This window comes from Paraglaciecola hydrolytica (assembly GCF_001565895.1).
GTDB classification, from domain to species: domain Bacteria; phylum Pseudomonadota; class Gammaproteobacteria; order Enterobacterales; family Alteromonadaceae; genus Paraglaciecola; species Paraglaciecola hydrolytica.
The window spans coordinates 115,343-173,013 of record NZ_LSNE01000001.1 but is presented as its reverse complement, the minus strand read 5'-3'; the positions used below and the strand labels follow the sequence as shown (position 1 = coordinate 173,013).

Below are 57,671 nucleotides of genomic sequence, written 5' to 3'. Positions count from 1 at the left end.
CTGCATAACCAGATGGGGTCGCAGCGGATTTTTCGATAGTCACTATGTAATTCACTTCTTCGTTAAACCCAATAGCCTGAGTACGCTCCAATAATACTTCATTACCACTACTATCATCGTACACCGCAACAATTTCATAATAGTCTTTGGGTAACACTATACTGCGACTTTCTTCAAAATCTAGGCTAGCCAATTTGTACTTGGCAGTTTCAATCGTTTCATCGTTGCGTACAAAATAGATTTCTAGATCGCTAAAATCCTGTACGAGATTCGCCACTTTAATTTCATGGTCGTAAGTTTGTGGCAAAGCACTTTCAATAAATGCGATAGACTTTAATTTATTGCTGTTATCTGCATACAGCACTACTGCTTTGCTTTCGCCCTGATTCAGTGTTAACAAACGATTAGCTAGAGGGCTAACATTTGCCGATGCAAGTGACGCTGACAGTCGATAATCCCCATAGGCTAATTGTTTAAACTCTGACAAACTATTGGCCGCTAAACTAACAAGCTCGCTCTCTTCATTGTTTCCATCTAGCGATATAGTTAAGGTGCTGTCGTCATCCAAACTGTTATATATGCGGTATTGAGAAGAGGCGTTTACATCTGCATAGCTAGTAACTGCCGTAGAATTAACGATTAAATCCAGCTCTATATTGTTACGTAATGCCCCTGCAGTACTGCGTACAGCAATGACATATTCTGTGCTATAGATAAAAGAAATTGTTGGGCTTTCATAGATAGGAACCGCTTCACCTGGCAAAGTTAAATAGATCACATAATCATCTAAATCAAAGTCATCACTAGCATCAGTGGTGCTCGTTGCATCCGGTGCCCAATATACAGCCTCATCTAAACTCTGATAATTCGCTTTCGACACTAAGGTTGCATCACTAAATGGCGTACCCTCTTCGGCCATATAGACATCATATTGTGGTACTGATGTCACCACTGAAGTAGTAAACAATCTGAAATGATCATCAAGAGTTTCACGTTCAAAACTCAACTCAGTAATATCTGCATCAGCATAATCACCGCTTAACAAAAATAAGGTTTTATAACCTTCTTTTAAGTTAGCCGTCATTTCTTTAATGATGACGGTTTTGTTATCCGCATCGACTCGTCTAAATTCTAAGTCGACTTCATCGGATTCCAGGGTACCTAAACTCGTCGCATCACCATAACTACTACCACCTAACAAACTATCATCAACATACAGACTGGTTGTCGAACTGTTAACTGAGCCATTATAAAATTGTATATAAGTCGCGGGGTATTCCGTTTCTTCATCACTGCTAGAACTGCCACAACCTGATATAGCCAGTGTTAAAAGTGCAAAATTGCACATGTAGAACAGCGTTTTTTTCATCGAAAATTATCCAAAGTTAGTTAATAAGCGCAACTAAGATGGATGTATTACAACGTGGTTCCTGCCTTTACGTAAGCTTTACACAAGGCTGATTTCTTTACACTAAACTTACCATTGCATACTGAACTCTGGTTTAAAACAACGGTAGACACTTGGGCACAAACTATAGAAAAATGATCTTTCCTTGCAATGAGCCGTTAATGACATGTTTATAACGCTCTTCCAATATGTGGCGTTTTACTTTAAGTGTCGGGGTCAGCAAGCCATTATCCATTGTCCACTCATCTTGCATTACCACCAAACTATCGAGTACGGCATGACTCTCCAATGTGGAGTTAACTTCATTTAAGGTAGCTAACAAACTTTGTTCGATTTGCCCTCGATTTAACTTTTGCGCACTGGCGGACAATACCATTAAGGCGATGGGTTGCTTTAATTCCGAACCTGTTACACATACTTGCTCAATCAAGGAATTAGCCATCAGACTCGATTCAATCGGCACAGGTGCGATGTACTTACCTTTGGCCGTTTTAAAAATTTCTTTTAAGCGCCCGGTAATACGAACATAACCGTCCGCATCCATAGTGCCTTTATCTCCCGTTTTGAGATAACCATCTTCAGTAAACACTTCGGCGGTTTTTTCAGGCTCCAAGTAATATTCCTTCATATTACACAGTCCCTTGGCTTGGATCTCTCCATCCTCAGCGATACGAATATCCACACCTTCGTAAGCATGCCCAATACAACCGATTTTATCTGCGCGAAAAGGCACACAACATGTGCCATAAGCGCTATTTTCGGTCATGCCCCAGCCTTCACAGATATCAATCCCGATGGTTCTAAACCAAGTCAAAGTCGCGGTAGAAATAGGCGCTGAACCACTGGCACATAAACGCACCTGACCTAAGCCCAGCTTGCTTCGAATTTTCTTTTTGACCAAGTTTGAAATTAGCGGTATTCGTAATAGAAGGTTAAGTTTTTTTTGCGGCATATTCGCTAATACGCCCATCTGAAAACGCGTCCATAAACGTGGAACAGAAATAAACAAAGTGGGTTGCGTCGCACAAATATCCCGAGAAAAAGTCTCTAGTGACTCTAAAAAATCAATGCGCATTGAGGAATAAAAGCTAGCAAGTTCAACTAAGGTACGCTCGGTAATATGTGCTAATGGCAAGTAACTTAACATGCGGTCATTCTGACCTACCGATAAAGCCTCTAATGAACTACTGGCTGCCCAGCAAATTGACTCGTAATTATGCACCACCCCTTTGGGATCACCAGTACTACCAGAGGTATAAATGATAGTCATAACCGAATCCATCGCGGGCAGTGGCGACTTGTTATAAGGCTGATTAACTAAAATTTCATCCCATTGTTTATCCGCTGGGATATCCGGGTAAGGAAAGGCCAGTTTGATTATATTGGGGGCTATCGCAGCAACTTGAGCTTTAGTATCGTCTAGTTTTCCCACAAAAATGACAGGGCACTTTGCGTGCTCCAAGACATAACGAATGGTCTTTTCACCTGCGGTGGAATAAATAGGAACAGAAACATGACCAGCTAACATAATCGCTAAATCAGTAATAAACCACTCGGCACAATTTTTAGACAAAATGGCGATATGGCTGCCAATCGGCAAATTTAAGCTTACTAACTCACTAGCCACCCGCCTGACTTGGTTAGCGGTTTGTGCCCAACTAAATTCTTTATATTGTCCTTTAACAGGTTGTCTTAAAAAAATTCGTTCAGGTGTAGTGGTTTCCCAGTGATACAACATTTCTAAGGGAGATTTAGTGTTCATAGCTGTCCTTTTTATTACGAAAAGCGATACCCTGCATCCTTGAAACTGACCGATTGGTGGCTGCACTCATTCGCCGCCGCGCAATTCCAATGATTTTGTGTATAAACTGTCCGCTCGTTTTATTGGCAACATTTTATTAAAAACTTGAAAACAAGACTAACCCACTTAAACAGACAAAAACCAGTTTTTTCTAAGCAACAGAACGTAGCATCAATATCACTCACACAGGGCAAGATGAGCCTATTATCCACTTCAATTTAACGATTTAGTTTGTTTTAACATATCCCTTATCTACTTGAAGCGAGGTATAGCTAAACAATGACGCGCCAGCACATTTTGATTTGAAACTTGCAAGCCATCATTGCACACTACTGTTTTAAGTAATCATAAACGAAGGATATACGTGATGCGTTGCACTAGCTGTAAACAAGGCGACTTACAAGGTAGTTTCATCGAACAACAGTTCAGAGCCCATACTTGCGATCATTGCGGTGGAAACTGGATATTAATTGAAGATTACGTCACGTGGAAAGAACGTCATCCTCAGTATACTTTTACCTCAGTCACCGTAGATGACGTTGTCGAAGAAAACCAACGCGCCATGTTTTGCCCTATGACGGGTGGTATTATGCGTAAACTGCGCATCACTAAAGACAGTACACATCGTCTTGATTACAGTGCTTCTGTCGGTGGGGTATGGTTGGATAAAGGCGAGTGGGAATTACTGAAAAGTGCAGGTTTGGCTGGATCATTGAATGCTATTTTAACTGAACAATGGCAAAGCAAAATCAGAGAGCAAAAAGCTGAAGATACTTTTGCCCAGCTCTATCTGGCTAAATTTGGTGAAGATGACTACGAAAAAATCAAAAACTTACGAGAATGGTTAATCCATCATCCACGCAAATCTGATCTACGGTCTTATTTATTGGCCGATGATCCTTATTCTGCCAAAAAATAATCCCTATAAAAAAGCCTCTATTTAAGAGGCTTTTGCAAACAAGTCTAGCTACGTTGTCGCACAATTTCGTACAAACATACCCCTGTGGCGACCGATACGTTTAAACTCGACACCGAACCTGCCATGGGCAGTTTGATTAACTCATCACAGTGTTCACGAGTCAGGCGGCGCATGCCTTTATCTTCTGCGCCCATCACCAAAGCAATCGGGCCTGATATTTTACAATCGTAGATATTTTTCTCGGCTTCACCGGCTGTCCCCATAATCCACACGCCCATGTCTTGCAAATCACGCATAGTGCGAGCCAAATTAGTCACTTGGATTAAAGGGATCACTTCCGCTGCACCACAGGCGACCTTACGAACCACAGGAGTCAAGGATGCAGAGTTATCTTTAGGCACAATAACCGCATGGACACCAGCACCATCAGCGGTACGTAAACAAGCACCTAAATTATGCGGATCCGTCACACCATCGAGGATCAGTAAAAACGGCTGTTTATGCGCTTCCACAAGTTGGGCTAAATCATGTTCATTGTAGACTTTACCCGGTTTGACCTTGGCCACAACACCTTGATGCTGTGCACTCTCAACCATGTCATCCAAGGTCTTGCGTTGACAAAATTGCACCGATGCACCAAAACGTCGAGCTTGGCTAACGATATTATGTACACTTTTTTCGTCTTTGCCTTTAAGTACAAACAGTTCGATTAAGCGCTCAGGCTCCCGTTCAATAACGGATTCTAATGCATGAATGCCGTAGATATATTCATGTTGAGCCATTTAACCTTTCCTCTTTCTGGGTGGTTTACCCGTTTTACTGGTGCTTTTACTTGTTGTTTTGCTACTTGGCTTTTTGCCTTTGCCGGAAGAAGTGCTTCTGCCCTTGGGCGCAGCACCGTTTTTAGCTGCCCCAGAAGGGGATTTATCTTTGGCTGGACGACGAGTATCTCTAGCTCCAGAAGACGTTGCCGCAGGCGTTGTGTCTTTACCGTTGCGCACAGGTTTTCCACTACGAGCTGGTTTGCCCTTACGTTGGCCTTGTGGTTTACCACTAGTTGGGAGGATAAAATCAATTTTACGCTCATCCAAATTCACCGACGCCACTTTAACTTCTAACTGATCACCCAAACGATAAATCGTGCCTGAGCGCTCGCCTACTAAGTGCTGCTTTACATCATCATAACGATAATAATCAGAATCCAGCGCGGTGATATGCACCAAGCCATCAATACCAAATTCGGTCAATCGTACAAAAAAGCCAAAATTAGTCACTGAGGCAATCACACCTTCAAAACTATCACCTACGTGATCTAGCATAAACTCGCACTTAAGCCAGTCAGATACATCGCGGGTCGCATCATCGGCACGTCGCTCGGCCATTGAACACTGCTCGCCCAAGGCCTCAACTTCGGCTATCGAATAAGCTTTACCACCACTGAGGTTTTTACGTTGTTGCTGTTTGTCGATTATCGCTTTTAAAGCACGATGTACGACTAAATCAGGGTAACGCCGAATAGGCGAAGTAAAGTGGGCATAAGCCTCCAGAGACAAGCCAAAGTGACCAATATTTTCGTGATCATATACGGCTTGTTTCATCGAGCGTAACAACATCGTTTGGATCAACTCTTGATCTGGGCGCCCTTGAATTTTGGTAATGACATCGGTCAAATCCTGAGGCTTAACTTCACCACTAATACGATGAGTGATACCTACTTCGGCTAAATAGGATAAAAACGAGCTCAAGCGGTCAGGATCAGGCTCAGCATGCACGCGATACAAAGCTTCTGCTTTATTTTTCGAAAGTGTTTTGGCCGCGGAAACGTTGGCCAAAATCATACATTCTTCGATGAGTTTATGAGCGTCATTGCGCACTACAGGCACGATATGATCAATTTTACGCTGAGCATTAAAAATGAATTTACTTTCTTGGGTTTCAAATTCAATTGCACCACGCTGAGCACGGGTGCGCTTGAGAGCGTGATACATGGCATAAAGATTTTTTAAATGTGGAACTTGTTCTGCATAACGTTTTTGCAGCGTTTCATCACCTTCCAGTATGTTCCATACTTTGGTATAGGTAAGACGGGCTTTTGAGTTCATCACGGCTTCGTAAAACTGGTGCTCTTGCAATTTGCCAGTTTCACTCACCGTCATTTCACAGACCATACACAAGCGATCAACTTGCGGATTAAGCGAACATAAACCGTTCGATAATACCTCGGGTAACATGGGCACAACTTGCTCAGGAAAATACACCGAGGTGCCCCGATTTTGCGCTTCGCTATCCAGTGCAGTACCAGGACGCACGTAAGAACTCACATCTGCGATGGCCACCCATAACTGCCAGCCACCTTTTTCGAGTGGTTCACAAAATACCGCGTCATCAAAATCCCGCGCATCTTCACCGTCAATAGTCACCAGAGGCAACTGACGTAAATCAATGCGCCCGCTTTTTGCTTCTTCGGGTACTTCAGCGCTTAAGCCGCTAATTTGCTTGGTCACGCCTTTAGGCCACTGGTGAGGAATATCAAAAGTGCGCAATGCCATATCGATTTCCATACCAGGCGCCATATGTTCACCCAATACTTCGACTATTTTACCTATGGCATTAACCCGTTTACGCGGGCGTTGCACAATTTCCACGACCACAATATGGCCTTGGCGTGCGCCATTGGTTTGCTCTTTGGGGATCATGATTTCGTGATTGATCCGGCTATCATCAGGGATAACCACACCCACATTATTTTCAAAAAAATAACGACCAACGATAGGTTCAGAGCGAGGTTCGACTATTTTAACGATGCGCGCTTCGCGGCGGCCACGATTGTCTGTACCACTTTCTTTAACTTGCACCAAATCGCCATGTAATACCGTAGCCATTTGCATCTGATGAATAAATAAGTCTTTTTCACCGTCATCACGTTTTAAAAAGCCAAATCCTTCTCGATGGCCAATCACTCGGCCTTGGATCAGTTCGTCGGTTTTGATTAGGGCATATTTTTTATCACGATTAAATTCGATCTGCCCTTCTCTCTCCATCGCGCGCAGGCGTCGTTGAATACCGATGCGACTGTCTTCATCGCTGGCATTAAGTTGTTGGCAGAACTCTAAAAAAGACAAAGGCTTTTTGCCTTTAACTAACATTGACAGCAGATATTCACGGCTGGCAACGGGGTTCTCATATTTTTCTTTTTCGCGTTGGAAAAAAGGATCGTCGCTCATCTAAATTGAGCTTCCTGTCAGTATGTAATTTAAAAGCAGTATACCCAAATGCAGCAGAACTTAGGTGATTTTTTTATTGAAAAATACCGCAACATGAAGAAGTTAAGGCTAATGTACTAAGAATTTAGCGGACGTTTCGCTTTACGCACCGCTTTAGGGTGCATGAGTTTTTCCAACTCAAGTAAACACTTGGAAATTTTTTGGTGAGTGACCTTATCCGCTGTCACCGCATTATATAACCAGTGATAAGCATCTTCGTAATCATAGGGGCTACCAAAACCTTCAGCAAACAATTCGGCTAGTTGTATTTGCGCTTTTAAATAGCCTTGACCAGCAGCTTCACGTAAAAAAATGACGGCTCGTTCTTTATCTTGTTGTACTAATTTACCCTGTGCATAATAGCGGCCTAGTTGCTCTAAACCTGCCGGTAAACCCTGCTCCGCGGCTAACTTCATAAACTCAATGCCACGTTCAGCATCACGCTCAACACAAACGCCCCACGCCAGCATATCGCCCCATAAAAATTGGTAGGCCGGTACTTTTAGGGTTTCGGCACGAGCCTCAATGTCTTGCACCAACTGGCATTTGTCTGTTACGACCCGCGTAAGGTGGGTATTGTTATTAATCAATTCAATTAACTCATCTTGCGAATAGATTTGCACCGCCACAATATCATCGTCAGCCCAAACACTGTGGTTCGAAGCCAACAATAAACTGATACCAATACTGAGTTGAGTGATTAAACGAAACATAGTGAATTAAATCTGTCGTGTCTGCCTAATAAAAGCTATCGGCCATTAGATAATTTTTTGAACATCAATTCTAGTTTATTTACGTAATTTAGCGGTTACCTTAAAGGCAAACCGCTATGTTAGTGGGCGTTATACTGACTCCATTAGTCTTGAGGATGTGAAAACGCCGAGGCGATAACTTTGGCATGTTCAACTAAATCATGCCCAAGGTCGGTCAAATATCCACCATCAGGCAAGGTTACAATACCTTTATCAAACAAACGTTTGGCCGCGGCAATTAATTCTGGTTCGGCATCATGATGAACCTTGATACCCTGCATTAAACTGGTGTTGGGAAATTTAAGAAGTAAATTTAACTCGGCAAGCATGTCGCTGGTAAATGTCATAGTGTTTCCTTAATACAAGGGATTGCGAATAAATTCAAAGAATTAAGCTGCATAAAGCCTATATTTCTCATGGTATGAGACTCGTATCTGTGCTGTCATAGGTTTATAATCACAGCCTCAGCCTATAACCCAAAGTGATGAATATCAAAGACTATTTCACAAAATTTACAATTTATTCACACTCATCTGTTAAATCTAATTTCAAGTAGAAGAATGTTATGCAAAAAATCCTGTGTAAGGTAGAAAGTATCGAGCCCCTTACCAACACCATTGTTCGAGTTCAATTACAACCCGCTACAGAATTGGCTTTTATTGCGGGTCAGTATTTACAAGTTATAATGGGTGAAACAGACAAACGCGCGTTTTCAATCGCCAACGCACCGCGTCAAGATGGCAGTATAGAGCTGCACATTGGTGCCGATCCCGCCAATCAATACGCTTGTCAGGTCGTTGATAAAATGCGTGAGCAAGGTGAGGTATTGGTTGAAGGTGGATTAGGTAACGCTTTTTTGCGTGACCATCAAAGCAACCCCACTATTTTACTAGCGGGTGGTACAGGTTTTTCTTACACCTTATCTATTTTGCAACAACTGCTGAGCAAGCCCCTACAAGAACCGCTATTTTTATATTGGGGCACTCGCACACTGACTGACATGTACGCTTATGACACACTCAAACACTTGGCTAGGCAACATAGTAAATTTACTTTTGTGCCGGTTATCGAACATCCAGAAAGTAATTGGCAAGGAAAAACCGGTTGGGTACACAAGGCTGTATTAGCAGATTTTACAAGCCTGCAAAGCTATCAAGTCTATTTAGCTGGCCGATTCGAAATGGCCGGTGTTGCCCGTGAAGATTTCCACCAGCAAGGTTTACAACTCGCCAATATATATGGCGATGCCTTTGAGTTTATTTAAATTTTTTAGATGATGAGCGATGTTCTGTGTTTCTGTCTTTATTAAAAAGAAACACCTACACCGCTCCTTCAAATCCCATCTGCCGCCATGCTTCATACACAAAAACCGAAACTGCATTGGATAAATTCATACTGCGACTTTCTGGCAACATGGGTATACGTAAACGTTGCTCAGGTGGCAATGACTCAATCACATCCATCGGCAATCCACGGGTTTCCGAGCCAAATAATAAACAATCCCCTAACTTAAAATCAGCCTCAGCAAAAAATGCTTTGCCTTTAGTGGTGCAAGCAAAAATCCGTTTAGGGGCACGCGCCTCAATATAAGCTTGCAAATTGGGGTAACGTTGCACTTTGGCAAACTCATGGTAATCCAGACCTGCACGACGCACCTTTTTATCATCCCAATCAAAACCAAGTGGCTCGATAAGATGCAAAGCAAAACCCGTATTGGCGCACAAACGGATTATATTGCCAGTATTGGGCGGTATTTCAGGTTGGTATAAAACGATATCTAGCATATTGCGGGTAATTCTTTATATAACATAGGCTTAGTTTAACAAAAAAAATGGATCCAGAGACAGTTTAATCATACTCTATAAAACATATACCCTATCCAGACTTAAGACCACTTTGTCCAGTAAAAGACCTGTCTTCAGCGCTTAAGGAATAACGTGTTTATTGAAAAAATAAGGCATGTCATTATTGTTAAAACGGCATTTTTAAATTTTGCCTTAACCTTGTCTGCCACGATTATTCGCCCCCTCATTGTTGAACAAAGCATAGTGTTTACCTACATGGGTATCTTCAACTCATTTGTTCTTGGCTGTGTGTTTCTCTTCGTCAAAAAAGCCCAACCCAAAGACTGGCAAGCCATGTTACTGGTGGCGAGTGTGATGTTGGTTCTGCTACCCATAGTGTTAGTCTCAGGGGGCAATAATAGTCATTTCTCCTATTTATTTCCTATTATTCCTATCTTTGTCTCCCTCGTTAGTAATGCCAAATATACTTGGATTACAACCTTGATTATTGTTGTGTGTTTGCTCGCCATCTATTTTAGTTCAGGTTTATTACCCGATTACACTTACGAAAATGTGCCCCAAAATAAAACAATAGCCAGAACCATTTGGCTGACATTCTCAGTTTTGTTTGCCTGTAAATTTGGTATTGAATTTAACCGAATCATCAGTACTTTAGGTAACAAGTTGAGTGAACAGGCCGAAATAGATGTATTAACAGGAATTCACAATCGACGTTCCATTATGCTGTTTTTGCAACACGCTATGGATGAAGCCAAGCTAAAAAACACCCACTTATCTGTCCTCATGATTGATTTGGATCACTTCAAACAAATTAATGATAACTATGGCCACTTAGTAGGCGATCAATGTTTAAGAGCCGCAGCCCAGTGTTTAAAACAGGGAATTCGCCAGCATACTGATCAAGCGGGTAGATATGGTGGTGAAGAATTTATAGTAGTAATAAAAGACGCCAACGAGCAAAAAGCCTTTGAAATCGCCCAGCAAATATTACTTGAAATCGCCCAAACATCCATTGAGATAGATACTATCAACAGTATTAATGTCACTGCCACTATTGGCTTGTGTACCCGCAGTGGCGATAACCTGACTTCCATCGAACATTTTATCGAGCTGGCAGATAAAGTACTTTATTTAGGAAAAGAATCTGGTAGAAATTGTGTCATTAAGGCCGCAATGTAAAAGCAAACGTCCGTATTGCGTAAGTTCGGCGGATGTTCATTAAGCAAGCTCAATTAAACGGGTTTAACAAAATCTAAAATAGCCTGTAGACAGGCCTGCCTGAAGTCATCCTGTTCCGCTAATAATTCATGTTTTGCACCAGCAATTATTTTAAAACTAACCTTAGCCATTTTATCTACCACGCGCCGCTGGCGTTTATTATCAACCACAGTATCTGCACCTGCTTGAATAACCAAAGCGGGTATGGGAAAGGCATGGGCTTGCCGCTCTACATTATCCATGGCTTGCGCTGCGGCCTTTAACCAGTTGCCTGTCACCCCACCTAATTGCAATTGGGGACAGTCAGCATACTCTTGACGAAAAATCTGATATCTAATTTCACTGTGAGTCAGATCGTTGTCGGCAAAATCATGCTTAACATAGTCCAGTTGCCCAGCAAAATAAGCAATCTGCTTGTTAACGGCAAAATGACACTTAATTAAAAAGCTAGCTAACCAAGAGGGTAAGGCTGGCTTAATACCAAACATGGGGGCCGAAAAGGCAACCTTAGCAAACAACTTGGGATAGGACAGTACCATAAGTGCCCCTATCGCACCGCCCATAGAATGACAAAGCAAACTAGGCTGTGCCATACAATTTGGCATAACGATGTGATCCATGAATAATTTAAAATCACTCACATAATCAGCAAAATCATCCACATAACCCATATGTGGATTTGCTGTCATGCGGCCCGACAAGCCCTGCCCTCGATGATCATGGATAAACACGGAATAGCCGTTTTGATAGAGCTCATAAACTAGCTCTTTGTATTTGATATAACTCTCAATGCGACCTGAAGAGATAACAATTGAGCCAATCGCTTGTGGATGCAAGACATAGGCGTAGGCAATATCAATATTTTCGATACCGATAAAGCAGCCCTGCTTTACACTTTGCTGCCAAAATGGCTGTATATCTTGCGAATAAGCCCTTGCTAAATCACTTTCCTTAGACATGATAAAATCATTAATCTTAGCTTCACTATTTCCATTCATTTAGGTCAACCTGTCGTAACAATTACATCGTTTAGGATAGATATTAGCTACCATGCTTTAGCCTTAAGCGTAAAAGTTTGAGCAAGCTATTTTTTGAGCGTTTTTTTATTATGATTTTCTTCAATTACACGCAAGATATCGCGCCAAGTGACTATGCCAATGGGTTTACGTTTGTCGTCAACAATAGGAATACACGAAATACTGTGCAAATTGAAAATACTGATAGCGGCATAAACATCTGCCTGAGGCGGCAAGGTGATGGGTTTACGAGTCATGATCTGATGCACTCTTTTATTTAAAGTCACCGTATCATGGGGGGTTTCATTGGGGGTACCAATATGAGGACTGATAGCTTTAAGTAAATCACGATCGGAAATAACCCCGTATAACACATCTTTTTCAACCACCAATAGATGATGAAATTTGGCCCGTTCAAAAATATGTTTGACTACCTTAAGGGTATCATCCATTTCAACCGTGACTATGGGCTTACTCATCAGTTTTTCAATAATCATCAGTGCCTCTTTAGCTGGGTAATTATTAAGTACTAAATTAAACCAATCAGGCCGACAAAGGTAAAGAAATATGTACCTCTAATCCTCCAAGCTCAGTGTTTTTTGCTTCAATCCTCCCCTTATGTTGACTCACCGCCTGATAAGCTATAGCCAACCCAAGACCAACACCTCCCGAGTCTCTATCGCGAGCCAGTGACTCTCGGTAAAAAGGTTCGAATATTCGCACTAACTGGGCAGGCTCTATCCCTTTGCCATCATCTGTAATGACAAGATGTACTGAACTTTCATCGGTGTAAACACGCACATCAATAATTTTACGAGCATATTTAACTGCATTACGTAGCACGTTTTCAATAGCGCTACTGAGCATCTGTGCATCCCCCATCACTTCAGCTTGCTCACTGTGACTAATTAACACTTCTTTTTGTTGCTCTTGAGCTTCAAATTGCGCATCGCTGATAATGGCTGATAACAAAGCTTGTATATCCAAGCTTTCTTTATGCTGCATGGCTTGTGGGTTATCCAGCCGCGACAACATTAGCACTTGGGCAATCATTTTTTCGATTTGCGCGGCTTCTTTTTCGATGCGATCTAAGGAGGTACGCAAAAAGTCATCATCCAAACTTTCGGCTTGTTGTTGCACTATACCGATAGATAATTGCAAACGAGCCAGCGGCGAACGTAATTCGTGGGAAATATCAGCTAATAGACGCTTTTGACTACTGAGCAATATTTCAACTTGTTGAGACATATGATTAAAATCACGCCCGAGACGGCCAATTTCATCATGGCGTTGACTCGCACTACCTACCCGTGCACTCAGATTACCGGCAGCCATTTGTTGCGAGGCATGCTGCAACTGTCGAATAGGTTTAACCAAGGAGCGTGCAAACAAAAAGCACAATATGCCGCTGATTATTAAGGCGATACCTAGCATGATACCTGGATGTTGGCGCCTCACAGAGCCCAAAAATCCAGAAGGCATAGGTTTACCAATAAACAATAGATGAGGTTTACCATTGTAATTAATCAAACCCGGTCCTGAAAAAACACCCAGTCCACTGTCGATAGAAATAGCCGGTGTCTCAGCACTGATATTAACAAACACGTCTTCATCTAGACGCATATGGCGAGGCAAACCAGACAGTACTTTTTTACTCTCTGGCTCCACCAAAATAAGCCCCATTTGATAACGCATGCCTAACTGCATCAATAAACGCTCAGGTTCATTTGTATCCTGTCTTTTGGCTAAAAAGCTTTGCAATCTATCCGTAACACGATTGAGTTCACTTAACTGCGACTTACGAATGGGCCTATAACGCACTTCATCATTGAGTTTTTGGATGATCCAAGCTGACGAACTGACCATGATGACAGTGGCCACCCAAAACCATAAAAACACCTTGATATACAGATTATTAGCCGGGTTAAAACGCTTCAGTGCTTTCATCCTTGCACCACATACAGGTAGCCAGCGCCTCGGTGAGTTTTGATTTTTTCCTCACTACTAAAAACAGCTAATTTACGGCGAATATTACTCACGTGCATATCGATACTGCGATCAAAAGCCGCCATTTTACGGCCTAAGACTTTTTCGCTTAGTTCATTTTTACTCACCAAATTACCATGATTGAGCATTAACAAATGCAAGATGGAAAACTCTGTACCGGTTAACTCTAAGGCGTTGTCCTGACACTTTACCTGCATAGTTGCAGGCGCCAATACCACATCGCCTAAACTCAGTATCTGCTGGATTGTGCTGTTAGGCACATTTTCCATACGCCTAACAATGGCTTTAATTCTGGCTGATAATTCACGGTGATTAAAAGGCTTGGGTAAATAATCGTCAGCCCCCAACTCAAGACCAAAAATTTTATCAAAATCATCACCTTTGGCCGTCAACATCAATACAGGCGTAAGGTGACTGTTGCGTAATTTTTTGAGTACTTCAAACCCATCGAGTTTAGGTAACATCACATCTAAGAGGATCAAATCATATTTTTTGTGACCCTTAGCCATCGCAAGGCCCGACTCACCATCATGAGCAACATCCAGCTGATAACCTTGTGGACTTAGGTACTGCGACAGTAATCCCGTAAATTCAACGTCATCGTCAATTAACAGTAATTGTTTATTTGTCATTTTATTTTCAAACCTGTTTGTTGCTTGTTTTATATCTGCGTTTGTAGCTTGTGCCACAGTATACCCTTGCTCTTAGGGGCTGACCGTGCATCTTTACAAAAGCTTTACATCTGCTTTGCGTTTCTTTGCATTGCAAGCGCTAAACTCATCCCAACTTAATCAAAAACGTTATTTCAAGGGCAGCATGTTTGCCAAATGATTAAGAAATTTCACCCAAAGAGGATATACATTATGTTGACATTACCATCATCAAAACTCAAAACTCTGTTTAGCCCGTTAGCTTTAGCATTGTCGTTAGTCATTGCCACTCCAGTCTTGGCAAATCCTGAACACGGCCGTGGCCAAGATAAAAATCAGCTGCGCCATGTGCTAGCCCAACTCGACTTAAGCCAAGAACAACGCCAAGATGTTAAACAAATACTCAAACAAAGCCGCGCTGATACTGGTTTAATTGCAGAAGATATTAAAAATGCAAAAACCGAATTATTTAGTTTAATCCATGCTGATAGTTGGAATGAAACAGCAGTAGAAACGGCAATACAGCAAAATCAGCAAACTAAAGCCACACTAGCTTTAGAAAAAGCCTCAGGCATGCACCAAATTTGGTTATTGCTCACAGATAAGCAGCAAGCCAAATTAGCTAAAATTGCCGATAGAAAACAGGAAAAAGCAGGGGCTAAAGGCAACAAAAAGTCCAAAGGTGATAAATCTGAACGAAGCCGTGAAGGTCAGTTTGCAAGACTCGATCTAAGTGATGAACAAAAAACCACCATAAAGGCCATTAAAGAGCAAAACTATAGCCAACAGCAGCAAGCTAAAGAAACCCAAAAAGCCTTTCGTAACGCAGAACGTACGTTAATTGCCAGCACGGAATTCAACGACACCGCTTATCTGGCTTTACAAGCAGAATATCAAGCAGCGCATCTACAACAGGCTATGTTAATGGCTAAAACCCGCCATGACATTTGGAATGTATTAAGCGCTGAGCAACAAGCGAAGGCGTTGGCTCAGATGGAAGAGCGCAATATACGCACCTAAAGGTGAAGTGAGTTTTAAAAACATCGCTGCGCGGGGGCATGCGCTGCGCGCACTGAGCTTTAAAAGCATCGCTGCGCGACAGTACATGCGCTGCACTTATAAAGCATGCGCTGCGCGCACTGGCAGTCCCTGCTTTTTTTCAAGCGACATCCATGTCGCACGACCATACTTTTTTTCAACAGCTAAGAAAAGTAGGCAAAAGAAGCCGCTCTCCAACATTGCTCTAATCCCTGCGCGCCTTGATTTTAAAAGGTCGTGAGCAGATGTTCCCGACATCATTCTCACTCAAAGTGCATCCCTGCACTTTGACCTTTTAAAACCAACGGTACTCGGGGAGCAATGAGTCGAGAATAAAGCCCCTTTCTTTGAATTAACTCCTCAAAAACCGACTTGACAAGTCCGTTTGTTTTGCCTTATTACATTGAGAGTGCCTCTCTGAGCCCTAAATGAATAACCATCGTTTTATTTAAATCCAAATCAGCTTTTTCGTCACGATGAGCCCAAGTATAGTATTCCTTCCTTTTGTATACATTAAACCATTTATTTCCAAGTGCATTGAATTTAAATAGACCGATTAGCATTTTTTCAAGATCCAATTCTTTGTAATGAAATTGGTTATTTTCCATATATTCTTTGAGTTCTTGATAGACTACAAAATGTTTGTTGTAGTTTTTTAGTAATCTAAAAATACTATCTATTTCTTCATCTCTATAATGACCATACATCTCATTTCTAACTTCATCAAGCAGGTATTCCGAGTACTCTTGCTTAACATCCAAAAAACTTTTCCAGCCGAAATAATCAGAATTTGGATACTTTTCAATTATCAAATTAAGAATTGTAATTACATCTCTTGGGCGAAAGAATGATCTTTCAAGAATGTACCGCTCTGGATTTATCCCATTAATATCTTGAGGAAAAAGATTTCTAAACACCTCTTCATCTGTAAGAGCAGACATTAATATACTGGATTTTTTTGCTTTAGAAACAATCATTCCTATTAGTGGCGAACTTACGGAAACCCTAGTTCCCCAATCAATTTTTAAAGTATTTACTCTTTTTATTTTATTAAGATCAGGATCATTGAAAATGGAAAATATATCAGTCCTTAATAGGATAATAATCTTTGCCTTAACTAAATCCTCTAACGCTTTCAAGTTAATATGATCCGCAGCTTTTAGTAAGCTAATAATGGAATGCCGATAATATTCATCATCCCTAAATCTATCATCAAGTTCGTCATACACAACGGTATATCTGCTGTCAGAATGAGATAGCACCTGAAACACAACAGACTCTAAATCATCTATATAGTCAAGGTAGGATCCCTCTTCTAATTTCTCTCCGCCGGATACATCAACAAAAGATCTTAAAATACTACCTCTAACTTGTTTCTTTTTGGTAACTTCAACTATCTTTTTCGCATCAATTTTTGTTGAATTATAATTGGCATCAAAAAACGAATTTAGTTTACTTTTAGCATCACAATCTGGAATACCGTTATCTTCTAGACATTGCTTACCAATATCTAATAAAAGTAACCAGCGCCATATTTCATAGTATTCGTTTGGCTTGATATCTCCTGATTTGAGCTGGACCAATTCCTGAAATTTGAAATCTTTGTATGAACTTACATCACAGAAATGTAAGGGATCAGAAGCTGCCATCTTTTTAATGTACTGGCCTAAATAGGTTTTTCCAGAACCTTTTCTTCCTAAAACTAGGAAATATTTATCTATCTGTAACTTTTCAAAATTGTAATCTATATCAATAAAGTAACGTTCAAAATCCGAACGATAAACAGCTTCCTTTTTTCCATCATTTTCGCCTAGATAGATATCCTGCAATTTTATATTCTTCATCCAAACTCTCTCTTTTTTAGCAAAGTACAACGAAAATGTAACTACTTTGCGTTTATACGACATGTTGTCCGTGACGAATAAACGTCATGTTGGGCAACGTCGCGACCATGCTGATGATTGGTAATGCTCATGCTAATGGAATTTGTATTTTTCACCAAAGGATAATTTTCACGCCTAAACAGGAATACTGATTTAGCTACGCTGTTTTGCGATTTTTGACTTAAGTATTTTATCGGCGGCCACAAATTTCGACCGGATAAATCCCGACCTACACAAGAAATAGCTGCGAGTTTGTAGCGACGAGTCGCGAGCTCAAAAAAAGCAAAACCTGAGCTGATTTTTTATAAGTAGGGGTTAGCCCATCATCTTAGCAGCGAAGCTGTGCTTCCTCTCGACTCCAACTTACCCGATTTCGATTGTGCCTTGTCAAATGACCTCACAGGACGTGAGGTCAAGGCGTGTAGCGCACAAGGATGTGCGCTCACGCCGGTTTGATCAACAAGGTACGGTTGAAATTGGATCAGTAAGTTGGCCGGAGAGCGGCGTTTTTTGCCTACTTTTTTGTGCTGTTGCAAAAAAGTATGGTCGGGTGACATGGACGTCACCTGAAAAACGCAATGGATTGCGGTGCGCGCAGCGCAGATCTGTGCACGCTGTGCACACTTAGTCGCGTAGCGATAAGTGTGCGCAGCACATGCCTTTAATGGCTCTTACGCCCCTTATTCACCGACTTCCGCCGACTATCTGGATCAGTACCACCAGCCTTGTTGTGCGGTTGGTTGTCACTAAAACGGGTTAGCCCCTGCTGCGCTTTGGCGGCATTAGGATTTTTACCTTTGGCTACGGCTTTGTTCACCGAGCGTTTGGCGTAGTCTTTTTGCTCACGGCCTTTTAATTCATTGCGGCTTTCGGCTGGGATCAAACACTTAGGTCCGCTACCAATCAAATAGGCCTTGCCCATGTCTTTTAAGGTTTGACGTAACAAGGGCCAGTTAGCGGGATCGTGATAACGTAAAAAGGCACGATGCAAACGGCGATGTATCTCACCTTTAGGCACGTTTACCACTTCACTTTTATGGTTAACCTTATGGATCGGGTTTTTACCTGTGTGATACATGGTTGTGGCATTGGCCATGGGCGAAGGGTAAAAATTCTGCACTTGGTCCAATTTAAAATTACGTTCTTTTAACCACAAAGCCAGATTGAGCATGTCGATATCTTCGGTACCCGGATGGGCCGAGATAAAGTAGGGGATCAAATACTGCTCTTTGCCGGCTTCTTTACTGTATTTTTCGAACATCTCTTTAAATTTGTCGTAACTGCCCATGCCCGGTTTCATCATTTTATCCAGCGGGGCTTTTTCGGTATGCTCTGGGGCAATTTTTAAATAACCACCTACATGATGCGTGACTAACTCACGTACATAGTTAGGATCTTCTACTGCCAAGTCATAACGTACACCTGAGGCGATAAGGACTTTTTTGACCCCTTCAACCGCGCGAGCTTTACGATATAAATCCACAGTTGGCGTTTGGTCGGTATCTAAGTGGCCACAGATATCGGGCCATACACAAGATAAACGGCGACAGGTTTGTTCGGCTTTCGGACTTTTACAACGTAACTTGTACATGTTGGCCGTTGGGCCGCCTAAGTCAGAGATAACCCCAGTAAAACCCGGTACTTTGTCACGAATTTGTTCGATTTCACGAATTATCGACTCTTCCGAACGGCTTTGGATCACCCGCCCTTCATGTTCGGTAATAGAGCAAAAAGTACAACCACCAAAACAACCACGCATGATATTCACCGAGGTTTTGATCATGTCATAGGCGGGGATCTTGGCTTTACCGTAACTTGGGTGAGGCACTCGCGCATAGGGCAAGTCAAACACCGCATCCATTTCTTCGGTTTCTAAAGGAAAGGCCGGAGGATTGATCCACACTATACGATCACCATGGCGCTGAGCTAAAGCACGGGCACAACCTGGGTTGGTTTCTTGATGCAATATACGTGAGGTATGGGCGTAATGAGTTTTTTCGGCTCTTACCACATCGTAAGGAGGCAATAATACGTAAGTATTTTCCCAAGGCTTACGTCTTTCGGTGCCCGCTTTATAAGGCTGCACAACTATAGGTTTAGCTTTTGCTAGATCTTCTTTCGCTTGTTGTTCAGCTTCGGCCGACACCGCACACTTGTCTTCGATGTTTTCATAGGGACTATAAATAGGATCAATTTTGCCAATCACGTCCACATGAGTGGAGTCCACTCCCTGCCAACCGGGCAATGGGTCACGACGGATAACCGCCGTGCCACGAATATCTTGCATTTGATCTATGGTTTCACCGGCGGCAAAACGATGGGCCATTTCAAGCAATGGGCGTTCAGCGTTGCCGTACATCAACATGTCGGCTTTTGAGTCAAACAACACACTACGGCGTACTTTATCTGACCAATAATCGTAGTGGGCAATACGGCGTAAACTGGCTTCGATACCACCAATCACTACCGGTTTTTTATAGGCTTCTTTACAACGTTGGGTATAAACCGTTACCGCACGATCAGGGCGTTTGCCACCTTCGTTATGGGGAGTATAAGCATCGTCATGACGTAATTTACGATCAGCCGTATAACGGTTGATCATCGAGTCCATATTGCCCGCGGTTACGCCAAAAAACAGATTGGGTTCACCCAACTGCATAAAATCGTCTTTAGAATGCCAATTAGGTTGACTGATAATACCCACACGAAAACCTTGAGCTTCTAGCGTGCGACCGATGACCGCCATGCCAAAACTGGGGTGATCCACATAGGCATCACCGGTGACGATAATAATGTCACAGCTATCCCAGCCAAGTATGTCCATTTCTTTGCGTGACATAGGTAAAAAAGGCGCTGGACCATAACATTCCGCCCAATATTTGGGGAACGAAAACAAGCCACGTTCGGCTTGCATACGTGCGGTAGGTTTAACGCGACTGGCTGGTTGGAGTGTGGGCATAAAAGTAACAAACTATCTATTGGTTAAAAAATCGGCGGCATTATAGCAGAAGGCAGCAGCAGTAAGCATAGTTTTGTTACTGCAACTTATAAATAATTATCAGCAATTAAAACATCCAAATACTCACAAACAGACATACACTAGTTGGCAATTTTTAACATGTTTACACTAAGGAATCGCCATGCTCTCTTACATAACGTTAGGCACCAACAATCTTGCAAAAGCTGTCGCCTTTTATACTGAGCTACTACAAGAATTATCTGCCACACCCTTAATCAAAATGGACAGACTCGTGCTGTTTGGCAAAAGCAAAAGCGAACCTATGTTAGGACTTTGTATTCCCTTTAATAAAAAAGATGCCACACCGGGCAATGGCGTCATGGTGTCTTTAGGGCAACGTGATAAAAGCAAAGTAGATGAAATGTATGCTAAAGCTATTGCATTAGGTGCTACCTGCGAAGGCGCACCAGGCCAGCGTATTCCTGATATGTTTTATGGTGCCTATGTACGTGATTTAGATGGTAATAAACTCTGTTTTTGTCATTTTGGTTAAGTATCAAATCCGTAGACATTAACCAGTATCTTGACGACCAATTCCTTGCCCAAATATTGTTGTTCATTAATAGCCCAAACCTGCACTAAGCAAGTGCAGGCGCTCCTAGCTTAGTTACACATCTAGGCTCCTAGGCCTTGAAAAACCTGTAATTTTAGTCTGGCACATTATCTGCTTCATTGACTTTGCTATAGAGTCAAAGGCGACTTTAACAACACATTAAGCGAATTGGATAACGGCGTCCTTCACCCATCTGACTATTCAGATGCGGTGCAGGGCGCCGTTTTTTTTGGCTCTGATTTTTACTGGCGCACTTGCAAGACAAAAATCAGGGTCGCCGCTTTAGGTTAGCAACTAAGGGCATTCTTCTGGGTGCAATGAGCATTAAACACTTAAATAACTAAACGAAGAGGTATAACCATGTCCTACTTAGTCCCTTCAGAGTTTGTCACCAAGATGGTGGACGCTGGCGAAGCAAAAATATTTATGGCGACCAAAGACACCTTAATAAGAGCCTTTATGGCGGGTGCGATCTTGGCATTAGCGGCAGTATTCGCTATCACTATTGCGGTTCAAACTGGGGTGTTTTTACTCGGGGCGATTTTGTTTCCCGTTGGTTTTTGCATGCTGTATTTAATGGGATTTGATTTATTAACTGGGGTATTTGTACTCTGCCCTTTAGCTTTAATAGATAAACGTCCAGGAGTCACGGTCAATGGCGTACTGCGTAACTGGGGCCTAGTATTTTTAGGTAACTTTGCCGGTGCACTAACGGTTGCATTTTTAATGGCCTTTATCTTTACCTATGGTTTTAATACCGACCCTGGTGCCATTGGTGCCAAAGTAGCCAGCATTGGCGAGTCACGTACTTTGGGTTATGCCGAATATGGTACAGCAGGTTGGTTTACGATTTTTATTCGCGGCATGTTGTGTAACTGGATGGTGTCTTTAGGTGTGGTCGGCGCGATGATTTCGACTAGTGTCAGCGGCAAAGTTATCGCCATGTGGATGCCGATCTTTTTATTCTTTTTTATGGGCTTTGAACATTCAGTAGTGAATATGTTTTTATTCCCCTTTGGTTTAATCCTCGGTGGTGAGTTTTCTATCATGGATTATTTTATCTGGAATGAGATCCCCACTGCCTTAGGCAACTTAGTAGGTGGTTTAGCCTTTACCGGTTTAACACTGTACAGCACCCATGTAAGAACGGGCGCCAAACGTGCAGTAAACGCTTAATTTTCAATTCCTTAGCCTCTTTTTAAAAGAGGCTAATTTTTAAAGGATAAAAATATGACTACACCTATGTCGAGAAACGACGTCACCGAATTAGTGGTATTACAAAAATTACGTCTTAAGCTAACATGGGGGGAATTAGCCCAAGCCATTGGCCTGAGTAAAGAATGGACAACGGCTGCCCTGCTCGGTCAAATGACCTTAAACAGTGAGCAAGCTACTATCCTAGGTAAAATGCTCGACTTACCTGAAGAAGCCATCTTTCAGTTACAAGTTGTACCCTATAAAGGCTCGTTGCCGACCACTGTGCCGACTGATCCACTTATCTATCGTTTTTACGAGTTAATCTCGGTTTATGGTTCGACTTTTAAAGCGCTGATCCATGAAGAATTTGGTGACGGCATTATGAGTGCCATCGATTTTGACATGGACTTAAAACGTCAAGCCGATGCCAAGGGTGACCGAGTAAAAATAACTATGTCAGGTAAGTTTTTACCTTACAAAAGTTATTAGCTCCAGCTATGGCAGCGCAACTCACTGTCTCTGTAGGCCAATATTCTGATAAAGGTCGCAAAGCCCTCAATCAGGATTATCTTGGTCTAACTGTGCCACAAGAACCCTTACTCAGTTCAAAAGGTATCGCCTTTGCCATTGCCGACGGGATCAGTAGCAGTGAGGTGAGTGACATTGCCAGCAAGGCCGCGGTGCAAGGTTTTCTCGATGATTATTACCGCACCTCTGAAACCTGGTCGGTTAAAAAATCCGCTCTGCAAGTCATTAATGCCCTTAACTCGTGGCTGTTTTCACAAACCCAAAAAAGTGACTTTCGTTTTGAGCGTGATAAAGGTTATGTGTGTACCCTCAGTGCAGTCGTCATCAAATCAACTCATGCCCATTGGTTTCATTTGGGTGATAGCAGAATATATGTACTACGTGAGGGGGCTTTACGCCAACTCACGCAAGATCACCGCCATGTGGAATCAGCAGACAAAAGTTATTTAAGTCGTGCTATGGGCATCTTTAATCAGCTTGAAATCGACTACGACAGCATCGAACTAAAGCTTAATGATGTGCTAATTTTAATGACCGATGGTATTTACGAGTTTGTTAATACAAACAAGCTCGTTGAACTTATCGACATCCACCAACAAGATCTCAATCTTGCCGCCAAAATTATCGCAGATTTAGCCTTGGACAATGGCAGCGACGATAATCTGAGTTTACAAATTCTCAAAGTGGATAGCTTGCCAATTTTGGATGTAAAAGAAAAACTCCAACAACTGACCGAATTACCCTTTGCCCCCATGCTTGAAGTAAGGCAGCAGTTTGATGGTTATCATATTCTTAAAGATATTCATGCCAGCAGCCGCAGCCATGTTTATCTCGCGAAGGATGAAATTCAAGGCAGTGATAGTCGCCCACTCATTATCAAAACCCCTTCTATCGACTTGCGAGATGATGCAGCTTATTTGGAACGCTTTTTACAAGAAGAATGGGTAGCAAAACGCATCAACAATGTACACGTACTTAAACCCTATGAGCTCACACGCCAACGGCACTTTTTGTACACCGCCTTTGAATACATTGATGGCCAAACACTAAGCCAGTGGATGATTGATAATCCTAATCCCGACGTAGAAACCGTGCGTAAAATTGTGGAACAAATTGCCATTGGCTTAGGTGCTTTTCACCGCCTCGAAATGCTGCATCAAGATTTACGCCCCGCCAACATTATGATTGATAAATCAGGGGTGGTGAAGATTATCGACTTTGGTTCGACTCGGGTTGCAGGGCTTGAAGAAATTGCCAGCCCATTCGAAACTCAACATCTATTAGGAACTGCCCAATATAGTGCGCCGGAGTATTTTTTAGGTGAGGCAGGTACGCCGCGCTCTGACTTGTTTTCACTGGCGGTGATCACTTATCAAATGCTCAGTGGGCGTTTGCCCTATGGTGCAGAGGTGGCCAAAGCGCGCAGCAAAAATACACAAAACAAACTAATTTATCACAGCGTATTACATGACGATAAAGACATTCCGGCTTGGTTTGACGATACCCTGAAAAAAGCCCTACAGCCCAATCCCTATAAACGCCATAACGAGCTGTCAGAATTTGTTTATGAATTACGCCATCCGAACAAAGCCTTTTTGGCAAAAACCCGAGTGCCTTTACTGGAACGTAATCCAGTGGCTTTTTGGCAAAGTATTAGCGCGATATTAATCGTGGCGGTGATAGTATTGTTGGCGAGATAGTTAGCGAGATAGAACGGGGGATAGAACGGGGGATAAAACTCACAAGGCTAGTGTTGCGCAAAGATATTGATTTGCCCTATGCAATCTGCAGTATCTGGCTCTTCACAGCCGGTGTTATTTAAATATGTCACCTCAGCGATACCACTGTCATCTAGGCGCACTAAACTGGCAATAAAATAGTCAGAAATAACAGCCACCGGCTTGAGTTCCTTATTAGTACTTACAAACTCTACGGTAGTATAAATAACAAAGCTAGGGTGGCCTTCTTCTGCATGGCCAACAACAGTATATTTGCCGCCAGTTGAAAAACCATGTAACCAGATCACAGCCACATCACCAAATTCGACTCTGAGTAAACTTAAGTACTGGTCTGCAGTGCGACGATAAAACACCACATCATCTACTGCATTAAATCCGGCTGGTGTTGCAGCAACACAGATTTGCTCAGTGCTGTGGGGAATGGCTTTACATTTAAGGGCAAGATTGATTGTCGCTATGATCGTTGAAGGTAAAGTATCGAGCTCTGTTCCACTATGCTCGGTCTTTGCTTAAGTAAATCCGCTAGCCATTATGCCGTTGCACAGCACCAGCAGAAAGTATGTCCATTTAAACACTTCGGTTCCTCTTATTTTAGAGACTAACGTCAGGTCGAACTGTTTCGAATAAATCATCCATAATTTTTATCGATAAAACGCACAGCTCAGGAAACGACAACCAGCTGAATTTTGATTAACTATTTATACTCGAAATGCTTAAAACGGACATTTCATTCTGCAGCTTGCAACACAAAACTATTATCTAGCTCAATGATATGTCGGACTTTATTCAGTTCGTCGATCCCCGCTTTGTATGATGCAATGCTCTCATAAGCCTTCTGAAAACTGCCATCCTCTTCAATCATTTTTAATCCGGATTCTAGTCGTTCTGCTAATAAGGTCTCGGTAGGTGTCACAAAAAAACTATACATTACTGGTTGTTGGTATTGCAGTACGATACCTTCAGCAATTGCAAGATCTCCCCTATCAAACATTTTTATATCAATGTCAATTTCGTGCACGCCCCGAGAAATATAGTCAAATCGCTCTGCTCTGAGCATTTCGATCAAATAATCATACTGAACTGAAGTGGTTACCATTATGCCGTTAGCCTGAAAAATCTTGGTGTCCGTCCAATTTAAGCCATTGCCTGCTTTAAACTGTTTCAAACCGTCTAGACTGGTAATATCTTTAAATTTGTCTTTGTTGTGGTTCAACACCAATAACAGGCGATGATTATTAAAATCACGGAGTAAATTAACAGGGATTACCCGCATTGTCTTTTTACGTTCAGGCGTAACCGATGCCCAAATGAGATTGGCAAACTGGCCGCTACTTACCATCTGCCGAGTTCGATCAGCAGTGACGATCTTATCGATAAAACTTATTTGGTAATCACCGTAGGTAGACTTGGTTTTTTCAAGGGCTAGTTTTAGTACACTTTGATAATAAAAGGCAGGATCTCGAGGGTCATCTGTGGCTACATAAGCAATACGAGCATGCATGACGTTTTCTGCTGTTTGGCAAAAAACGCCAACACTGAATAAAAATAGAAAAAAAGCAATAATTCTTATAAAAAACATAGAGATGGGCAAGGCAAATACTCGATACCAAATTCCACAAGTAACTCATTTTAGATGACATTACGTTTTTTTGATACTGACAATATTTTTCCCCAAACCAGCATATTCAGCGACATCCCCATTAAGCTAGTTAAGGAACTAAAGGTTCCCTAACTAATACAAAAATTCACTGAGCAATCACTGGTGACTCAAGATTTATCGCAACATCAAAGGTTTCACGAGAGGGATAACCATCAGCAATTAAACCTTGTTTAGCCTGAAAGGCTCTCACACCTTTGCGAGTTGCTGGACCCAGAATCCCATCGGCTTCTCCTACGTCGTAACCCAAAACGTTAAGCTTTTCTTGGAATATCTGCATCTCTGCCAAGGTATATTTTGGCAGTTCGGGCAGGGGTTTTGATAGGGGTGCTTTGCCTACAATGCGGTCAGCCAAATGACCAACAGCAATGCCGTAATATTCAGAGTTGTTCCACCTTAAGATGGTGTCGAAATTGCTGTAAACTAAAAAAGCTGAACCGGTATGCCCTGCTGGTACTAAGAGTGAAGCCAATAAGTCACTGTTTTCCAGCGCTTTTGCATCTACTGTGCTGAGACCTTGTTTGGCCCAAAACGACAAGGTTTTAGCTTGAGATTTGCCGGCTAACTGGTAGTCAAAGTTAGTCGGTAAAACCACTTCTCTGCCCCAGCGATAACCGGCTTGCCAACCTAAATGTTGTAAAAAATTTGCTGCTGATTCTAGTGCATCTTGCTCGCTGTTCCACAAATCAACCTTACCATCACCGTCACCGTCTTTGGCATAAGTTAAATAAGCCGTAGGCATAAACTGAGTATGGCCCATAGCGCCAGCCCAAGAACCCACCATGTCGCTGACGGTCAAATTCTCCCGCTCGATTAAACGCAGGGCTTGGATCAACTCCGCACTGAAAAATGTGCTACGCCGCGGATCACAGGCTAAGGTAGCCAACGAATCGACAATGGGCATTTTGCCTTTGATACCACCAAAGTTAGTTTCGAGTCCCCAAAACGCTACAAGATAATGACCTGGCACACCATATTGTTTGCTTAGTTTGCTCAGAAAATCTTTATGTTTGGCCAGCATCTCGCGGCCTTTATTAATTCGCCATGGTGTAACTCGCGCGCCAAAGTATCCAGAAAAGGTTTGTACAAATTCAGGTTGATTACGATCGTATTCCAGAATTTTGGCTAAGTATTTGGCATTACCTAATACTGTATTAACTGTATTGGGGGATACACCCGCACTAAGAGCTTGTTGTTGTAAGTCTGCCACACATTGCTCAAACGTGACCACTGGCGCTTGATTTTCCTCAGTTTGCAGCTGGGCAAAACTGGTCAGTGATACTGTTGCCAACAATAAAGTGGCAAGGCGAGAATAAACACCAAAAAAGAAAGAGGCAGGCATAAATAGCAGAACGTCCCGAAACACTAATATTGAGCTCATGCTAACTGAAGCGCAGCCGTTTTACAGCGGAAAAATGCAATAAAATGTGATTGCTTAAAAAGGGATTTGTTATTAAGTAACCATGCTTTGGGTTTTAGTGGGTTTTTCTACTTTGGCGTTTTTGCCAGTAACGCAGAAAACGATAACTGCACAAAGCCCAAAAACAACCCGCGCTCCAACCGGCTAATACATCAGTAGGCCAATGCACACCTAAGTACACCCGACTCAGACCTATCAACACCACCACCATTGCCGTGCAACTTAACATAAATATTTTTATACGCCGGCGAGTTTGGGTCTGTAGCAACACTCCAGTAAGAATGAAATAAACCACGGCTGACATCATCGAATGGCCGCTCGGAAAACTACTGGTATAAACATAACTGCCATGGGCAACTAACTCAGGGCGGGGACGGGAAAATCCATACTTCAAGGCAAAGCTACATAACATGCCGGTGCCAATGGTGATGAGTACAAACCACGCCAATGTGCTGTTTTTTTGCATAAACAAATAAGCGCACGTTAGCAGTGTTAGCAGACTTAATATGCCTGTGCCACCTAAGGCCGTAACATCACGCATTAGTTCTTCAAACCAAGCTGGCCCAATAGGATCTCCCAGGTCGAGAGGGTTGCGCATTGCTAACATAATACTGCGATCCCAAGACAGGGGTGAGCCACTATTTACTAACAAAGCCAATTCGATAAACAACCAAGCTAAGACACAAAACAAACTTAACCATAATATTGTACTGAATTTAACGAGGCTAGTTAACGCGGGATTATTGGGCTTTATCTGCATGTTTGTGTTGTTTGCTCCTGCTCAAGCGTTTTTATCCACACATCATTAGCCATTATTTGATTAGTATCAGTAATATGGTCGAGCCAAGTAAGACCAATTAAATGGTCAAATTCATGGAGAAATATTCTGGCGACAAAGCCCTCAAAACGTTGCTGTAGCTTATCGCCCTGCTGATTTTGATACTTTACGTCCACCCAGTCAGGCCGCAATATGTTGCCCCGTAAGCCCGGTACTGATAAACACCCTTCCCACTCCCAAACCTTGTTGTCACTTTGTGCCACAATAGTGGGATTAATTAACAGTAAAGGATCCATAAGTGGCGCATCGGGATAACGTACATTAGGCCGTGAGGCGATAAACATCATCGCGCGGGGATCAAATACTTGGGGAGCAGCGATACCAATGCCATTGGCTTCCAGCATGGTCGCGAGTAACTCCTCACTGAATTTTATTAAAGAGGGCTGATTAAATTCTGCCTGACTCACTGCTTGCGCTGGAGTACGTAATATCAACTCACCAATTTGTGCAATTTTCATATTTTCTCTTTATTGCTGTTTTATTCCCATGCTCTCGACTCGTCGTTCGTAGCTAAGTAACCTAATTCATCAATTGTAACTCTGCCAATTCACGATATAACAAGTTGGATTGCATAAGTTCTTGATGTTTACCTATGGCAATAATCTGCCCTTTATCCATCACCACAATTCGGTCGGCGTTTACTACTGTCGAGAGTCGATGGGCAATGATAATGGTGGTTTTATCGTGCATTAACTCATCAAGGGCAAGTTTAACTTTAACCTCATTCGCCGCATCTAGTGCACTGGTTGCTTCATCTAATAGCAATATCGGTCGGTCAGCCAAAATGGCTCGAGCAATGGCAATACGTTGTTTTTGGCCGCCAGATAAGCGCACTCCGCGCTCACCTAATTGGGTATCGTAGCCTTGTTCAAGCTCCGTAATAAACTCATCAGCCCTAGCGGCGATGGCGGCACTTTCAATGTCTTGTTGAGTGGCATCTGGGCGACCATAGGCAATATTATCTCTTACACTGGCGGCAAAAATCACTGACTCTTGGGATACCAAGGCAAATTGTTGTCTTAATTGATTTAACGCCAATTGGGAAATCGCCAGAGAATCAATAGTGATCACTCCCTGCTGAGTATCATAAAAACGTAATAACAACTGAAACAAGGTTGATTTTCCAGCACCACTAGGGCCAACGAGAGCAATACGTTCTCCCGCTTTAATGTGCAAATTTAACTGTTTAAGTACAGTAGAGTCAGGAGTACCAGAATAAGAAAAGGAGACATCGGTCAAACTAATGTCCCCTTTAACTTTGTGGCTAAATTGCACAGGTTGATCTACCACAGCGATAGTGCTTGGGGTTTGCAATAGCTCCATTAAACGCTCGCTGGCACCAGCAGCTTTTTGAATCTCACCAATCACTTCGCTGATCGTTGCGACACTACCCCCCGCCATCACCGCATAAAACATAAAGGCGGTGAGCTCTCCAGCAGTTAAATCGCTGCTCAGCACCAATTTAGCCCCCAACCATGCAACCAAAGTAATAGCACACAGGCTAATGCCCATAATGCAAGCAATCATCAAGGCACGAAATTTAATCCGTTGATGAGCCGCTAACATCACATCTTCAATGCGTGCAAAAAAACGCTGTTTGTCGATATCCTCATGAGTAAAGGCCTGCACGGTTTGAATTTCGTGCAAACTCTCATCCACATAAGCTCCAACATCAGCCACTCTATCCTGACTATTACGTGCAAATATCCGTACTTTTGCACCAAAAATACGAATAGGCAACAGCACTATGGGCACCGCAATCAGCACATACAAGGTCAGAATATGACTAGTAAACATCATTAAAGTGAGAGCACCAACAAAGGTAATAGTCGCCCGCAGTGCCATGGATAAACCCATACCAACTACCGACTGTAATACGGTGGTATCAGAAGTAAACCGGGAGATCACTTCGCCGGTGCGAGTGGTCGCAAAAAATGCTGGCGATAAAGTGAGTAAGTGGGAATACACATTTTGCCGAATGTCAGCACTGACTCTTTCACCTAGCCAAATCATGTAATAAAAGCGAAAATAAGTAGCACAACTGCCCACTACTCCTATGGCAATAACGGCTAATACCAATTGATTAAGGCGCTGTGCATTATTGGCCACAAAACCTTCATCCACCACATATTTAACCCCCTGCCCCAATACCAACCATGATACTGCGCCTACGATTAGCGCCAACATGGCATAACTTACCTGCCGCTTATAAGGTCCTAACTGACCGAATAACCAGACCATTAACGATTTAGTTGAATGTGTTTGCAAAATTGAAAACTCTAGGAAATTTAGCTCAGTTTAACGTGCTGTCACTTTAACGTATTCAACAACTAATGTGCTTAGCATTAGTTTTTTAATTAGCAACAACCTGTGTCTGATTTTTATACATTAGGCTTATTAACTGAATCCGCCTTATAAATTAGGCAAAACAGATAAATAAATTTTTATTCCAAATAATTTACCCAAGACATAACTTAACTGCATATTTAATAATAAGTTTTTTTATTAGCAATAATTTTATATCGAATATATTTTTATCAAAAAAAGCATAATAAAACACCCCTTATATAGCAAAATATAAACTACATGCTGGTTCATATATTGCGACTATTAAAAGTATGATTGTCTGAAATATTTACAAAAAATTCACATCAAATAAAAAAATCAATATATTTCAACAGCTTAAAATTTGGCACATTTAGTGCTTCTCAATCAAGGTAGAACATGACGGTAAGGAAGTAAGGTTGTACGTCAGATTCAATGTAATTTGAAGTTTAAATGGAAGTTAAGGAAAATTTATGAAATCAAAGCAAATAAAAATTGCCTTGCTAGCCGGCTGTATAGCTTCAGCAATGGCAAGTAATCTAGCTCAGGCAAGTCACTTCAGAGGTGCAGCAATCGTTCCTCAAGTCGATTCTACCGGAATGTTAACCATCGATGCCAAGACTTTTTGGCGATTTAACTCCACATTGTCAAATCGAGTTGACCTTTTAAATATTAGTGGACCTGGACTCAACACTGTTATAAATAATGACTCAAGAACAACCGACACTTCTGATGTTAGACGATTAGAATCAAATCAAGTTTTTAGTACCCAGTTGCCCGGCGCTGGTCTTTATACTTTATCATGGGGAAGTGGCTCGTGGGTTTCCGGAGTTCCAAATGCCGATGGCAGCTATGGCACAACGTCGACAATTTTCTGGGATGGACAATCAGCCAACGCTCCAATTATTTTTGATTTAGAAAATATCCAACAAGAAGTGGTAAGAGGGGTTGCTTATAGCGATAATTTGGATGCTGTAGGTAATGGTTTAACTTACGATGACACGCATTTGTCAATAGGTATGTTTAGTCAAGCTAATGGTTATAGCATAGATGCAAGTGGTCAAATTAATATGAGTTCAGCGACTACAAGCGGGATTTTGGACAACGCTAGTAACATAGGAGCAGACAGAGCTTTTAGCGGCGAAATCAATGCAGCTGACGGGAGTTCAATAGAGTTTGTCTGGTTGTTTGATGCTGTTAGCACTGCTTCAAATAACGCTCCATCCATAACTGATTTAGTTATTAATGCTTTAGTCGGCGATGTCATTGATGAAACCCTTGTGGTAACGGATCCTGATGGCGACCCCATTACAGTAAGCTTTAACAGCATCTTTGGTCCTGGGGGGATAATTCCTGGGAATTCGACTTTTGATCCCTCAACTTGGAATTTTATGTGGGATACCACAGGCTTTGGAGTTGGTTCGTATGTTGCGACCTTCAATGCCAGTGATGGTTCACTAACAGACCAAGGCACGATACGTATAAACCTAACTACTGGGGGTAATCCGCCACCACCACCGCCACCTAATCCAGCCCCAGCTCCTGCCAGTGCATTATTATTGGGAATTGGATTATTAGGCTTGGTGGGATTACGTCGTAAAAAGCGTCAATAAACTGTTTACTAATACGGAAAATTAATCACGGTAAGCTTTGGCTTACCGTTTTTGTTAATCGACATAGTTGTAAATTTCATGGATGCCAAAGTAAGTTGTCGGTGTGGCAATGCCAAAATACCGACTCAATGTTGTTTACTGAAGATAACTAGCAAGCCTTGGAGTGGCAACAGCAAAAAAGTCACTATTGAAAATGCTTGTATTTTGTTAAAACAAGCGCTAAATCAACGCAATTTTATCTTAGTTCAAACTATTTCAAACAGCATTTTATCGAAAGTCGCTAATCATCCAGTAGTACACTACGTTGTTGCTATGCAGTATTTTCTGCAAGGGCAACATCAGAGTGCCAAAACATCAATACAATTTGCTTTTGCAAATGGCCTACAAGACGCAAATGCTTATCTGCAATACGCCAACCTGGTTGGTCAAGAAGGCAATTATCACGCAGCCCTAAAAAGTCTTGAACTGGCATTACAGATCAAACCTGACTTTGCACCAGCACTCACTATGGGCTTTCAAATATCAATGCTAATCCAGCAATTTGAGCAAGCTATACACTTTGCTAAATCTCTGCTAAAAATCAATGCTCAAAATTGTCATTACTACGTATTTTTGGCTGAGGCCTACAGTAAAAATCTACAAGACGATCTTGCTCTTATCGTTATCGAACAAGGCTTAGAAATCGAAACCAACAATTCGCCATTATTATTGTTAAAAGTTGGAATATTAGAGCTAAATAACAAGCTAGATCAGGCACAAGCCCTACTACAAAGCGTACTACTCAAATCACCAGAAGAGATTGATGCACTGTTATTGCAAGCAAAATTGTTAATCCGACAAAAACAAGTTAGCAAGGCAAAAGAAATTCTGCTGGAACTCGTTGAAAACCCTAACTGTAGTGCTGAACAGATACAAAGTGCCCACGCAAGTCTAGTCAATGCAAATCGGGCATTAGGGTGTTATAAAGCGGCATGGCAAAACGCAGAACAAATGAACTCTCTTACCGCTAAAATCAGACCTAATAGCGGCGAGTGGTCTGAGGTTGAAACCTATTTCACACAAATCGAACAAGCAGCTAATAGCCTTAACTCACCATTCAATTTGGCTCTCGAAAATTCTAATCAATTTTTATTTATTGTCGGTTTCCCTCGAAGTGGCAGTACCTTATTAGAAAAATTGCTATATGAGCGCTTTCAATCCTTCTCAGTGGGTGAATCCAATGCAATTCCCGAATTAGAAAAGGAAGTTTTTTTACGCTTTGACAAACCTTGGTGGCAGCTTAATGACAGTGAGTGGAACAACCCACAACTGCTCAAACATGTTGAAAAAGCATTGGATGTTTACAAAAATCAAGGTTGGCAGAGCGATTCACCACTAATAGATAAAAATCTGCTAAACAGTACGCGTCTTATCCTACTGGATAAACTATTTCCTGATGCCCCCATCATTAAACTTGTCCGTCACCCTTTAGATGTGCTGGTATCTAACTTTGTAACACATTTTGGCAGTAATGATGCGTGGCATAGCAATCTCGAGATTACTGCCAAATACATGCTCAAAGTAGATGAACACTGGCATAGTGTAAGCAGAAAACTACACAATCCGGTTTATACAATCCACTATGAAAGTATTATCAACAATCAAGGCATTCCTAATGAACTCAATAGTTTTTTAGAGCATTACTGGCCAGCAAAAACTCGCCCCGTAAATACACAGGATATAACACAATTTGTCACTAGAACCGCCTCCTATGCGCAAGTTCAACAAAACATTAATACAGAAAGTTTGAATAGCTATAAACACTATCTAGACTCTATACCTAAAGACATCATCAATATCATTAGGCCAATAGCTGAGCGTTGGAATTACATTATTTAGTTATCGGTGCAGCGTACGAGCTTTAATTCAACAAAAGGGACTAACATGAGAAAACTCAAAATCATCAAGGGCATAACCGTAAATTCAACATGCTTAAAACGACTTGTCACATGCTGTTTATTTCTCTCTTTTCAAACTAGTGCCAGTGTCAGCACTTTAACGATTGATGAAAAAGATTTGTTGATTTATTCGACTCAAAATTCTGAATTAGCAAAGCGATCTCAATCTGATTTATTTAATTTCAATTCACTAATTGAAAGCAGCTTATTTAACGCCAATCAATTAAACATGGAAATTGGTGATGCCAAAGCGCTTAACTTTATTTCAGAGTTATTTAAATCAAAAGACTCACGTGCTCCTATTGCATTGGCCAATTATATAAAACGCTACCCAAAGGATGCACTTGGATTTCAACTCGCCGCTATTGAACTTTTTTCGCAGCAAAAATACCAAGAAGCGACACTTGCGTTACGTAACATTCTGCAATCGAATCCCAACTATACCCCTGCACGTACCTTGCTGGGCATTGCTTGGTTAATGTTAAATGAAAATGCCCTAGGCATAGAGCAGTTAAAACTCTCGCTGGCGACTAAACATACTGATCCCCTCGCGATTAAATATCTTGCTTGGGATGCCTTGCGTAATGGCGATCCTGTTCAGGCCACAAAATATTTACAGCGTAATTTACAGACTAATGGCATTCCAACCACCTCTGCGAATTTAATGCATTTAGAACTAGCCGAACTGTACCGCCAGACTAACGACTTTATGGGTATCCTTCAGCTGTTTAAATTGCTGGCAGAAAATCCTACTACAGATATGAGTAATACTCTAAATCTAGAAGCCATATCGCGTTTATTTGAGGCTGCGACTGAGATGGCTGATATAAACATCGCCAGAATCGCTAATAATAAATTAACCCATACATCCGCTTACACATCGTTTCCCAGCCAAATATCCCGTGCCAGATTACTGGGACTTGAGTCAGAATTTAGCAAAGCGATCAGCTTGTTAGACTCATTGAAGTCAGAAAATCAACATATGGAACGTCGTAGGGTATTAGAAAAAGCCAAAATTTTTGCATTACAAGGCAATGCCAACGCCAGCTCCAAAGAATTAGATACTTACATCACCAGTTTTGGTGAACAAGTCACGCCTAATGCAATAAGAGAATATGTGCAGCGTTCAGCCGCTCTAGGTAAAGGTAACCAAGCCTTAAATTACCTCAAAAAAGTGTATAACCAACATCCTAAAAATGCATATCTGGGCTCAGTGTTGGTGGAATCTCAAATTCAAGCAAATGATCTAGTAGGCGCGCAAACTACCCTAGATAGCATTTTGCGTACAAGCGCTGATTTTGCACCTGCGTATTATCAACGTGGAGTCATACTTTATAATTTAGGGGAAAACGAAAATGCTACCCAAGCGTTTAGACGCTCTCTTGAATTGGATCCTCATCAAATCGAAGTGTGGCTAGCATTAATGGGCTCATTACATGATCACAGAACCCATAGTCATACTAGCCAAAATGCCGGAAAAGATCATCAAAGCCTACTGCCAGTATTTGATGAAGCTATTGAAAAAAACCCTGATTCTTCTGAGCTATTTTATGAAAAAGGCATCACCGCCTATTCAGGAGGAGAGCTAGAGACTGCCAAAGCAGCCTTTGACCGTAGTCTGAAACTATCACCATTCAATCTCCCTTCTCTTGTCATGTCCGTGATTGTGCGAGCTGATTTAAACGACGAATTAACCAATGCACAAAAGTTAAGTGATGTGTTAGGCGTATTAGCACCAGAAAACCCTGCTGTGCAGGATGCTATTGGTTGGTTAAAAATCAAAGCAGGTAAACCGCAAGAAGGTTTAGAACATTTACAATCTGCACTCAAGGGCATGCATGACGATGCCGCCGTGCAATTTCATATTGGCATTGGCTATCAAAAACTCAACACTATCGACACCTCAGTAGCCTATTTATTGCAAGCCCTACGCGACGAATTGCCCACACATTTAGCAGACGCAGCCAGACAAGCACTCAATACCATGCAACCTGTTGGTCAAAAAATAGTAGAGGTAAAGCAAATAAATGGCTTTGGTGTAGGTGATAAGCTGGGCACTATTACTCTTAAAGACACCAAAGAGGGTTTACAAGTCACAGCACAAATAAATGGTTTGCCACCAGGTAATAATGGTATGCATTTTCATGTAAAACCGACGTGCGAAGCAGGCATCGAAGACGGCAAAAAAGTTGCTGGTGTCGCCGCTGGTGGCCACTATGGTCATGATCACATGATGATGGAAATGGATATGAATGATCCCATTCATATGGAGCACATGAAAAACATGAAACCTAAAGGAGACTTACCACCTCTTTTAACTGATGCTAACGGAAGTTCAACCGCTACTGTTTATGGCAGCAAACTAACCCTTGCAGAACTTCGCGGACGTTCGTTGATGATCCATAACGGTCCGGACCAAGATGGCAAGTCTGGAGCCAAAATAGCGTGTGCAATCATTGATTAGATGCAAAATACTTTCGAATAAAGATCGAGGTTTAATTGACAGACAGTGTGGTTTGGACAAAAGCGATTAATTCATTATCATAGGGTAACTAAAGTTTCGGTGTATCTAGTATCTAATGTTGTCGTCTCTGAATTTTGTTCACCCACACTGCCTATTTGTCATAGTGTTATTTGCCAAATTAAGTTTTGCCCAAACACCTGAGCTACAAGTTGTTACCGAATCATCCCCTCCTTATCAGATTATGCTGGATGGCGAAGTTGCTGGGCCTGCTACTGACAAGGTCAAAGACATTTTAGCTACGGCAGGTATCAGTGCCCATTTCAACATGTATCCTTGGGCTAGAGCCTACAAAAAAGCCTTAAACGAGCCAAATACTTTGATTTACGCCATAGCTAAAACTGACAAGCGTGAAAAACTATTTTATTGGTTAACACCTGTAACTTATTATAAATTTGGTTTAGTAAAACTAAGTACCAGAGACGACATCCAGATTGATGACATTCAGAATATTAAACAATATCGTTTTGCGGTGCAGCGTGAGGATATATCCCATGAGTGGTTACTGAATAAAGGATTAAAGGAAGGTGAGAATTTCATAACTTGTTCAGATATTGATTGTTCTTGGCAGTTACTGCTTAACAACAATGTTGATCTAATTATTGAAACGCCAGAACTGATCCCTAGCATGCTCAAACAATATGGCAAAACAGCCAATAATGCGGTATTTATCAAAGCCATTCCTGAATTAGAAATTACCGGTTATTTAGCCGCCAACAAAAATATCGCGCCTAATTTACTGACTAAATTACAAGCGGCAATTGCTAAGCATACCGAACATCCCTAAGCGTAAAGCGCCAAAGAAGCTAGCCAGCTTTGTGCAGGAGTCATTTCAGTAAAATATTGGTGTTCGATACTTTTTGTTGGTTCTTGGATTTTTTCAATTAATTGACGATGTAAGGACGACTCACAAACAATGGCGCTGTAACGCTGATGCTTTTCATATGACCAAGCATTGAGCTCCTTCCCTACCTGTAATATTTCACCTGTACCTAACTCCCATTCAAGCAAGTTAATTAAACAAGCCCAAGGTTTGTCACACAACTTTTCTGCGAGCTCCATATAGGCAGATTTAAACTTCATGGATGTTTGCTCGTTCCACGCAGCATAAGCACATATTTCGAGTGTTCGCCCTTTAATTTCAATGGTAAAACTACCGTGTTGTTGCATAACAAATCGCTTGGGATCGCGCATCATTCCTCCATTATTTAAACCGATGCCACAGCAAACTACACAGGCTTAAGTGATCTGATTTTGGCTCGATTTGCCAAGTAGTTAATACAATATTTACTCATTTTGCAATAACGCTATACTCATACCTAGCCTAGTCATGAGGAATCATTTGTTACCTTGTCCTTAAACAAGGCGATAAACCACAGACATCTAAAGTGAGGAAATATGTCCACCGAATATCACGCAGTAAAATTAGTTAAACGTATCGATTTAATTTTAAAATCACTGTTGGGTTTTGGTTTTCTGCTTATTGCTTATCTGATTTTCAGACACCCAGGACTCATTGGAGTATTTGTTATATTGGGGGTCATTCTGGTTGGCGGTTTTTACCTACCCAGACATATTGGGTGGGAAATTCGCGAAAAAAGGGCCCTTGGTGCTAAGACCCAAGAATTAGAAAAATGGGGATTTGCCAGCCGAGACAGAGAAGGCCCTTGGATAAATTATATCGATTATCCTGTGGTACTCAAAACGGCACGTGTTGCAGGCCAACAATTTTATAGTAATTGGTTGGTGATTGATCAGGGGCATATCATTGTTAACCCTGGGCCTAGCATTATCGATAAAAAAACCAACTCCGTTAGTTATAATTTGCAGACGCCTACAACATACGCGTGGGATGGGTGCACACCTAAACGTTTGTTTTATTGGTTTGCCTTAGTTGGCACCCCTGATTGGTGGCATAGAGAGCACCCAATCAGTATATTCAATACAGACGGGGCAGTAACACAGAAAATTGTGTTTTGGCAACTGGCACAACATGCCAGTTTAATCCACGACGCCTTGTATCAATACCTTGATATTATTCCCTTAAGCAAAGAAGAGGTGGATGACTTATTTTATCAAATGTTATTACAATCTGAATTGCCTGACTTTATCGCCAAGTTTTATTTGTTTGCCGTGACTAAATTTGGCGCTAATGATTTGCCCACCACTCGACCAACTTATCCAAATATCAGTTGTGAAAGCTTCAAACATTTAGCAGATAACTAAGATCTCGCTAAAGTTATGCAGTTTTCAAAACTAGCAATTTATACTTCTTCGCCGTGATATTTTGCGGCTAAGTCGTCTAACTCCGAACTAGTGTAATCGAAGCCTTTGCCATCAAAATGATAAGAAACTTTAACTGTATCTGCGCCTCTAGCGAGTTTCGCTCTAATCTGAATATTACCCGTAGAAGAAGACCAATGATTTAATTCATTAAGAAAACGGTTGGCAATTTGCCCGTTAGCAAAACGGTAATTTAATTCACTCTGCAAGTTTACTCCTTGTTGAATTGGACTAGGCGTTTAATATGCCTTGGCTCAAAAACCGCAATGCTATACCAAAATTAAACTTAACATTAGGGAAAAACGCAGGCGCTCATTTCAAATACTAACAATCCGTCTAACAGACTAAGGCCAGACAGAGCTTTTAAAGATAACTCCCTTACGAAACAAGAAAGATTCAGAACATAAAATAGGCAAATATTGCAGATATTCAAAATTACTTGGCAATACATCACAGTACGCTAAAGCATTGACAACATTGCACAACGAAATCAAATGTTATAAACGCAGCTAAAAATTGAGTTTATTGGATCTCACAAAAAACTTGCAAAACGTTGCAGGGTTTGTTCACCTAAAGCCGTTTTAAGCGGCTCAAGGTACTCTTCAAACTCGCGCCATTGCTGCATGCCTTTGTTATAAATAGGTTGGCGTACTTGCTCACTGCTGGCGGTACGTACCGCACGTTTATTGGCATAAAAACTTAAACATTGCGCTTCAAACTCTAAACCACAATGAGCCAATAAACGGCGAATTTGTTGTTCGGTATCTTGCACCACATTTTCATACTGCATACACAATACTTTGTTAGGTAAAACCTCATCCCAATGATCCATCATGGCCACATATTCATTGTAGTAAAAACCCAAATGTTGCAGGTCGTAACTAAAATCGTAGCCCTTGGCATAATGCTGTTTAAAGTTACTTAAACAAGTCGACAGTGGATGACGGCGTGCATCAATAATTATCGCTTGGGGCAAAATCATGTGAATAAAACCCACGTTATGAAAATTAGGTGGCATCTTGTCGATAAAATAAGGGCTGCCCGTGCGAAACGCGGCGGTTTCTTGCAAATAACTTTGACCTAAAGCCAGCAATTCATCTTCACTGAGCTGAGCCATCACAGCGGGGTAATAAGTCTGTTTTTGTTTAGCCAACAACTCAGCACGGCGCACCGTATGGGGCATAGAATACAATTCCATGGTGCCTTCAATACTCGAATGACTGGCCAGCATTTGTTCCAACAAAGTAGAACCAGAACGGGTTAGCCCAACGATAAATATGGGTATTGGCTGTTCAGTTTTTACTTTAGCTGCTTGTTTACGCAACACCTCAGGCGTAAAGGCTTGTTTAACCACACTACAACTATGAGCATAATCCTCGGGCACAAACTGCACATCAGGGCGCAGTTGATTGGCTTTGGTATACAGTGCAAAGGCTTGAGCAAAATCGTGTTTATCTTCATAAGCCTTAGCCAAAGCAAAACCCGCTTGTGCCGCCTGAGCAGGTGCAACGGCGGGATCATCCAACAAGCTTTGCATGTGCTGCATATCTTGCGCACTAAAACCATAAGACTTTAAATCAGCCAATGCCCAATAAGCTGTGCCGTTGACCTTATCTAAAGCCAAGCTACGACGATAGGCTTGTTCACATTCATCTCGTTTACCCAAGGTTTTGAGTACATGCCCGCGTAACAAATGCACGTTGGCATTATCTGGCACTAAACTAAGGGCCTGATCATAAGCCAATAAACTTTGCGCAAACTGGCCGGCATTAGCCAATTCCACGGCCAATAACATGGCATAACGCCATTGCGTGGGATCAAAACTCTGTAACTTTTGCGCCGCACTAATGGCATCTTGATGTTTGCCCAAGTGACTGAGGTTTTTAATCAAAGCCTCCCATAAACTCACATGGTATGGCGCATAGTTAATACCTCGCTGCAGTATATTAACCGCCTGCTCATAAGCTTGTAGCTGCTCGGCCAGCATGGCCAAAGTATGTAAAGCTTGTGGGTGATGGGTATGAGTGTTTAATACCCCACGGCAGAGCTTTTCAGCACTATGAAAATCTTTGTTATGTAAGGCTTGTTGTACTTGCACAAATACCGGCCGATAAGGGTCGCAACGTTCAGCCTGAGCAAAACAATGTTTGGCCTTTTGCAGCTCCTGACTTTGCATCAACAAATTGCCCAAGAAAAACCACGCCTCAGAAAAATCCGGATTTAACTCAAGCGCCCGCTGATAAGCCCGCTCGGCTAAGTCAGATTGTTTGTTAGCAATATAAGCCCCCGCCAACTCGGCATAACTTTGAAACGAAGTAACATCAACTTGCACCAAACGCTCGAACACCTCAACCGCTTGCGATGTTTTACCCTGCATCTGCAAACTGTGGCCCAACAAGGCCAATGCTTCAGTATTAGTGCCATCATCTTTAAGCAGAGCCAGCAATAATTGCTCTGCCTCAGCAGGCTTGCCAGAAGAGAGTAATTGCACAGCGGTTTGGTGTGATTGAGGGGTATTTTGCATCTGTTAATTTAGCGCCTAAGCATAAGGCCAATAGCCGTTTGATTTCGGCCTTTAGCTTACCGTTTTAAGGCAAGCGACGCACTGAGTCATGATAAAAAGATTCTGTATGAAGCGTTCTATGTCGTTAGCCTAAAAAGCTATTCCTCCTATTTGCGCCACGTTTGGCTTTCTAGTAATAGCCAGCTATTACGTACGAAAACCCCGCTTTGCTAAACACGAGAAATTTCGTCATTGAGCCAGCATTAGCGTTTTCATGAATATTAAATAAGCCACAACACATTGATTTTTATAAAAATATTAAGTTTAAACGACATTTTTCATCCAGAGCTGAGGTTAAGTAACAACTTGACCATCATGTGCAGCGATAATTAAATATTATATAAATAGCATTAACGCCCTATATTTTAAACATTAAATACCTAACGCCTAAAATTACATGCATAAATCGCAACATTTACTGAATACTGTGGGTGAACTGATTAAAAACACCAGAAGTATCACCATGGATCAAAAAGAACTCGCCATACGCGTTGGCGTTGGTCGCAATACCATATCCTCCATGGAAAATGGCAAAAGCGTTAATGCAGAATCCTTGTTTTTGGTTTTAGAGCATTTGAATTTAATTGACCATATTCAGCAGGTAATTGACCAGCAACTCAACAACACAAACAAACTTAGTCGTAAATCTCGTAGCCCAATAAGCGAATTAGACAATGACTTCTAAAGCCTATGTTTTTATAGATGGTCTGGAAAACTCCCCTATAGTTTGTGGCGTGATTCAAATAGATGAAGCGTGCAAACAAGGTCAGTTCCGCTACGGTAAAAGTTACCTGAGTCACCCCAAGGCATTTGCACTCGACCCGATACACTTACCACTGAACGAGCAACAACATAATACGCAATTTAATCAGGGATTATTTGGCGTGCTGGCTGATGCGGGAGCGGATTCATGGGGTAAAAAAGTCATTTTATCCCTGCATAAAACTAAACCCAAAAATGCCTTAGAATTTTTATTGGCTGGCTCAGGCATGGGCGTTGGCGCTTTGGTATTCAGCCTGTCAAGTAAGCAATCCAAACCCAAATTTAATAAAAATACCCTGGGTGACTTGTCAATACTGCTTCAAGCCAAAGACGCGATACTGGCCGATCAAGACATCCCGCCCGAAGCTAAAAGGGCATTCGAGTATGGTTCAAGTATGGGTGGTGCTCGCCCCAAAACCATTATTCAGGATGCAGATAAGGCTTACCTGGCTAAGTTCAATCACCCTAACGACCTTATCAACATCGTTAAAGTAGAACATGCCACCATGCGCATGCTGAACGAATTGCCCTGCCGTGTCGCCAATACCCAGGTTTTACCAACACCTGCGGGTGACACTTTGCTGGTAGAACGTTTTGACCTGCAAAAAGGCAAACCCTGCTGCCACTACTTAAGTGCCAATTCGCTATTCAGTCAAAATATCGTTAATAGCGCAGTACTGCGTACCACCTACAATTACGGCCATCTGGCCGAATTTATTATGACCTATGGTGCAGAACCTAGCGACGCCCACGATTTGTATTACTGCATGATATTTAACGTATTGATGGGTAATACCGATGACCACGCACGCAACCATGCCTTGTTATACCCTTTTGCCCACGCACACTGGCGTTTATCTCCCGCATTTGACGTATTACCTATCAATAACTCTGCACAACACGGTATAGGTATTGGCAATTCAGGGCGACAAGGTGATATAGACAACCTGCTAAGTCAATCACTGCGCTTTGGCTTAAAACCTTTTAAAGCCCGGAAAATGATTGAAGAAGTGCGGCAACTCACCCAGCAATGGCAAGCCTACTTTAGTCAACATGGCGTAAGTACAGGTGATATAGAGAGACTAAAGGCGATAGTGCCGAATGCACATGACTTCAAGCTGTAACGATGCATGTCCTATTAAGGATTTCATGATTAATCTCTGTTCGGCAGTCATTTAATGGACTTAGGGCGATACAGTATTACCTGAGTTGTGCCTTTACCTTTTTGTTTACTCATTTCAAAAATACTAGATAAGCCCGCGATCACCTCCGTGACCTTTTTCGCACCATAAGTACGCGGGTCAAAGTCGGGCTTTGCCCGTTTTAAAAAACTCCCTGCAGCCCCTGCATTTACCCAACCATCCTCATCTTGAAATTGTTCCCATGCTTTAACAAGGATCGGCACAATTTCTTTCATACTATTTGTTTCTTCAACTTGCGTGCCTTTTTCATCCTTTTTGATCTTATCTGTCGCATCAAGGTTTTCTGTGTAAATAAAATCATCGCAAGCATTACGGAATGAAATAGGTGTTTTTTTCTCACCAACCCCAAATACAAACTTTTCAGATTCACGCAGACGGGATGCAAGCTTAGTAAAATCACTGTCACTTGATACCAATGCAAATGCGTCAAACCTGTCTGAAAAGAGCAAGTCCATGGCATCAATGATCATGGACGCATCAGTGGAGTTTTTACCCGTGGTATAAGCAAACTGTTGAATGGGCTGTATCGCCAGTTCGTTAAGAGTTTGTTTCCAGTTTTTAAGTTGATCTATCGACCAATCACCATAAGCCCGTTTTATTAATACATGACCGTGAGCAGAAATCTCATCAAGTATGGCTTTGAGTTTAGATAGCTGAGCATTATCGGCATCAATTAATACAGCAATTTTTTTGTGAACATCTAAGTCTTTCATTTTTGTCCTTGAATCTTTAGTAAATTTGCTGAGTCCTTAGTAAACCGACATTTTGGAAAAGCAGAGCAACCTAAAAAGCTATTCCCAATGTTTACACCTCGTTTGGCTTGGCGCTCAACCAAATGAGCACCACATTTAGGACAAAGATTATTGATAGCTGTTACAAGTTCTGCGGTATTTGAAACTTGCTGCATCACAAGCTCCACTTGGACGTTTTTCACCATAGTCAGCAACTCAGTACCACCAATTAACTGGATTGGTTTACCATCAGCAAACGCCACTGCATCTGCAGTAAAACCGCCACAACAAATTACGATTACCTTTTGTGCCTGCTGTGCAGTCAACACCCCAAACATCTCGCGTATAACACTGACACCAACATTTTTTGAACGCCACTGCTTGCATTGCACCAAGGTAACTACATTATCTTTAAATAACTTAACATCAACGCCACCATCGGGACCAAAACCATTCTCTATTACCCGATAACCTTGTCTGCGATAGGCTTCCGCCACCAATTCTTCAAAGGCTTTCCAGCTCAATGCTTTGATTGAGTCAATATCACTTTGCACATCGACTAACTGCCTTTTTCGCCTGCCATTAAAATAGGCAAAAGGTGCAGGCAACAGCAGCAAAGCACTCAAAAATGGCCCCATATTAGTAAAGGCTGCTTTAAACATATTGATAAAGGGATTGTTTGTTTCAATGAGGGGAAAAATAAAGGCAAAAGTAAGGTAAGTACAAGCAGCAAGTAAAACAGAAACCCACCATGGGGCATCAAGTAAAAGGTCAAAAAGTTTTGGCTGTCCTTTGCGCATAATAAATTTTATTTCGATCTTTTTAACTACCGTAAATAGTAACAACTAAATGCAAAAAATCAGGTATTTATAGAAATAATAGGTATGATTTTTAAATTACAATTCTATTGTCCTAACCATTATTATTTTTTTAAGATTTAAGTGACATCAAACTGTTTTGGTGTTCATCAACTATAGGGAATGTTGGTTGTGAAAAAATCCACAGATTACTTTGAAGCACACTATAAGGTATGGGCCAATGGACTTGGTAAATCAGACAGAACCATCAGAAGTTATATTGGAGCATTAAAAAATACCATTCCTCGATGGTTGCAAGAAATGGGCTATCCTACATCAAGCTTTTTGAGTATTACCAGTATTGAAGAATATTCGGCAATTGCTACCACAGCCCTGCACCTATCAGAATTTCAATTGCGCGATAAAGTGGGTAAAGGCATGTACAGCGCGGCACTCAAATCTTATCAAACATTTTTGGACGATGTATTCCAAGTCGAAATCAGCCAAGACATCGATACCTTAATACAAGATAAACAACTTGAAGAAACAGAAAAAGCAAGATTAATAAAAACTCGCATGGGACAAGGTCAGTTTAGAGCTGACCTGATAAAACATTGGCAAGGTTGTGCGTTAACTCAATACAAACAACTGGAGTTTTTAGTGGCTTCACACATCAAACCATGGCGAGAATCAGACAACAACGAAAGGCTCAATCCCTACAACGGTTTATTGTTGTTGGCCAACTTAGATAAAGCGTTTGATTTGGGTTACATCACCTTTAAAGACAAGGGCCAAATAGTTGTTTCTGAGGCTTTGGAAGATCACCAACTATTAGGTATTGGCCTTGATATGTCGATTAAAATGCTTTCGCAACATCAAGACTTTATGGCCTATCACCGTAACCACGTTTTTATAAACTAGTGATATTGGTAATGAGTTACGATTGGTTCATCCTTGTCTCTGCAATACCAGATTATTTTAGAGCCACTTGAAAAGTAAAACTTTAACTATTATCTGATAACGAAAACTAAGTTTCCGTTATTTCAAAATAGCTAATTAAACGCTCTAGTAGTTTGCGTATGGCCAGTGACTGGTGTTTTCGGGATCGATAGATGGCGTAAATACCAAGGGTGGCGGGTTCGTAATTGGGTAATACGTGAACCAGTTTTTTATCATTGATCAATGCTTGAACTGCATGTTTGGGCTGCAAGGAGATACCACGACCTTTAAGTACGGATTGCAGCAATAACATGGATTCATTTGCGCTGTAGTTACCACTGACTGCCGCAACCACAGCTTGCTCGTCTTTAGTAAAATGCCACAAGCTCTTACCAAAATTCGAGTAAATTAAGCAGTTATGTTTAACCAATTCATCGGGATATACTGGATAACCATGCTGCTTTAAATAACCTTCGGTCGCGCACAGCACTGAACGACAGCGCCCGAGAGGACGGGCAATAATATTGGGGTCTAATTCATTGGTAATACGTAGCGCTAGATCAATTCTATTTTCAACTAAGTTAGTAAGCTGATTGCTAATATGCACATCAATATGCACTTTGGGGTAGTCATCTAAAAACCCGTCGATAAAGCTTGGTAATAAATCGGCCGCCACAAATTGCGAGCACGCGATACGAATTGTACCTTGTGGCTGCGCCACTTGGTCTTGCTCTAATGGTGTAGATAATTCTTTAGCAACATCCAATATAGAACGACAATTAACATAGGCTTTTTCACCCGCAGCGGTGAGGGTGAGTTTACGTGTTGAGCGGTGTAATAACTGCGCGGCAGCCCAGCTTTCCATTTCACTTAAGTACCTTGTGACCATGGAGCGTGACATATCCAGTGATTGTGCGGCCCCAACCATACTGCCTTGTTCAACAATGCTGACAAACACTTGTGCTGCGGTGATCCTGTCCATTTCATCTTCTATATGTTCGATATATGCAACTAACTATTGCCTGTCACGGGGTTTATTGCAACATATTTGCAATTTAGACTTAACTCATGAACTCACAGTTAACACAGGAAATGACATTGAAAACCTTACATTACATTATGGACCCCCAGTGCGGCTGGTGTTACGCCGCGGCACCGCTGATTGATGCACTCACTGAGTTAACTGCTGTAGACATTAAGCTACATGGCGGCGGATTATTTTCGGGTGCCAATAAACGGCAATTATCAGCGGATTTTCATCAGCAAATAATCACCATGGACAAAAAGATCACTGGCTTAACAGGGCAAGTGTTTAGTCCAACTTATTACTCTCAGGTATTAGAGGACAAACAACGTGTTGTGGATTCTGATACTCCGATTGCGGCGCTATTAGCGGCTCAATCTCTAGGTGTTGATCCTGTGTTGATGTTGCACCAGATGCAAATAACACAATTTGTCGAAGGCCGTTCCCAGTCAGATATTTCGAACCTTACAGCCATTGTCAGCGAGCTGGCTGTCGACTCCGCCGCCTTCTTAAATGCCTTCACGCTATTTAATGGTGAAAAAACGGCCCAGCACATCAACAATTCGCGAAATATGCTGCATTTAGTCGGTGGTAACGGATTTCCAACTCTGGCGTTTGAACATGCTGATGGTGCCTTTACCAAACTGGATCACGGTAGTTATTACGGCCAGCCTAAGCAGTGGGTAGCTTATGTAGCGCGTGTATTAAAGACAATAGATTGAGACTTTTAGCCATTAACAAGCCTATTTAACATCACAAAATGGAGAATTATATGACCAGCAAATTAGATAACAAAACACAAGCTCAACTGTTTACCGAAGCACGCACATTTAACGCTTTTTTAGATAAGCCCGTGTCTGATGACTTAATTAAAGAACTATATGAGTTAATGAAGTGGGCACCAACATCCATGAACTGCCAACCAGGTTATTACGTGGTGGTAAAAAGTGCCGACGCAAAAGCAAAGTTAAACAAAGCCTTAGCACCGGGTAATCAGCAAAAAAGTATGGCGGCGCCTGCCAGCGTGATCATTGCCTCAGACAGCCAGTTTTATAATAACTTGCCGGTGCAATTTCCTGCTAATCCGACTGCCAAAGACATGTTTGCCAGCAATGAAACGTTGCGTGATACCACCGCGTTTAGAAACTCAAGTTTGCAAGGCGCTTACTTCATCTTGGCAGCTCGCAGCCTTGGTTTAGATTGCGGCCCAATGAGCGGTTTCAACAACAAGGTCGTGGATGAAACCTTCTTCCCTGACGGTCGCTACAAGTCTAACTTCATCATTAATATCGGCTACGGCGATGCGTCGAAAAACTATCCTAGAGGCCCACGTCTAGCATTTGCAGACGTCGTCAACATTCTTTAAATATTAATACTAAACAGCCATTGGCAAGATGCCCAATGGCGTGTTTTGCGCAAGCAAAAACACTAAGCCCCTTATTTAACCACTATTTATTCACTCGCTACATTAGCGACAGTTTAGGAACTACCATGACATTTTTATCCAAATTAGTTCAGGCAGGTACAATGTTCTCCATGCTCGCCTTATCCGCCAGCGCTACCAGTGCAACACTAGAAACCTCTGTGTTTAATCCACAAGAAAAAAGCCTATTTCCAGTAAGCTCGGTATTAATCACTGGGCCAACAGAAGCCATCTTAGTTGACGCACAATTTCAGCGTAATGACGCCCAATCGGTGGTTGAGTTGATTAGAAAATCAGGCAAAAAACTCACTACTATTTACATTAGTCATGGCGATCCTGATTATTATTTTGGGCTAGATGTGATCACTGCAGCGTATCCTCATGCCAAGGTAGTCTCATCCGCTAAAACCCAAGAATATATTATTGCCTCAATGGTACCTAAAAAAAGCTACTGGGGACCAATTCTAAAAGAGAATGCACCGCAAGAGTTGGTTGTGCCTGAAGTACTTAAAGGCGACACCCTTATGGTTGATGGTGAGAAGGTTAAAATTGTCGGGCTTGATGGCCATGATCCAAAACATACCTTTGTGTGGATCCCTTCTAGCAAAACGATGCTGGGTGGCGTGGTGGTATTTGGCAATATGCATGTATTTTTAGCTGACACACAAACGCCTGAATCACGTCATCTTTGGTATAAAACCCTCGATGTTATCGAACAGCTACATCCTACAACTGTGATCCCGGGGCATATAGTGGGCAACAAACCCTTAACGATTCAAGCGGTTAATTTTACCCGTCAGTACATCCAAAACTTTGAAACAGCTGCCAAAGCCTCAAGCAATTCAAGTGAATTGATTGCCAAAATGCAAGCAAGCTACCCAAATATTGGCGGCGACAACATTTTAGTATTAAGTGCCAAAGTCATTATGGGCGAGATGAAGTGGGGGCAGTAGCCACACTTAGGTTTTAGTTGAGACGTTTCAAACGGCAATAGGGCGAAACGTCTCTGCGATATCTCAATTCAGGAGTTAAGCCATGAGACAAGTAATAAGTACTTTAATAGTGCTGATAATGCTTCAAGCATGTACAAGCCAAGCAACAACAACGACTTCAGACAGTCAAAAACCTTCATATAGGGAGACTCAAACCATGACTAATCTTGATATTGTAAAAAGTACTTATGAGGGCAAAACCTCAGAAGAAAACGGTAAAAATCTCCAGCGTTACATGACAAGTGAAACACTGTGGACCGAAGCGGCAGGCTTTCCTTATGCCGGAACCTACCAGGGCTTTGAGCAAATTGAAAAACATGTTTTTGCTCGTTTAGGCAGTGAATGGATTGGCTACAATTTTGCTGTTGAAGACTATGTTGCTGCTGGCGACAAGGTTATTGCCTACGGCACCTACAGCGGCACTTATAAAACCAGTGGCAAACATTTCAAGGCCAGAGTCGCACACCTTTGGCAACTTAAAGATGGCAAGATAGTCAGTTTTGAACAATTTGTTGATAGTAAAACCGTGAACGATGCCATGTAAGATACAACCCTAGAACAATGCTAAACACGCACTGAATCGGCTGTGTAGGCCTATAACAAAAAACCGACAGCAGTCGGTTTTTTCAATTAACACTTACATTTTTACCTCACTTAAACCTACAAAACCGAGGAATAAGCTCTTATTTAGTAGCTGCCTGTTCGTTTTGCAGCAAAGTAAAAAGCTCGCTGCCGGCGGCGAGAAATGCGCCTACGCCATAGACTTCGGTGTAATTAGGGAAGGAGTCGCCTGGGGCGGCGCCAACGGGTTGTACATTGCCCAACATGCCTTCATGGTTTACCGCCAATTGTAGGGCGCGCCAGGCTTTCATCACTACTGGGCGATATTCGTCGCTGTCTAATAAACCGTTGTTAATACCCCAAGCTAGACCAAAGGTGAAAAACGAGGTGCCGCTGGTTTCTACTTGTGGGTAACCTTCTACTCCGCCCAATAAACCCATTGACCAGGTGCCATCTGCACGTTGGATGGCTTTAAGTTGCTTGGCCATAGTAGTGAACAAATCCACGTAGAATTGGCGGCCTTGCCAATCTTGCGGTAGGTCGGGGATCATCAGGGCTAAGCCGCCAAATACCCAACCGTTGCCTCGTGCCCAAAAGATGTCTTGGCCATTGTTTTCGGTTTTGCCAAAAAAGCTCGAATCGCGCCAAAAGAGTTTGTCTTTTTTACTCCACAATAAATCGTAGGTGGCGTGATATTCCTGATCCATAAAATCCAGGTACATGCTGTCACCGGTAATTTTGGCTAAACGTGTCCATACTGGTGGCGCCATAAATAAAGCATCACACCACCCCCAACGATCATGGGCGTGAGTATTATCGGCTAACCAGTCTAAAGTACCGGTTTTAGGATGCTCAAGGATCCAGTCAAATTGTTGCTGAGTGGGTTTAAGCATCTCAGGCTGTTTAAAATCTTCATAAAATGACAAATAAAACTGGCCAACGGTGTGATCATCAGCGTGATAGGGTCGTCTGTGTAATGTCCATTTATTTCGCTCGCCAATGTCCTGCAACCACTGGGTATATTTAGTGGGATCATCGGCTATTTTGCGCCACTGATCCATGCCAGCGTAGAGTGCGCCTTGATGCCAATCTAAATCATGATAACGATCACGTTTAGCCCAACTGGGCGGAATGGTAGGCAATGCACGATACTTGCCTTGCTCTTCATGATGGGCAATTTGCCAATCGGCAACCTGCTGGGTTAAAGCCTTGACTGAGGCCATAGTTGCTGGTGTAGCAGGCTCACCTAGATAATCCCTAAGATAGGCTTTCCAATCAAAATAAGTAGTGATATCACCGGCCTTTTGCCATGCAAAACCTGCGTAATAGCTGAGTTTGCCTTGGTCGTCAGTACTGGTAACCAGCACCGCGTTATTACGATCTTTTTTATCCGAGGTTTGCGCTACAAAACGGCCAGCATAGCTCTTGGGTAAAATAACCGCTGTGCCAACGTGGCTGTCGTCAATTTTTTCCCAACTAGACACAATCTGACTGTCATCACTCACATCCACTAAGGCTTTACCGTCATGAGTGGTGATGCCCACCGCCACTTGCAACTGAATGGGTTTGCCGTCTTGGGTAAACTGGCTTTGCGCATGATACAACTGGCTGCCTTGAGCCAAGGTGATGCGTTTTACTTCTTGGATGTTTTGCTCTTGCCAGTAGTAAACAAGTTCAAACACTACTTTTTTGCGGCTTTTTTCAATGACTTTAAAATCTGTGTAAACATTGGGCTGTTGTAAAGGGTCGGCATCTTGTGGTTGCCACAAGGCAATACCACCGCAGCCTAGCGAACTGCCAACATGGTAGGGATCATAACCTTCACCATGATCCACATGATAAGACTTACCTTGCAGGTGCTCGCTGTACCACTTGTTAATCACCGGTGTAGAGACACGTTTTAACCAGCAATCAGTACCGTTATTTTCTGCCGAATCTTTAAGTGCGGGGCCGTAAACACGAAAGGCTACTTTGTCATTTTCAAAGGCAAAATCATCAGACCTTTCAGGTACTTGTCGCGCTTCGTAGACATCACTTTTAATCTGATTTGACGACGAACAGCCCGCTAACAGTGCAAAAAGTGCCACTGCCATACTCAATTTATAATTATCCATGTTTTCCTCGATGGTATTTTCATGAGCAAAAAAGAGTTAAACGCCATGCAAACCAAACCGCAGTTATCAGCAAAGATAAAATATTCAATGCTGAAAGTGCGCTGCTCATATCCCTGAGTCAAAATAAGACGTTTAAACAACGAATATAATCTACCAAAATCTTGAGGTCGATAATAAGCACAAAGAAGGTTCAGAACTGAACTTAAATCGGCAAACTGATGGAATTACGCAGACTGATTGTGTAATTTCATAAAGCTAAGTGCTTGACTCATAAATAGTATTATTTTAGCCTTGCTTTAGACATTCAACGTTCAGTTGTTTGCGTAAGCGTTAACGTTAACCAACGCACAAACTTCAGCTATTGAATTACAATACTGATTATTGTGCTGGTGCCTGCATGTTTAAAAACGCGATTTCCTTTGCTAAATTTCCTCGATTTAATTACTTATTTTTGGCCATTATCTTGGTTGGAGCTAACTTACGTGCGCCTTTAACCAGTGTTGGGCCTGTATTAGCCGATATACAAAATGCTCTTGGCTTAGATGGCACAGGTGCTGGGCTGTTAAACGCCTTACCCTTGTTAATTTTTGGCTTGTTATCTTTGTTTGCACCAAGACTTGGTCGCAATTATGGGCTTGAACCTGTGATTGGTTTTGCCCTGTTTATCATTACTGCTGGAACAATACTGCGCTCTTGCGATTTTACTGGCGCCATTTGGCTAGGTACCCTGCTGCTAAGCGCCGGGATTGCCCTTGGCAATGTATTATTACCCGGTTTAATAAAACGCGATTTTAAACATAACACTGCTACCGTTATCTCGATTTATGCGGCGGCGATGGCGGGTTTTGCCAGCCTAGCAGCCGGACTTGCGGTGCCTATTAGTCAAATGGCCGACTTGGACTGGCGCTGGTCAATCGGATGTTGGGCGCTACTATCAGCGATCGCGTTGATAGTTTGGCTACCCCTACTTAAGGGATTTACCACTAACCTCAATATTCAAAAAGCTAATCCTTTTACAAGCCCTTGGCGCGATGCCACTGGCTGGCACGTTGCTTTGTTTTTTGTGTTTCATTCTTTAATTTTTTATTCAATTGTAGGTTGGTTTGCTTCGTATGCCTTAACAATAGGGCTTACAGCACTAGATGCCGGTTTTTATTTATTGATTTATCAACTGGTCGCGATTGTCACTAACCTAGCCTGCGCGCCAATTATTGCAAAAATGAAAGACCAAACATTATTAGGATTGACCTGCGGGTTATTGTTACTCATCGGCACCTTAGGTTTGTATTTCGCTCCAAGCTTATCTTTGATTTGGATTATCAGTTTGGGCTTAGGCGGTGGCGCGTCACTCACTACCAGCTTAGCCTTTTTCGGCTTGCGAACGCGTGACCATCATCAGGCTGCTGCATTATCAGGCATGGCCCAATTTATTGGCTATATGGGCGCGGCGTTAGGCCCATTTTTAATTGGCGTTTTAAATGATGTAAGTCGCAGTTGGACAGCACCATTTTTAGTCTTGATTGGCGCAAGTATTATGGTGATGATCTTTGCTACCTTGGCTGGGCGTAGCGGAGTTATTGGTAATTAAGGCCAACCTAAGTTGGATAAGTGAATTACAAAAATGGGGCATTGCGCCCCATATTGATAGCTCTATCTAAGAATTAGCCTGCTTCATCCTTAGCCTCACTTGACGGGCGTGCCACGCAGCAGGAACAATCACCAGAATAGCTATCATGGCGAGTATCCATTGATAGTTAAAATTTAATAGGGCTAGGTTAACTATCTCGGCAGCGTGTTGATTGTTGATATTATCGGCATAGGCAATAGGTTTTTTGACGACATAATTTCGACAAAAAAATCTTCTATTACTTTACATCGCAATAAAATTACGACGATGTCCCCCAGAGATAGTCACATTTGCAGTGTCAGCCATTGGTAATGTATTTATTAAATCAAGCAGTGCAAGCATATAATTAACATCATCACCAAATTTTTCATTGGCGTCTTTTACCCCTTTAGATTCGTGAAAGGTGCCGCGGTATTGACTAGCTAAAACAATATAACCTTTGTTTGCCAGCGGAAATATATTGTTGAACATATGGCTAAAGGTGATAGAGCCTAAATGTTGATTATTGCCGTTGTTGTAAATGAGCACAGGTATTTTTTGCTGTTTGCTATTTTTGGGAACAACAATATACCCACTTATAGTCACGCCCTTGCTGGTATAGTGAATAACGTCGCAATCTAATTGATTTTTAACGTCATTATAGGCCGCACGGCTATACTTTAACTTTAGGAAAAAGGTTTTTATATAGCCGTTTTTTTCCCTAAGAGAATCTACCCAATTGTCATAATCTGTAAATTGGCCTAAACACGTTTTTTGAACTTCAATTTCATTCAATTTTGGTTCAACAGTCGCCGCTAAAACAAGGTCGCCACGGCCAAAATAAAGCAACAAAATGTAGATGAAGATGAATTTAATACTGATTTTTATCGTTGCGGTAATGGCAAGATTAGACATTGTTTATTTCCTCACTGTCTTCTGTATTTTTTATATAAAGGGTCACTACCTCTGTAATACACATAACGTCTAACGTTAACCTGATTACAAAGTTCTGAGTCTCAATTTGAGCTAAATAATTTGTGGTGAAATTTGATATAGCGTTTCAAAAACGCGCATTTATCCATGCAGAAATAAGCTTCAAAACCTCTGGCGAAAAAGTTTGTTCAATTTGCCTATATTCACTCATACTGCCGGTTTTTGCTTGCTGGAAAAGATGATTTAGCTTTGGCAGCAGTTTGATAGTCGCATCAGTATGATCTTTTAAAATGTCACTCAAACCAGTGTAATTTTCCTTGGCTGTTACTTGCACATCAAGCTCGCCATAGAGCGCCAAAATGGGTAAGTTTTGGGCGGTAAAATGTTCGGCCGGATCATAGCTCATAAAATATCGATACCAGGGTGAGGTGTAGCTATTTACCATGGCTGACTTCTGGCTTTCAGGCAGATCTAGAATGTTTAAGTTTTCTGGCGACAAAATCTCAGAGACAGATTTTTTAGCCGCATCTTCAGTGTGCGATGTTATGACGCTTTGCATAATCGAACGAGAAATTCTCAACATGCGTTGCAATTTTTCTTCCGAAACATCTTGTAATCTGGCCATGGCATCTTGTTGCGCTAACATAAGATCTAGGGTTTTGATCCCCGGGCCCGCCAATAAAATCATAAAAGCCAAATCTTCATTGGTATTACTCGCTAACGGCGCAATTAATCCCCCTTCGCTGTGGCCAATCATGCCTATAGATTGAACATCGATCTCTACACGACTCGACAAGTAGTTAAAAGCAGCATTGGCATCGTTAGCAAAATCAAGAGAGCTTGCTGCATAAAAATCTCCCTGCGACTCTGCTACACCTCGATCGTCATAGCGTAAAACAGCAATTCCATGGCGAGTTAGATAATCGGCGATGACTGCAAATGGCTTATGTCCCATAAACGTTTCATCCCTATCTTGTGGTCCTGAGCCGGAAATTAAAACGGCTGCGGGAAATGGTCCGTTTCCTGCTGGTAAGGTTAATGTCCCTACAATTTTTATATCCTTTGTTTGTCCACTCATGAACGAAACTGATTCTGACAAATAAGGTTGTTTGCCTTTAGGATGTTGAGGCCTATTAGGTTCGTTTTGAACACTAACATCGCTTTGTTTGATAAACGTAATATAGCGAATTGGCTGACCTTGTTGTACCCATGTTCCAGCAAACTGGTCGTTATCAAGAGCGAGAATCCCATCAAATTTCACCATTGCTTTGGGGATCTCAAAAGATACACTGCGCTCGTGAAAAGCAAGCGCCGAAATCAACAGACCTCGCACCCCCTCATCAGGAGAATCCAGCATAGCCACTGTCCCTAATTCGTCAGTTGAAATTCGGACAATAAGAGGATGCCCCATAATCTCTCCTCGCCAATGACCATTCAGCTCATTATAAGTAGAGTTCGCTTTAGGTTTTCCTTGCGAAAAATTCAACTTAAATGTTTGTCCTTGGGTAAATTCCCCACTCCACTTTTTTGTATTTTCATCCCAGTGTCCTATGTATTTTGCTGCAATATCTGGAATGTCAAAACGCAGCACATTCTTTTGAATATCTATATTTTTTACAGCGATCTTTTTACCTGGAGCTTGGTCAACGCTTTCAAGGGTTGCTTGTAGTCCACCCTGCTCATTATGCTTTATCGATAACCAAAGTCTTAAGTCACCGCTGGGTACACTTAATACACCAACCCAATCACCAAGGTTATTGGCTTTTACTAGAGGTATCTCAGACAAAGCACTCGAGCAATACAAACTAATTAACACAGAGAAGGCGAAGCTGAGTAACAAGCTCCTGTATTTTTTATAACTCATATTATGTCCCAATAAATTTTTGGCTTATTTTCAACCTTCAGAGCTCGACTTCTTTACTGGCAGAAAAACATCCTCAATACGCAGATTAAATTGATCCGCGATATCGAAGGCCAGTTGCAACGAAGGGTCATGTTTTCCTCTTTCAACCGCGTTTACTGCTTGCCGAGAAACCCCAATTCTGTCTGCAAGCGATTGTTGTGACCAATCTCGTTCAGCGCGCAGCACCTTAATTCGATTATTCATGATCTTTCCAAATTAATATTTGCAAAATTAGTCCATGACCACCAAAGACAATCGGAAGCACCATAGCTAAGTTCACTTGTGGCAGATCAAATTTCATCGCCAGCATGCCGTAAACAAAGGATGAAAAACATATGAGGCCAATCATCCATAAAAACGCTTCACCAGTGAGTGCTTTCATGTATTCATCAAGCGCCCGATAACGAACTCGAAAAATGAAAAACGCCCAAATCAAAGGTAATACCGGCATTAATGTGATAACAACTTTGAGCCAGGTTGAAATATCTAATAATTCAATGGTAAAAGTTTGCACCGCGATGAGTATCAGAAATACCATCATAGCGGTCATAAAGCGTTGCAAAAACATAATCTCCTGTTGAGACTTTTTCATAATGTTCTCCTTAAAAATTTCAGCTACTAGATTGATAAGCCCAAAATAATGACAAGAGACCGCGTCATTATGTAAGGTATGCATTACATAATGTCAGCACAACAAGACCATGTCAAGTAAACCTGACAACAAAGTCACA

General features: G+C 41.9%; 51 protein-coding genes (1 of these 51 cut by a window edge). 21 read left to right on the top strand and 30 right to left on the bottom strand.

Annotated features, from left to right (window positions below):
• Positions 1 to 1,369, bottom strand: the 5' portion of a protein-coding gene (locus tag AX660_RS00755; protein WP_068371022.1) for a DUF4397 domain-containing protein. 17 nt of this gene lie to the left of the window's left edge; 1,369 of the gene's 1,386 nt are visible here — the first part of the coding sequence; the start codon lies at positions 1,367 to 1,369; its stop codon lies off the left edge, out of view.
• A gap of 163 nt (positions 1,370 to 1,532) precedes the next feature.
• On the bottom strand, positions 1,533 to 3,170 hold the full coding sequence (locus AX660_RS00750; protein ID WP_068371019.1) for an AMP-binding protein: 1,638 nt from the start codon (positions 3,168 to 3,170) through the stop codon (positions 1,533 to 1,535).
• 406 nt (positions 3,171 to 3,576) lie between these two features.
• Between AX660_RS00750 and AX660_RS00745 the strand changes: the two genes are divergently transcribed.
• Positions 3,577 to 4,128 carry a zf-TFIIB domain-containing protein gene (locus AX660_RS00745; RefSeq protein ID WP_068371016.1) on the top strand — a complete coding sequence of 184 codons (552 nt, stop codon included), beginning with the start codon at positions 3,577 to 3,579 and terminating at the stop codon, positions 4,126 to 4,128.
• Positions 4,129 to 4,172: 44 nt separating this feature from the next.
• Here AX660_RS00745 and rlmB read toward each other — a convergent pair whose 3' ends face one another.
• The 4 genes from rlmB to AX660_RS00725 form a co-directional block, all read right to left on the bottom strand.
• Positions 4,173 to 4,910 (bottom strand): 23S rRNA (guanosine(2251)-2'-O)-methyltransferase RlmB, encoded by a 738-nt coding sequence (gene rlmB, locus AX660_RS00740; protein ID WP_068371013.1) that lies wholly within the window; start codon positions 4,908 to 4,910, stop codon positions 4,173 to 4,175.
• Positions 4,911 to 7,352 (bottom strand): ribonuclease R, encoded by a 2,442-nt coding sequence (gene rnr, locus AX660_RS00735; RefSeq protein WP_068371010.1) that lies wholly within the window; start codon positions 7,350 to 7,352, stop codon positions 4,911 to 4,913.
• A 116-nt stretch (positions 7,353 to 7,468) separates the two neighbouring features.
• Complete coding sequence (locus AX660_RS00730) at positions 7,469 to 8,104, bottom strand: tetratricopeptide repeat protein (RefSeq protein ID WP_068371007.1); 636 nt, start codon at positions 8,102 to 8,104, stop codon at positions 7,469 to 7,471.
• 143 nt (positions 8,105 to 8,247) lie between these two features.
• Complete coding sequence (locus AX660_RS00725) at positions 8,248 to 8,490, bottom strand: TIGR02647 family protein (protein ID WP_068371004.1); 243 nt, start codon at positions 8,488 to 8,490, stop codon at positions 8,248 to 8,250.
• 218 nt (positions 8,491 to 8,708) lie between these two features.
• Between AX660_RS00725 and fre the strand changes: the two genes are divergently transcribed.
• Positions 8,709 to 9,407 (top strand): NAD(P)H-flavin reductase, encoded by a 699-nt coding sequence (fre, locus tag AX660_RS00720; protein WP_068371001.1) that lies wholly within the window; start codon positions 8,709 to 8,711, stop codon positions 9,405 to 9,407.
• Positions 9,408 to 9,462: 55 nt separating this feature from the next.
• On the opposite strand, the gene trmL is transcribed toward fre, so the two are convergent.
• Positions 9,463 to 9,927, bottom strand: a complete 465-nt coding sequence (gene trmL, locus AX660_RS00715; RefSeq protein ID WP_068370998.1) for a tRNA (uridine(34)/cytosine(34)/5-carboxymethylaminomethyluridine(34)-2'-O)-methyltransferase TrmL — start codon at positions 9,925 to 9,927, stop codon at positions 9,463 to 9,465.
• 153 nt (positions 9,928 to 10,080) lie between these two features.
• On the opposite strand from trmL, the gene AX660_RS00710 reads away from it, so the two are divergent.
• Complete coding sequence (locus AX660_RS00710; protein ID WP_068370995.1) at positions 10,081 to 11,127, top strand: GGDEF domain-containing protein; 1,047 nt, start codon at positions 10,081 to 10,083, stop codon at positions 11,125 to 11,127.
• Positions 11,128 to 11,180: 53 nt separating this feature from the next.
• On the opposite strand, the gene AX660_RS00705 is transcribed toward AX660_RS00710, so the two are convergent.
• The 4 genes from AX660_RS00705 to AX660_RS00690 form a co-directional block, all read right to left on the bottom strand.
• Positions 11,181 to 12,164: an alpha/beta fold hydrolase gene (locus AX660_RS00705; RefSeq protein ID WP_068370992.1), complete on the bottom strand. Its 984-nt coding sequence runs from the start codon at positions 12,162 to 12,164 to the stop codon at positions 11,181 to 11,183.
• An 86-nt stretch (positions 12,165 to 12,250) separates the two neighbouring features.
• Positions 12,251 to 12,679 carry a CBS domain-containing protein gene (locus AX660_RS00700; protein WP_068370988.1) on the bottom strand — a complete coding sequence of 143 codons (429 nt, stop codon included), beginning with the start codon at positions 12,677 to 12,679 and terminating at the stop codon, positions 12,251 to 12,253.
• A gap of 46 nt (positions 12,680 to 12,725) precedes the next feature.
• Complete coding sequence (locus AX660_RS00695) at positions 12,726 to 14,129, bottom strand: ATP-binding protein (RefSeq protein ID WP_068370985.1); 1,404 nt, start codon at positions 14,127 to 14,129, stop codon at positions 12,726 to 12,728.
• Positions 14,126 to 14,821, bottom strand: a complete 696-nt coding sequence (locus tag AX660_RS00690) for a response regulator transcription factor (protein ID WP_068371134.1) — start codon at positions 14,819 to 14,821, stop codon at positions 14,126 to 14,128. The genes AX660_RS00695 and AX660_RS00690 overlap by 4 nt, the downstream gene beginning before the upstream one ends.
• Before the next feature lie 231 nt (positions 14,822 to 15,052).
• Between AX660_RS00690 and AX660_RS00685 the strand changes: the two genes are divergently transcribed.
• On the top strand, positions 15,053 to 15,859 hold the full coding sequence (locus AX660_RS00685) for a Spy/CpxP family protein refolding chaperone (RefSeq protein WP_068370982.1): 807 nt from the start codon (positions 15,053 to 15,055) through the stop codon (positions 15,857 to 15,859).
• A 416-nt stretch (positions 15,860 to 16,275) separates the two neighbouring features.
• Here the strand turns inward: AX660_RS00685 and AX660_RS00675 are convergent, their stop codons facing one another.
• Together AX660_RS00675 and AX660_RS00665 are read right to left on the bottom strand one after the other, a co-directional pair.
• Positions 16,276 to 17,784 carry a P-loop ATPase, Sll1717 family gene (locus AX660_RS00675; RefSeq protein WP_201027379.1) on the bottom strand — a complete coding sequence of 503 codons (1,509 nt, stop codon included), beginning with the start codon at positions 17,782 to 17,784 and terminating at the stop codon, positions 16,276 to 16,278.
• A gap of 637 nt (positions 17,785 to 18,421) precedes the next feature.
• On the bottom strand, positions 18,422 to 20,719 hold the full coding sequence (locus AX660_RS00665) for a YgiQ family radical SAM protein (RefSeq protein ID WP_068370973.1): 2,298 nt from the start codon (positions 20,717 to 20,719) through the stop codon (positions 18,422 to 18,424).
• Between the two features lie 181 nt (positions 20,720 to 20,900).
• Between AX660_RS00665 and AX660_RS00660 the strand changes: the two genes are divergently transcribed.
• The 4 genes from AX660_RS00660 (at position 20,901) to AX660_RS00645 (ending at position 24,757) form a co-directional block, all read left to right on the top strand.
• The gene (locus AX660_RS00660; RefSeq protein WP_068370970.1) at positions 20,901 to 21,272 is read left to right on the top strand and encodes a VOC family protein; all 372 of its coding nucleotides are present in this window, start codon (positions 20,901 to 20,903) and stop codon (positions 21,270 to 21,272) included.
• Positions 21,273 to 21,692: 420 nt separating this feature from the next.
• Complete coding sequence (locus AX660_RS00655; RefSeq protein ID WP_068370967.1) at positions 21,693 to 22,508, top strand: formate/nitrite transporter family protein; 816 nt, start codon at positions 21,693 to 21,695, stop codon at positions 22,506 to 22,508.
• 66 nt (positions 22,509 to 22,574) lie between these two features.
• Positions 22,575 to 23,018 (top strand): cyanase, encoded by a 444-nt coding sequence (gene cynS / locus AX660_RS00650; protein WP_068371127.1) that lies wholly within the window; start codon positions 22,575 to 22,577, stop codon positions 23,016 to 23,018.
• A gap of 8 nt (positions 23,019 to 23,026) precedes the next feature.
• Positions 23,027 to 24,757: a bifunctional protein-serine/threonine kinase/phosphatase gene (locus tag AX660_RS00645; RefSeq protein WP_068370964.1), complete on the top strand. Its 1,731-nt coding sequence runs from the start codon at positions 23,027 to 23,029 to the stop codon at positions 24,755 to 24,757.
• 47 nt (positions 24,758 to 24,804) lie between these two features.
• Here the strand turns inward: AX660_RS00645 and AX660_RS00640 are convergent, their stop codons facing one another.
• The 6 genes from AX660_RS00640 to AX660_RS00615 form a co-directional block, all read right to left on the bottom strand.
• Complete coding sequence (locus AX660_RS00640; RefSeq protein ID WP_068370961.1) at positions 24,805 to 25,152, bottom strand: hypothetical protein; 348 nt, start codon at positions 25,150 to 25,152, stop codon at positions 24,805 to 24,807.
• 371 nt (positions 25,153 to 25,523) lie between these two features.
• The gene (locus AX660_RS00635; protein WP_068370958.1) at positions 25,524 to 26,297 is read right to left on the bottom strand and encodes a type 2 periplasmic-binding domain-containing protein; all 774 of its coding nucleotides are present in this window, start codon (positions 26,295 to 26,297) and stop codon (positions 25,524 to 25,526) included.
• A gap of 244 nt (positions 26,298 to 26,541) precedes the next feature.
• Complete coding sequence (locus tag AX660_RS00630) at positions 26,542 to 27,795, bottom strand: lytic murein transglycosylase (RefSeq protein WP_082768676.1); 1,254 nt, start codon at positions 27,793 to 27,795, stop codon at positions 26,542 to 26,544.
• A 133-nt stretch (positions 27,796 to 27,928) separates the two neighbouring features.
• Complete coding sequence (locus AX660_RS00625) at positions 27,929 to 28,633, bottom strand: phosphatase PAP2 family protein (protein WP_068370954.1); 705 nt, start codon at positions 28,631 to 28,633, stop codon at positions 27,929 to 27,931.
• Entirely contained in the window at positions 28,624 to 29,169 is a 546-nt protein-coding gene (def, locus tag AX660_RS00620; protein ID WP_068370951.1) for a peptide deformylase, read from the bottom strand. Before def ends, AX660_RS00625 begins: the two co-directional genes overlap by 10 nt.
• A 61-nt stretch (positions 29,170 to 29,230) precedes the next feature.
• A complete protein-coding gene (locus AX660_RS00615) occupies positions 29,231 to 30,952 on the bottom strand; it encodes an ABC transporter transmembrane domain-containing protein (protein ID WP_407669328.1) in 1,722 nt (573 codons plus the stop codon).
• A gap of 557 nt (positions 30,953 to 31,509) precedes the next feature.
• On the opposite strand from AX660_RS00615, the gene AX660_RS00610 reads away from it, so the two are divergent.
• The 4 genes from AX660_RS00610 (at position 31,510) to AX660_RS00595 (ending at position 37,894) form a co-directional block, all read left to right on the top strand.
• Positions 31,510 to 32,649, top strand: coding sequence for a PEP-CTERM sorting domain-containing protein (locus AX660_RS00610; protein WP_068370944.1), 1,140 nt, complete (start codon positions 31,510 to 31,512; stop codon positions 32,647 to 32,649).
• Between the two features lie 78 nt (positions 32,650 to 32,727).
• Positions 32,728 to 34,527, top strand: coding sequence for a tetratricopeptide repeat-containing sulfotransferase family protein (locus AX660_RS00605; protein ID WP_068370941.1), 1,800 nt, complete (start codon positions 32,728 to 32,730; stop codon positions 34,525 to 34,527).
• A gap of 45 nt (positions 34,528 to 34,572) precedes the next feature.
• Positions 34,573 to 37,050 (top strand): superoxide dismutase family protein, encoded by a 2,478-nt coding sequence (locus AX660_RS00600; protein WP_068370938.1) that lies wholly within the window; start codon positions 34,573 to 34,575, stop codon positions 37,048 to 37,050.
• Positions 37,051 to 37,165: 115 nt separating this feature from the next.
• A complete protein-coding gene (locus tag AX660_RS00595; RefSeq protein WP_082768675.1) occupies positions 37,166 to 37,894 on the top strand; it encodes a substrate-binding periplasmic protein in 729 nt (242 codons plus the stop codon).
• Here the strand turns inward: AX660_RS00595 and AX660_RS00590 are convergent.
• The gene (locus tag AX660_RS00590; protein ID WP_068370932.1) at positions 37,891 to 38,301 is read right to left on the bottom strand and encodes a hypothetical protein; all 411 of its coding nucleotides are present in this window, start codon (positions 38,299 to 38,301) and stop codon (positions 37,891 to 37,893) included. The two genes, AX660_RS00595 and AX660_RS00590, sit on opposite strands and share 4 nt — an antisense overlap.
• Before the next feature lie 204 nt (positions 38,302 to 38,505).
• Between AX660_RS00590 and AX660_RS00585 the strand changes: the two genes are divergently transcribed.
• Positions 38,506 to 39,333: a DUF1353 domain-containing protein gene (locus AX660_RS00585; protein WP_068370929.1), complete on the top strand. Its 828-nt coding sequence runs from the start codon at positions 38,506 to 38,508 to the stop codon at positions 39,331 to 39,333.
• A 38-nt stretch (positions 39,334 to 39,371) separates the two neighbouring features.
• Here the strand turns inward: AX660_RS00585 and AX660_RS00580 are convergent, their stop codons facing one another.
• Together AX660_RS00580 and AX660_RS00575 are read right to left on the bottom strand one after the other, a co-directional pair.
• Entirely contained in the window at positions 39,372 to 39,599 is a 228-nt protein-coding gene (locus AX660_RS00580; protein ID WP_068370925.1) for a hypothetical protein, read from the bottom strand.
• Between the two features lie 323 nt (positions 39,600 to 39,922).
• Positions 39,923 to 41,914 carry a tetratricopeptide repeat-containing sulfotransferase family protein gene (locus tag AX660_RS00575; RefSeq protein WP_068370922.1) on the bottom strand — a complete coding sequence of 664 codons (1,992 nt, stop codon included), beginning with the start codon at positions 41,912 to 41,914 and terminating at the stop codon, positions 39,923 to 39,925.
• Between the two features lie 436 nt (positions 41,915 to 42,350).
• On the opposite strand from AX660_RS00575, the gene AX660_RS00570 reads away from it, so the two are divergent.
• Both AX660_RS00570 and AX660_RS00565 read left to right on the top strand, forming a co-directional pair.
• Positions 42,351 to 42,638: a helix-turn-helix domain-containing protein gene (locus AX660_RS00570; RefSeq protein WP_068370919.1), complete on the top strand. Its 288-nt coding sequence runs from the start codon at positions 42,351 to 42,353 to the stop codon at positions 42,636 to 42,638.
• A complete protein-coding gene (locus tag AX660_RS00565; RefSeq protein WP_068370916.1) occupies positions 42,628 to 43,839 on the top strand; it encodes a type II toxin-antitoxin system HipA family toxin in 1,212 nt (403 codons plus the stop codon). The genes AX660_RS00570 and AX660_RS00565 overlap by 11 nt, the downstream gene beginning before the upstream one ends.
• A gap of 47 nt (positions 43,840 to 43,886) precedes the next feature.
• Here AX660_RS00565 and AX660_RS00560 read toward each other — a convergent pair whose 3' ends face one another.
• On the bottom strand, positions 43,887 to 44,630 hold the full coding sequence (locus AX660_RS00560) for an NYN domain-containing protein (RefSeq protein WP_068370913.1): 744 nt from the start codon (positions 44,628 to 44,630) through the stop codon (positions 43,887 to 43,889).
• Positions 44,627 to 45,448 (bottom strand): restriction endonuclease, encoded by an 822-nt coding sequence (locus tag AX660_RS00555; protein ID WP_068371122.1) that lies wholly within the window; start codon positions 45,446 to 45,448, stop codon positions 44,627 to 44,629. The genes AX660_RS00560 and AX660_RS00555 overlap by 4 nt, the downstream gene beginning before the upstream one ends.
• Before the next feature lie 189 nt (positions 45,449 to 45,637).
• Between AX660_RS00555 and AX660_RS00550 the strand changes: the two genes are divergently transcribed.
• Complete coding sequence (locus AX660_RS00550) at positions 45,638 to 46,366, top strand: HNH endonuclease (protein WP_157884292.1); 729 nt, start codon at positions 45,638 to 45,640, stop codon at positions 46,364 to 46,366.
• Between the two features lie 106 nt (positions 46,367 to 46,472).
• On the opposite strand, the gene AX660_RS00545 is transcribed toward AX660_RS00550, so the two are convergent.
• Entirely contained in the window at positions 46,473 to 47,366 is an 894-nt protein-coding gene (locus AX660_RS00545; RefSeq protein WP_068370906.1) for a LysR family transcriptional regulator, read from the bottom strand.
• A 116-nt stretch (positions 47,367 to 47,482) separates the two neighbouring features.
• On the opposite strand from AX660_RS00545, the gene AX660_RS00540 reads away from it, so the two are divergent.
• From AX660_RS00540 to AX660_RS00525, 4 genes are all read left to right on the top strand, one after another.
• On the top strand, positions 47,483 to 48,130 hold the full coding sequence (locus tag AX660_RS00540) for a DsbA family protein (protein WP_082768674.1): 648 nt from the start codon (positions 47,483 to 47,485) through the stop codon (positions 48,128 to 48,130).
• Between the two features lie 50 nt (positions 48,131 to 48,180).
• Positions 48,181 to 48,774, top strand: a complete 594-nt coding sequence (locus AX660_RS00535) for a malonic semialdehyde reductase (protein WP_068370903.1) — start codon at positions 48,181 to 48,183, stop codon at positions 48,772 to 48,774.
• A 125-nt stretch (positions 48,775 to 48,899) separates the two neighbouring features.
• Positions 48,900 to 49,784, top strand: a complete 885-nt coding sequence (locus AX660_RS00530; protein WP_068371115.1) for an MBL fold metallo-hydrolase — start codon at positions 48,900 to 48,902, stop codon at positions 49,782 to 49,784.
• Between the two features lie 196 nt (positions 49,785 to 49,980).
• Positions 49,981 to 50,367 (top strand): nuclear transport factor 2 family protein, encoded by a 387-nt coding sequence (locus AX660_RS00525; protein WP_068370900.1) that lies wholly within the window; start codon positions 49,981 to 49,983, stop codon positions 50,365 to 50,367.
• A 139-nt stretch (positions 50,368 to 50,506) separates the two neighbouring features.
• Here the strand turns inward: AX660_RS00525 and AX660_RS00520 are convergent, their stop codons facing one another.
• Complete coding sequence (locus tag AX660_RS00520; RefSeq protein WP_068370898.1) at positions 50,507 to 52,498, bottom strand: glycoside hydrolase family 88 protein; 1,992 nt, start codon at positions 52,496 to 52,498, stop codon at positions 50,507 to 50,509.
• 397 nt (positions 52,499 to 52,895) lie between these two features.
• On the opposite strand from AX660_RS00520, the gene AX660_RS00515 reads away from it, so the two are divergent.
• Complete coding sequence (locus AX660_RS00515; RefSeq protein WP_082768673.1) at positions 52,896 to 54,086, top strand: CynX/NimT family MFS transporter; 1,191 nt, start codon at positions 52,896 to 52,898, stop codon at positions 54,084 to 54,086.
• Positions 54,087 to 54,368: 282 nt separating this feature from the next.
• Here the strand turns inward: AX660_RS00515 and AX660_RS00510 are convergent, their stop codons facing one another.
• The 4 genes from AX660_RS00510 to AX660_RS00495 form a co-directional block, all read right to left on the bottom strand.
• Positions 54,369 to 55,019, bottom strand: coding sequence for an alpha/beta hydrolase family protein (locus AX660_RS00510; RefSeq protein ID WP_068370895.1), 651 nt, complete (start codon positions 55,017 to 55,019; stop codon positions 54,369 to 54,371).
• A 145-nt stretch (positions 55,020 to 55,164) separates the two neighbouring features.
• A complete protein-coding gene (locus AX660_RS00505) occupies positions 55,165 to 56,901 on the bottom strand; it encodes an alpha/beta hydrolase (protein ID WP_082768672.1) in 1,737 nt (578 codons plus the stop codon).
• A 30-nt stretch (positions 56,902 to 56,931) separates the two neighbouring features.
• Entirely contained in the window at positions 56,932 to 57,144 is a 213-nt protein-coding gene (locus tag AX660_RS00500) for a helix-turn-helix transcriptional regulator (RefSeq protein WP_068370892.1), read from the bottom strand.
• Positions 57,137 to 57,532 (bottom strand): hypothetical protein, encoded by a 396-nt coding sequence (locus tag AX660_RS00495; protein ID WP_068370889.1) that lies wholly within the window; start codon positions 57,530 to 57,532, stop codon positions 57,137 to 57,139. Before AX660_RS00495 ends, AX660_RS00500 begins: the two co-directional genes overlap by 8 nt.
• Positions 57,533 to 57,671: the final 139 nt, after the last annotated feature.

Excerpts from the sequence above, each read along its gene's own strand:
- AX660_RS00750 (WP_068371019.1), bottom strand. The coding sequence starts at position 3,170 with ATGAACACTAAATCTCCCTTAGAAATGTTGTATCACTGGGAAACCACT.
- AX660_RS00745 (WP_068371016.1), top strand. The coding sequence starts at position 3,577 with ATGCGTTGCACTAGCTGTAAACAAGGCGACTTACAAGGTAGTTTCATC.
- rlmB (WP_068371013.1), bottom strand. The coding sequence starts at position 4,910 with ATGGCTCAACATGAATATATCTACGGCATTCATGCATTAGAATCCGTT.
- rnr (WP_068371010.1), bottom strand. The coding sequence starts at position 7,352 with ATGAGCGACGATCCTTTTTTCCAACGCGAAAAAGAAAAATATGAGAAC.
- AX660_RS00730 (WP_068371007.1), bottom strand. The coding sequence starts at position 8,104 with ATGTTTCGTTTAATCACTCAACTCAGTATTGGTATCAGTTTATTGTTG.
- AX660_RS00725 (WP_068371004.1), bottom strand. The coding sequence starts at position 8,490 with ATGACATTTACCAGCGACATGCTTGCCGAGTTAAATTTACTTCTTAAA.
- fre (WP_068371001.1), top strand. The coding sequence starts at position 8,709 with ATGCAAAAAATCCTGTGTAAGGTAGAAAGTATCGAGCCCCTTACCAAC.
- trmL (WP_068370998.1), bottom strand. The coding sequence starts at position 9,927 with ATGCTAGATATCGTTTTATACCAACCTGAAATACCGCCCAATACTGGC.
- AX660_RS00705 (WP_068370992.1), bottom strand. The coding sequence starts at position 12,164 with ATGAATGGAAATAGTGAAGCTAAGATTAATGATTTTATCATGTCTAAG.
- AX660_RS00700 (WP_068370988.1), bottom strand. The coding sequence starts at position 12,679 with ATGATTATTGAAAAACTGATGAGTAAGCCCATAGTCACGGTTGAAATG.
- AX660_RS00695 (WP_068370985.1), bottom strand. The coding sequence starts at position 14,129 with ATGAAAGCACTGAAGCGTTTTAACCCGGCTAATAATCTGTATATCAAG.
- AX660_RS00690 (WP_068371134.1), bottom strand. The coding sequence starts at position 14,821 with ATGACAAATAAACAATTACTGTTAATTGACGATGACGTTGAATTTACG.
- AX660_RS00685 (WP_068370982.1), top strand. The coding sequence starts at position 15,053 with ATGTTGACATTACCATCATCAAAACTCAAAACTCTGTTTAGCCCGTTA.
- AX660_RS00675 (WP_201027379.1), bottom strand. The coding sequence starts at position 17,784 with ATGTCGTATAAACGCAAAGTAGTTACATTTTCGTTGTACTTTGCTAAA.
- AX660_RS00665 (WP_068370973.1), bottom strand. The coding sequence starts at position 20,719 with ATGCCCACACTCCAACCAGCCAGTCGCGTTAAACCTACCGCACGTATG.
- AX660_RS00660 (WP_068370970.1), top strand. The coding sequence starts at position 20,901 with ATGCTCTCTTACATAACGTTAGGCACCAACAATCTTGCAAAAGCTGTC.
- AX660_RS00655 (WP_068370967.1), top strand. The coding sequence starts at position 21,693 with ATGTCCTACTTAGTCCCTTCAGAGTTTGTCACCAAGATGGTGGACGCT.
- cynS (WP_068371127.1), top strand. The coding sequence starts at position 22,575 with ATGTCGAGAAACGACGTCACCGAATTAGTGGTATTACAAAAATTACGT.
- AX660_RS00645 (WP_068370964.1), top strand. The coding sequence starts at position 23,027 with ATGGCAGCGCAACTCACTGTCTCTGTAGGCCAATATTCTGATAAAGGT.
- AX660_RS00635 (WP_068370958.1), bottom strand. The coding sequence starts at position 26,297 with ATGCATGCTCGTATTGCTTATGTAGCCACAGATGACCCTCGAGATCCT.
- AX660_RS00630 (WP_082768676.1), bottom strand. The coding sequence starts at position 27,795 with ATGCCTGCCTCTTTCTTTTTTGGTGTTTATTCTCGCCTTGCCACTTTA.
- AX660_RS00625 (WP_068370954.1), bottom strand. The coding sequence starts at position 28,633 with ATGCAGATAAAGCCCAATAATCCCGCGTTAACTAGCCTCGTTAAATTC.
- def (WP_068370951.1), bottom strand. The coding sequence starts at position 29,169 with ATGAAAATTGCACAAATTGGTGAGTTGATATTACGTACTCCAGCGCAA.
- AX660_RS00615 (WP_407669328.1), bottom strand. The coding sequence starts at position 30,952 with ATGGTCTGGTTATTCGGTCAGTTAGGACCTTATAAGCGGCAGGTAAGT.
- AX660_RS00610 (WP_068370944.1), top strand. The coding sequence starts at position 31,510 with ATGAAATCAAAGCAAATAAAAATTGCCTTGCTAGCCGGCTGTATAGCT.
- AX660_RS00605 (WP_068370941.1), top strand. The coding sequence starts at position 32,728 with ATGGATGCCAAAGTAAGTTGTCGGTGTGGCAATGCCAAAATACCGACT.
- AX660_RS00600 (WP_068370938.1), top strand. The coding sequence starts at position 34,573 with ATGAGAAAACTCAAAATCATCAAGGGCATAACCGTAAATTCAACATGC.
- AX660_RS00595 (WP_082768675.1), top strand. The coding sequence starts at position 37,166 with ATGTTGTCGTCTCTGAATTTTGTTCACCCACACTGCCTATTTGTCATA.
- AX660_RS00590 (WP_068370932.1), bottom strand. The coding sequence starts at position 38,301 with ATGCGCGATCCCAAGCGATTTGTTATGCAACAACACGGTAGTTTTACC.
- AX660_RS00585 (WP_068370929.1), top strand. The coding sequence starts at position 38,506 with ATGTCCACCGAATATCACGCAGTAAAATTAGTTAAACGTATCGATTTA.
- AX660_RS00575 (WP_068370922.1), bottom strand. The coding sequence starts at position 41,914 with ATGCAAAATACCCCTCAATCACACCAAACCGCTGTGCAATTACTCTCT.
- AX660_RS00570 (WP_068370919.1), top strand. The coding sequence starts at position 42,351 with ATGCATAAATCGCAACATTTACTGAATACTGTGGGTGAACTGATTAAA.
- AX660_RS00565 (WP_068370916.1), top strand. The coding sequence starts at position 42,628 with ATGACTTCTAAAGCCTATGTTTTTATAGATGGTCTGGAAAACTCCCCT.
- AX660_RS00560 (WP_068370913.1), bottom strand. The coding sequence starts at position 44,630 with ATGAAAGACTTAGATGTTCACAAAAAAATTGCTGTATTAATTGATGCC.
- AX660_RS00555 (WP_068371122.1), bottom strand. The coding sequence starts at position 45,448 with ATGCGCAAAGGACAGCCAAAACTTTTTGACCTTTTACTTGATGCCCCA.
- AX660_RS00545 (WP_068370906.1), bottom strand. The coding sequence starts at position 47,366 with ATGGACAGGATCACCGCAGCACAAGTGTTTGTCAGCATTGTTGAACAA.
- AX660_RS00535 (WP_068370903.1), top strand. The coding sequence starts at position 48,181 with ATGACCAGCAAATTAGATAACAAAACACAAGCTCAACTGTTTACCGAA.
- AX660_RS00530 (WP_068371115.1), top strand. The coding sequence starts at position 48,900 with ATGACATTTTTATCCAAATTAGTTCAGGCAGGTACAATGTTCTCCATG.
- AX660_RS00525 (WP_068370900.1), top strand. The coding sequence starts at position 49,981 with ATGACTAATCTTGATATTGTAAAAAGTACTTATGAGGGCAAAACCTCA.
- AX660_RS00520 (WP_068370898.1), bottom strand. The coding sequence starts at position 52,498 with ATGGATAATTATAAATTGAGTATGGCAGTGGCACTTTTTGCACTGTTA.
- AX660_RS00515 (WP_082768673.1), top strand. The coding sequence starts at position 52,896 with ATGTTTAAAAACGCGATTTCCTTTGCTAAATTTCCTCGATTTAATTAC.
- AX660_RS00510 (WP_068370895.1), bottom strand. The coding sequence starts at position 55,019 with ATGTCTAATCTTGCCATTACCGCAACGATAAAAATCAGTATTAAATTC.
- AX660_RS00505 (WP_082768672.1), bottom strand. The coding sequence starts at position 56,901 with ATGAGTTATAAAAAATACAGGAGCTTGTTACTCAGCTTCGCCTTCTCT.
- AX660_RS00500 (WP_068370892.1), bottom strand. The coding sequence starts at position 57,144 with ATGAATAATCGAATTAAGGTGCTGCGCGCTGAACGAGATTGGTCACAA.
- AX660_RS00495 (WP_068370889.1), bottom strand. The coding sequence starts at position 57,532 with ATGAAAAAGTCTCAACAGGAGATTATGTTTTTGCAACGCTTTATGACC.